Origin of the sequence: Streptomyces sp. YGL11-2, assembly GCF_050054615.1 — a bacterium.
Classification (GTDB): domain Bacteria; phylum Actinomycetota; class Actinomycetes; order Streptomycetales; family Streptomycetaceae; genus Streptomyces.
Genome location: NZ_JBNHIN010000042.1, coordinates 12,674 through 70,344 on the forward strand (window position 1 = coordinate 12,674; position 57,671 = coordinate 70,344).

Here is a 57,671-nt window from a genome sequence, read left to right on the forward strand (position 1 = left end):
CTCCGGCACCGCGGCCGGCCGCGTCTCACCGGCCGGCCGCGGCTGATCCGCGGGCTTCGGCGCCTCGGGCGGCGCGGGTTGCCCGTCCGTGGACGCCGCCGTCCCGTCGCTCAGGCCGACCAGCGCCGCGAGCGCGTCGGGCTGGGTGCGGAGGAAGTGCCGGACGAGGCCGTCGACCGTCCGTACCTCGAAGAACAGCGTGCTGCCGACGTTGTCGAGGCCCTTGCGGACCGCTTCCGTCAGCTGGACGACCAGGATCGAGTCGATGCCGTAGCGGTCGAAGGACACGTCGGCGCGGATGTCGGCGACCGGCAGCCGCAGCGTGTCCGCGACGAGGCCGCGGAAGTGTTCGCGGGCCAGGTCCGCCAGCAGTGCGTCACGGTCGGCGGCGGCACCCGGGGCGGCGGCCGGCGGCGGCGCGGTGGGCGCTTCCGCCGCCGCGGCCCGCGGCCGGGCCTCCGGGAGGGCGCCGCGGAAGGCGGACTCCCCGGCCGGGCGCGGCTGGCGGATCGCACCGTCGCTCTCGGCGACGATCACCTGCTGGCCGAGGTCGTCGGCGCCCTCGGCAGCGACGAACGCCCCGCGGAAGCCCACCTCGCCGAGGACCCGCCGCCAGCTGTCCGGCGCCAGGCCGGGAGAACCGGGGATGCGCGGCGCCGGGTCGTCGTAGAGCCACCAGCCGTCCAGGAGGCCGAACGTGAGGTGGCTGAAGAGGATGTTGTCGCTGAGCTCGTTGAGCAGCAGCAGGGCGTTGGGGCGTGCGGCGGCCTTGGCGTTGCGCAACGTCCTGCGGATGTTGCGGGTGGCGTGCAGCACGTTGGTGGCGATCACGACGTCGTACTCGCCGGCGGCCACCTCCTGGCCGGCCAGCGGCTGTTCGGCGTTGAAGAGCCGGGTGTCCAGGTACGGGGCGATCTCGCTGTACTCCCGCTGCGCGTGCAACAGGAACGCCCGGGAGATGTCGGTGTAGCTGTACTTCTCGATGTGCCCGGCCCACGGCCGCAGCCTGCGGAAGACCGTGGCGCTGGTGCCGCCGGTGCCGGCGCCGATCTCCAGGATGCGCAGGCGCGCGGACGGGTCGTCCGCCAGCCGCCGTTCGAGGTGGGCGACGAGGGTGTCGGCGAGCACGTCGTTGAAGTAGTCGGCGACGGGGTTGTTCTTGTAGACGCTCTCGACGAGTTCGAGCGAGGCGTTGGGGAACATCACGTCGGTGGCCGGGCGGCGGCCGGTGAGGATGCCGGTCAGGGCGCGCAGCGTCGTGTCGACGAGGATCGCCTGGGGGCGTTTGGCGGGGTCGGCCAGCCACGGCTGCCGCGCGCGGTCCCAGTCGGCCCAGGCGTCGTCGAGGGATCCGGTACGGGTGTCGAGGGCCGCGTACCGGTCCGCGCCGTCGCGGCGCAGGTGGCCCGCGTCGGCGAGTACGGCGAGGGTGTGCTCGGTCCAGCGCTGGTAGCGGTCCTCGATGCCGCCGACGGCGCGCCATTCGGCGGCGGTTGCCGCGCGGCCGTCGCGGAACAGGCCCAGGGACCGCAGCAGTGCCCGGGTGATGCGGACGAGCGCGTCCTGCATGGCTCCGGCGTGCCCGCCGGCCTGCTCGCGCAGCCGCGCGATCTCGGCGCCGCGGTCGGGGCGGGCCTCGCGCAGCGCGCCGATCAGGGACGGCGCGGTGACGGCCGGGTGTGTGAGGGCGTCGGTGTCGTGGAGGCCGTCGATGCTGCGGGTGTCCGTGGCCTTGAGGAGGGCGAGCTGCGGGTACGGCGAGGCCAGCAGAGCGTCGAAGGCGGCCATGCCCTCGTCCGGTTCGATCGAGCCCAGGCCCAGCTGTGCCATGCGCTGCCGGTAGCCGTCGGCGGTGACGACTCCGACGCCGGCCCAGTATCCCCAGTTCATGACCTTGACCGGGCAGTCGAGCCGGGTGGACAGGTGCTCGGCGTAGGCGTCGGCGAAGGTGCAGCCCGCGGCGTAGTTGGCCTGGCCGGGGGCCTTGAAGAAGGTCTGCATGGAGGAGAAGAACGCGACGAAGTCCAGCGGTTGGCCGGCGAAGGCGTCGGCGAGGTTGACGGCGATGTCGGCCTTGGCGGCGTAGGTCGCGCGGAACCGGTCCTCGTCCATCCTGGCGAGGGTCTGGTCGCCGAGGACGATCGCGGTGTGCAGGACTCCGCGCACCGGGCCGTGCCGCCGCACGATCTCCTCGCAGGCGCGGCGCAGGGCGTCGCGGTCGGTCGCGTCGGCCTGCACGTAGTCCGGCATGGGGCCGTCGGCTGCGAGGGCTTCCTGCCGGGCGGCGATGGCGGCGTCCAGCGGGCGGCGTCCGATCCAGACGACCCGGGCGCCGTGACGGCGCATCATGTGCTCGGTCCACACGGTGCCGATGCCGCCGGCGCCGCCGATGGCCACGACCACGCCGCCGGGCTCGCGCGGGGCGGGCCGGTCGCCGGGCCCGTGCGTCTCCAGCAGGCGCAGGCGGTACCACTCGCCACGGCGGTGGGCCAGGGTCTCGCCGCGGGGGTCGGCGGGCAGGGCCAGCAGGGCCGGCCAGGGCACCGGGGCGTCCGCCGCGACGTCGGCGACGCGGATCCGCCAGTGCGGGTACTCCTTGGCCAGGGTGCCGGCGAGGCCGTGCACCCCGGCGTGGGCGGGGTCGGCACCGGCGTCGCCCGGCAGCAGGCGCGCCTGCCGGGTGACCAGGGTCAGGCCCGTTTCACGGGCGTCGGCGCCGCCGGCCAACAGCGCCTTGACCAGGCGGAAAACGGCGACTGCCGCGTCGTACCGCGCGGTGGCCGGCTCGCCGGTGGAGCCGGTCGGGGCGAGCAAGAAGACGTGCTCGACACCGGCGGGCAGCCGCGCGGCCAGCCGGTCGGCCGGCTCCTCGGCGCGGGCGTCCAGGACGGTGGCGTCCGAGTAGTGGCGGCGGAGTCCGTCCTGTTCCTCGGCGGTGCCGCCCAGCAGCACGACGCGGGTGTGCGGGTGGGGCCACGGCGCGGCGGGCGCGGCGGGCAGGGCGTCCCACACCGGTGCCAGCAGCGTCGCGTGCGGGGCCTCGCCGGCCGGGGCGGCCGAGGCGACCATGCGGCGGAACGCGTAGCCGCGCAGGCTCGCGGAGAGCCGTCCGCTGTCGTCGTACACGTCGATGTCCACTTTCGTCACGTCCCGGTCGGCCGAGGGGGCATAGCCCTCGGTGTGGCGCAGGTGGGCCCACATGCGCTCGGTGGTGGGGGCGAGGAGGTCGGCGGCGTCCAGGGCGAAGGGCAGTGCGGGCGCACCGGGTTGTTCGCCGAGCGTTCCGGTGGCGTCGCCGTAGAGGCCGACGACGGCCTGGACGGCGCTGTCGAGGATCGCGGGGTGCAGCGCGAACGCCCCGTCGCCGGCGCCGTCGGGCAGGACGAGCCGGGCCAGGACCTCGCCGTCGCCGACGGCCAGGGTGTCGATGGCGCGCAGGCGGTCTCCGTGGCGGATGCCGACGGCGTCGAGGGCGGCACGGCACTGGCTGCGCGACAAAGTGCGGCGGCCGCAGCGGGCCCGCAGGTCGTCCAGCGGCGCGGGCGCGGGCGCACCGGGCGTGGTGACACGGCCCTGGGCGTGCACGGACGCGCCGTCGCGCAGGACGCGGAAGGTGTCGCCGGCCAGGTCGACGCGCAGTTCGGCGCCACCGTCCCCGACGGGGAACGGCTGCGGCCAGACGACGTCGCGCAGGCCGACGGGCGCGAAGGAACCGCCGGTCACGGCGCGGCGGGCCACCTCCAGCGACAGCACGCCGGGCAGCACGGCCCGGCCGCCTACGTGGTGGTCGGCCAGGAAGAACTCCTCGCCGCCGAGCCGGAGTCGGTACGCGGCCTCGTCCGTGTCCGGGAGTCCCTGCCCTTCCCCGGTGTCGGTGGTGTCGGTGGTGTCAGTGGTGTCGGTCCAGTAACGCTGCCGCTCGAACGGGTAGGTGGGCAGCGGTACTTGGCGGCGCGCGGCGGGCGCGAAGCTGTCGCCGAACCGGTCGGCCTCGCCCCGTACGTACGCCGCGGCCAGGGCCCCCGGGGCCAGGGCACGCGCTCCGCCCACCGGGCGGGGTTCCGCGGCGGTCTCCCCCGCCAGCACCGTGTCACTGGCGGTGCCGGAGAGCCATGAGCGCAGGCGCGCCGCGAGGTCGGGCAGGCCGGTGGCGACGACGGCCAGCCGGTGCGCGAAGTGGCTGCGGCCCGCGGCCAGGCTGTAGGCGACGGCGTCGGCGGGCAGTGCGGGTTCGCGGTCGAGGTGGGCGAGCAGCCGGTCAACGACCGTGCGGAGGGCGGCCGGTGTGCGGGCCGACAGCAGGAAGGCGTGTTCCTCGCCGACTTCCCCGCCTGCTTCCCCGCCGGCGCCGGTCGTCCGGGGGTCCGGGTCCTCCTCCAGCACGACGTGCGCGTTGGTGCCGCTGGCTCCGAAGGAGCTGACGGCCGCCCGGCGCGGGCCGCGGGCGGGCGCCGTCCAGGGCCGCGCGGCGGTGGCGACGGTGAACGGGCTGCCGTCGAGCACCACGGCCCGGTTGGCCTCCTGGAAGTGGAGCGACGGCGGGATCTGCCGGTGCTCCAGGGCCAGGAGTGCCTTGATGACGCCCGCGATGCCGGCGGCGAACTGCGTGTGCCCGATGTTGGTCTTGATCGATCCGAGGACGGCGCCACCGGCCGGGGCGCCCTCGAACGCGCGGGAGAGCGCGCGGAATTCGATCGGGTCGCCGAGCTGGGTGCCCGTGCCGTGCGCCTCGACGAGCTGGATGCCGCCGGGCTCGATGCCGCTGCGGGCGTGGACGTCGCGGAGGAGCTGTTCCTGTGAGGCCGCGCTGGGGGCGGTGATGCCGTTGGTGGTGCCGTCCTGGTTGATGCCCGAGCCGCGGACGACGCCGTAGATGTGGTCGCCGTCGCGCCGGGCGTCGGCCAGCCGTTTGAGGACGACCGCACCCGCGCCCTCGCCCGGGACGAAGCCGTCGGCGCGGGCGTCGAAGCTGCGGCAACGGCCGCTGGGCGAGAGCATGCCCGCGCGCGTCGCCGACCCGTACAGCCGCGGTGTGGTCTGGATGAACACCCCGCCGGCGATCGCCATGTCGGCGTCGCCGGAGAGCAGGTCGCGGCAGGCCAGGTGCAGCGAGACGAGTGAGCTGGAGCAGGAGGTGTCGGTGGTGAGGGCAGGGCCTTTGAGGTCGAGGTGGTAGGCGATACGGGAGGCGACGACCGAGCCCATGGTGCCCCACAGGGCCTGCGCCGGCGGCCGGTTGTCCAGCTGGTCGTGGTAGTCGCCGGTGTAACAGCCCACGTAGACACCACAGTTGCGATGGGTCAGGCGTTCACCGGTGTAGCCGGCATCCTCCAGGGCGTTCCAGCACTGTTCGAGGAAGATGCGCTGCTGGGGGTCCATGGTGGTGGCCTCGACGCCGGAGATCGCGAAGAACACCGGGTCGAACAGGTCGATGCCGCGGACGAAGCTGCCCGAGCGGCAGGTCACGTCCTGGCCGAGTGCCCAGCGCGACACCGGCTCGACGAGGTCGTGGCCGGCCATCAGGTGGTCCCAAAGGGCGCGCGGGTCCTCGGCGTCGGCGTAGCGGGCGGCCATCCCTACGACGGCGACGGCGTCGTCAGCGTCGTCGTCGTTCGGCGCCGGGGAGTCGGCTTCCGGGGAGGTCCGGGCGTGCGGCGCGTCACCGTAGGTGCCGACGATGAACGCGTGCAGGCGCTCGACGGTGCCGTGGTCGAAGAGGTCGGTGGTCTCCAGGGCGGTGCCGAGGTCCGTGTTGAGCGTGTGGACCAGGTTCACGCCGAGGATGGAGTCCAGGCCGTAGTCGGCGAAGGGGCGGCGGCGCTCGATCTCGGCCACCGGCATCTGCAGCACGGCGGCCAGTGCGTCGAGCAGGATGCGCTCGACGTCGGCGGCAGGGGCCGCCGGCGGGCGGGGCGCGGCGGCCACCGGCGTCGTTGCCGGGCGCTCGCTGCCGGCCGGGCCGTACCAGAACTGCCGTCCGGCGAAGGGGTAGGCGGGCAGGTGGACCCGTGCGGGGGTGTCCGCGCCGGCGTGCAGGCGGGTCCAGTCGAGCGGCATGCCCTTGGCCCAGAAGGCGGCCAGCTCGGGCCAGTCGCCGCAGGCGGTCCAGCGGTCGACGAGTTCGCGCAGTTCGTCCTTCTCCGCCAGGGCGGCCAGCGTCTCGCGGGTGGCCCTGACGCGACCGCGGCACCACGGCCCCCGGGCCTTGTCGGGCGCGGAGTCGGAGTCGTGGTCGGAGTCGGGGTCGGGGTCGGCGAGAAAGGCGCCGAGCTGGTCGAGCCACTCCCCGGGGGTGCGCGCGACGAAGCACACCCGCTCGTCCATCTCCTCGCGGCCGGTCTGCAGGGTGGCTGCGACGGCGGGCAGGTCCACGGGGGAACCGGAGCGGAGCAGATCGGTCAACTGGCGGGCCCGTGCCCGCAGATCCTCGGCGGTCCGGGCCGACAGCGGCAGCAGCACCGGTCGTGCGGGCGCGGCGGGGGCGCTCTTCGTGCCCTGGTACTCGGCGACGATGACGTGGGCGTTGGCGCCGCCCGCGCCGAACGAGGAGATGCCGGCCATCCGCGGGCCGCCGTCCGCGGGCCGCGGCCAGGGCGCCGCGCCGGTCTGGAGGGTGAACGGGGTCGCCGCGAAGTCGATGTCGGGGTTGGTCTGCTCGGCGTGCAGGGTGGGCACGAACTCGCCGTGCCGCAGCTGCAGTACGGCCTTGGTCAGGCCCGCGATACCCGCAGCGGCCTCCAGGTGGCCGATGTTCGACTTGACCGAGCCGAGGGCGCACCCGCCGCTCCCGTCGGCGTCGGGGGCGAACGCCTGGGTCAGGCCGTCGATTTCGACGGGGTCGCCGAGCCGGGTACCGGTGCCGTGCGCCTCGATGTAGCCGATGTCGGCCGCGCGGACGCCGGCACGGTCCAGCGCGTCGCGGATCAGCGCGGCCTGTGCGCGCGGGTTGGGCACGGTGTAACCGTTGGTGCGACCGCCGTGGTTGATGGCGGAGCCGACGATCACCGCGTGGATGGGATCCCCGTCGGCCTCGGCCGCGGACAGCGGCTTCAGCAGCACCGCGCCGACGCCCTCGCCCGGCAGGAACCCGTCGCCGCCGGCGCCGAAGCTGCGGCAGTGCCCGTCGGTCGCGAGCATCCGGGAGCGGCACAACTCGACGTACGAGGAGGGGTGCAGATAGAGGTTGACCCCGCCGGCGACGGCCAGCTCGCACGCGCCGTGGCGCAGGTGCTCGCACGCCTCGTGGATCGCGGTCAGCGACGACGAGCACATGGTGTCGATCGGCATGCTCGGGCCGCGCAGGTCCAGCAGGTACGACACCCGGTTGGCCAGCGAACCGAAGGACGTGCGCGGTGCGGGCGGCAGTCCGTCGGTGGCCGGCGGGCGGTGGCGGTCGAAGCCGGTCTTGGTGATACCGGCGAAGACGCCGACCGACGAACCGTGCCGCTCGGCGAGGCGCTGCCGGGTGTAACCCGCGTCCTCCAGCACCGACCACGCGCTCTCGACGAACAGCCGCTCCTGCGGGTCCATGTCGGCGGCGTCGCGCGGCGCGATCCCGAAGAACGCGGCGTCGAAGCGGGCGAAGTCGTCGAGGAACGCGCCCCACTTGCTGTAGCTGGCGCCCTGCTGCACGGCCCGCTGCGGGTCCGGTTCGTAGAAGCCGTCCAGCGACCAGCGCTCGGCGGGAACCTCGCGGACGCTCTCGCGGCCCGCGCGCAGGTTCTCCCAGAACGCCGCCGGGGTCGGGGCGTCGGGGTAGCGCCCACTCAGGCCGATGATGGCGATCGGCTCGTCCGCGCCGGCCGGACGCGGGTTTCGCACCGCCCGGGGTCGTGGACGCACCGGTGCGGCGGCCGCGGCGGCGGGCGCCGCCGCGCCCGGCACCTCCGCCGTGGCCGGTGCCACGCCCCCCGCCGCGTCGTCCAGCCAGCGGCGGCAGCCGTCCGCGTGCCGCTCCGCCAGGTGGCCGGCCAGGTCGTTCAGCGTCGGGTACTGATAGAGCACCGTCTTGGGCAGGGCGCCGAACCACTGCGCGAACCGGTGGTTGAGCCGGGTCACGGCCAGTGAGTCGATGCCGAAGCTGTCCAGCGGAGCGGCGGCGTCCAGCCGGGCGGCGTCGAGCCGCACCGTCCCGGCGATCAGCTCCTTCAGCAACGGCAGCACGCGCGCCCGCAGTTCCGCCGGGCCCGTCTGCCGCGTCTGCCGCGTCTGCTGCGTGTCCGCCTCCCGGGGACCTTCCTCGTCCACGCCGCTCTCCTCGTCCATGACCAGTAGGTGTGGTGCGCCGAGCGCCAGTGCGCCGTGCAGGGCCCGCAGTGCCGTGTCCGTTCCCAGCGGGCGCCCGAAGCGTGCGGTGAGCGCGGGCAGGTCCTCGGCCGGGACGCTCATGCCGCCGTCCTGCCACAGCGGCCAGCCGATCGAGACGCTCGCGCCGTGGCGCTCGCCCGCGGCGGCCAGGGCGGCCCGGTGGGCCAGGTAGGCGTCGAGGAACCCGTTCGCGGCGGCGTAGTCGGCCTGCCCGGGGTTGCCCAGCGCCCCGGCGCCGGAGGAGAACGCCGCGAGGAAGTCCAGCGGCAGCCGGCGCGTGGCCTCGTCGAGGTTCACCAGCCCGGCGACCTTGGGCGCCAGCACCCGCTGGGCATCCTGGTGGGACTTGCGGATCACGTAGTCGTCGCTGATCAGGCCGGCCGCGTGCACGACCCCGTCGAGCCTGCCGTACGTGCGCACAAGGGAGTTGACGAGCTCCGCCACGGCGGCGGCGTCGGTGACGTCCACCTGGCGGTAGTGGGGCGCCGGATCCGGCTGCGCCGGCTCGCGGCCCGCCGGTGAGCGTCCGCACCGGACGACCCGGGCGCCGGGGGCGTGCCGTGCGATGTCGGCGGCGACCAGCCGCCCGATGCCGCCCGCTCCCCCACTGATCAGGTAGACACCGTCGGCCTTCCACACCGGCGGGCGGGCCGCCGTGCTCGGGGCGGCTGCCCAGGCGCGGACCTGGCGGCGGCCGTCGGTGTGGCGCACGTGGTCCGCCGCCTGCCCGGACTCCGCCCGCAGCACGTCGGCGAGCCGCGCACCCGGCGGCCACTGCGGGAACTCGACCAACTGGACGTGCAGCGCCGGGTCCTCCTGCGCGGCGGTGCGCAGCATGCCGATCAGACCGGCGTAGCCGTACGGGGTCCCCTCGCGGCACACGACCTGCACGGAACGGGGGCCGCCGGCCGGTGAGTCCAGCAGTCGCTGGAGCTCGCCGAGCAGCCGGGTCGCCGCGTGTTCGTAGGCGGCGGCGGGCCCGTCGTCACGGCTTTCCACACGGGCGACGGACACGCCGGGCAGGTGCCGGCGCAGGTCGGCCGCGTCGGCGTCGGGGAGGTCGCACAGCACGACCAGCCGGCGCGTTCCGGGCGTCGCGGGGTGCGCTCGGACCGGTTCGTCGCGCCATACCGGCACACGAAGGATGTTTCTGCTCACGTTCATTCCGTTCCGGGTCACTGGGCGGCCGGGCCGCCCGGTCCAGGGAGGAGGCAGGGGAGGCGTCAGGTCCTGCTCAGGGCGTCCGGGCCGGCACGGCCGTCGAGGACCGCGTCGAGCAGCGCCGCACGGGCACCGGTCTCGAACGCGGGCTCGGCAGCGGGCGGCGGGAGGGGAGTTCCACCGCCCGCGGGCACCCAGTAGCGGTCGCGGGCGAAGGGGTACGCGGGCAGCCGCACGGTGCGGCGCTCGCCTGCGGGATGCAGCGCCTGCCAGTCGACCCGGGCTCCGTCGCACCACAGGGCCGTCACCCGGTCGAGCTGTCCGTCGGCGAGGGCCCGGGTGACCTCGGGAGCCTGCTCCGGCTCGCGCCGCACTCCGGCGCCGCGCGACCGCCTGATGCCGCCGGTGTGCCAGCCGGCGGGCTCGTCGCCCGCGAGGAACCGGTCGAGCGTGCCGAGCACGTCGTCGATGCCGCCGGCGACGAAGCCCAGCCGCGCTTCCATGGCTTCCCGGCCGGTCTGGAGGGTGAACGCCAGGTCCGCCAGGTCCGGTGCGGGTCCATCGCGGCGCGCCCGGTCGAGGAAGTCCCGCAGCCGTCCGGCCGTGGCACGCAGCCGGTCGCCGTCGCGGGCGGAGAGCACGAGAGCCTGGGGGGCGGTGGTGCGGGCCGACTCCGCCGGGGCGGGCGGTACCGGCGGCAGGGGTGGTGCTTCGAGGACGACATGGGCGTTGGCGCCGCCGAAGCCGAAGCTGCTCACTCCCGCCCGCAGGGGCCACGGCCGCCCGGTGGCGTCGGTGCCCGGCTCCCACCGGCGCAGTTCGCGTACGACCTCGAATCCGCCGTCGAGCGGCAGGTGCGGGTTGAGCCGGTCGCAGTGCAGGGTCGGCGGCAGCTCGCGGTGGCGCATGGCGAGCAGCACCTTCAGCACTCCGGCCAGACCGGCGGCCGACTCCGCGTGGCCGATGTTGGTCTTCACCGAGCCGAGGGCGCACGGCCGGGCCGGGTGCGGCGGCCCGCCCCGGTCGCCGCGCAGCGCGCGGTAGGCGCTGTCGAGCGCGTTGACCTCGACGGGGTCGCCCAGGCCGGTGCCCGTGCCGTGCGCCTCGACGTAGCCGATGCTGTCCGGGTCGATGCCGCGCATGGCGTCCTGGATCAGCGCTGCCTGCGCCTTGCCGTTGGGCGCGGTCAGGGAACCGGCGCGGCCTCCGTGGTTTTCGGCGCTGCCGCGGACGACGCCCCAGATCGCGTCGCCGTCCCGCTGCGCCTGGGCGAGCGGCTTGAGCAGCACCGCGGCGACGCCCTCGGAGCGGACGTAGCCGTCGGCGCCGGCGGAGAAGGTCTTGCAGCGGCCGTCGGGGCTGAGCATGCCCGCCATGTGCGTCGCGGCGAAGATGTCCACGCTCAGCAGCAGGTTGACGCCGCCCGCGATGGCCATCTCGCATCGGCCCGAGCGGATGCTCTCGACGGCGCGGTGCAGCGCGACGAGCGAACTGGAACAGGCCGTGTCGACGGGTTCGCTCGGCCCGTGCACGTCCAGGACGTAGGAGATCCGGTTGGCCAGCATCGAGTGGGCGTTGCCGGTGGCGGTGAAGCCGTCGGGTGCCACGCCGCTGGCGTTGAGCAGGTGGTGGTAGTCGCTGCCGGAGACGCCGAAGTAGACCCCGGTGTTCGCGGGCAGGCGCACCGGGGCGTAACCGCCGTTCTCCAGCGCGGCCCACACGGTCTCCAGTGCCAGGCGGTGCTGCGGGTCCATCAGTTCCGCTTCGAGCCGCGACAGGTGGAAGAAGTCCGCGTCGAAGCGGTCCACGCCCTCGATCAGACCGGCGAACTTCGGGAAGTCCGCGCGTGCCACGACGTCCGCGTAGGGGCCGTCGAAGCGGTCGCCGGGGTAGTCGGCGATCAGGTCCTCGCCCGCGCGGAGCCGCTGCCAGAAGGTGTCCAGATCGTCCGCGCCGGGGAACCGTCCCGCGGCGCCGATGATGGCCACCGCACCGTCGTCCGGCGCGGGTTCGGGCATCGGGGCCGGGGACGACCGGGTGGCGGCGGCGACCGGCGCGGGTGCGTCGGCGACGGTGGGGAGGGTCAGCTCGGGGCCGTGGCGGTCGAGCAGGTGCCCGGCGAGGCTGCGGATGTCGGGGCACTCGAAGAAGACGGCGGGAGTGAGGTCCGTGCCGAGGAGGCCGTTGAGTTCCGAGGCCAGTTTGGCCAGCGCGATGGACTCGAAGCCGTACGCGTGGAAGTGGGTGTCGAGGTCGACGTCGGCCAGGTCGAACTTGAGCAGGTCGGCGACGGTCTCGCGCAGCGACGCGACGAGCGCCGCCGCCCTGTCCGCGTGCGCGTCCACGTCCGTATCCGCATGCGCATCCACATCCGCATCCACCGGAACGGTCGCGGACGGCTCGGCCGCCGGCTGCCCGGCCTCCGGCTGCTGCCACTCCCCCGTAGTACCGGCCGGCGCCGGCGGCACCGGACGCGCCGCCTGCGGCAGTGCCGTCCAGGCCCGTCCGGCCTCGCCAGGAAGTGCCGGCCGGAGGTCGCCGGCGGTGAACTCGGCGTCCTCGACCCGGCCCAGCACACGGCCGTCCTCGTCGAGGAACGCCGCATAGAAGACGGCCTCGGAGGTCCGCGCCAGCACGATCGCCCGGGTGCGCTCCCACTGCTCGCCCTGCACGGATCCCACCCGCACCACGGTGGCGTCGGCCCGGCCCAGCGTGTGCGCAACACCCTGGACCAGTCCGGCGAGCGCCCAGGCCGGGAGGTGCACCTGCCGCTTGTGCGGGTCCTGGCACATGGCCGGTTCGGCGACCCGTACGAGAAGCCGGTGGTCGTCGAGTTCGGTGACCCCTTCGACGCTGCGCGCGTACGGCCGGGCGTCGAGGCCCGCGGTGCCGAGCGCGGCGTAGAAGCCGTCCCGGTCGAGGGCCGCGGGCGCGTTCAACACCTGCCGCATCGACGCGACTTCGGCAGGCGCGGACGGTACGACGTCGGCGGCGAAGCGGAGCGTGTCCTCGTCGGCGTGCCACAGTTCGACGCGGTGCGCGCCGTCGCCGGACATGCCGAGCCGCCAGGTGAACGTCTCGGGGGCGTCCGCGGGCGACGGGAGTGCGGCCCACCGCGCGTTCCGCAGCCGCAACGGCCCTTCCAGCCCGGCGAGCCGCGCGAACGCCAGTGCCGCGTCCAGCAGGGCCACGGTCGCGTAACGGCGCTTGCGTCCCACCGTGTGGACGTAGTCGAGGAGTTCGTCGCCGCGCAGCCGGAGGGTGTAGCGCACGCCGTTGAGGTCCGAGGCGTTGACGCCGACCCAGGGGTGGGCACGACGGGTGAAGGCCAGCGGCCGGAGCACGCTGGGGGCGTCGGCGTCGTCGGGGTCCTCGGGATACCAGCAACGCACCTTGGCGAAGGGGTAGGCGGGCAGCGACAGCTTGGCCGGGCGGCTTCCCGCCGGCCACAGCCGGTCCCACGCGATGCTTGCGCCGTCTGTCCAGTACTGCGCCAGCTCCGCCGACCTCCCCTCGCACAGGGCCTGTTCGACGGTCGCCGCGTCGGCGGTGCGCCGGCGCCGCAGCGTGCTCGCCGTGAAGTGCACGCCTGCGGGCACGCCGGGTGACTCCGCAGTCCAGTCCACGGCGGACAGCCGAGCCAGGCGGGCCTGTGCGTCGGCGATGCCGTCCGCCACGAAGGCCAGCCGGCAGGGCAGTTCGTTCTTGCCGGTCTGCAGGGTGTACGCGAGAGCGTCCAGGCCCGGTGCGGACGCACCTATGTACGTGTGCATGTCGCGCAGCACCGTCCGCAGCGCCTGGGGCGTGGTGGCGGAGAACACCAGCAGGCGCGGGCGACCGCTGTCCGGTGCGGCCACGACCTGCCCGGCGTACTCCTCGACGACGATGTGCACGTTGATGCCGCCCGCGCCGATGGACGTGACGCCCGCCCGGCGCGGCACCTCCTCGCCGCCGACCACGGGGCGCCGCCAGGTGTCGCGGTGACGCTGCACCACGAACGGCGTCCGCTCGAAGTCGATCGCCGAGCTGAGCGTCTCGGCGTGCAGCGAGGGCGCCAGCGTGCGGTGCCTGAGCTGCAGCAGCACCTTGGTCAGGCCGGCCATACCGGATCCGGACAGCAGGTGCGCCACGTTGGACTTGACCGAGCCCAGCGCGCAGAACCCGACGTCCTGGGTGTCGCGGCCGAACGCGAGGGCGGCGCCCTTGATCTCGATGGGGTCGCCGAGGGAGGTCGCCGAGCCGTGGCCCTCCAGGTAGCTGATCGTGCGCGCGTCCACGGCGGCGTCGTCGAGCGCCTTCTCGATGGCGCGGGCCTGCTGCTGCGGGGTGGGCACCGTGAAGCCGTTGCGGTCCCCGGCGTTGGTCATGCCGCTGCCCTTGATCACGCCGTAGACGTGGTCGCCGTCGGCGACGGCTTCGGCCAGCGGCTTGAGCACGAGCGTGCCCACGCCTTCGCCCAGGATCGTGCCGTCGGCGCCCAGGCCGTAACTGCGCACGACATCGGCCGACTTGGTGGTGAAGTGCGCCTGCGAGGTCGCGATGAGGTCGAAGGGGTGCAGCATCAGGTTGATGCCGCCGACGACGGCCATGCGGCACTCGCCGCCGCGCAGCATGCGCACCGCCTGGTGCACGCACGCCGACGCCGAGGAGCACATGGTGTCGAGGAACACGGACGGCCCGGTGAAGCCGTACTGGTACGACAGCATGTTCGCCATCACGCCGAGTTCGCTGCCGCTGGTCACGGTGCCGCGCATCAGCATGTTCTGGAAGCCGTAGAGCGAGTAGCTGTTGTTCATCGAGCCGACGAGCACGCCGACGTCGCCGTCGTAGCGGCGGCGCAGTGTCTCGCGCGAGTAGCCCGCGTCCTCCAGGGCCGTCACTCCCGCCTGCAGGAACAGCCGGACCTCCGGGGACAGCAGTTCGGCGTCGCGCTGGGAGATGTTGAAGTAGCGGGGGTCGAACGCCTCGACGTCCCGCAGGAACGTGCCGGTCCTGACGACGGTCTTGCCGTCGACGTCCCGCTCGTCGAAGTAGATGTCGCCGTGCCGCCACCGCGACTCGGGGACGGGTTCGAAGCTGTGCCGGCCCTCGCTGAGCAGTTCCCAGAACTCCTCCAGGGTGTCGGCGCCCGGGTAGCGGCCCGCCATACCGATCACCGCGATGTCGTGGCGCTCCGGTTCGGTCCGGGCCGCGAGGGGGCGCGGGGCGGCGCTCACGGACGGCCGGGTGGCCGGAGCGGGGGCGGGCGCGGACGGTTCCTCGCCGAGAAGCTCCTCTGGGGCGGGCTCCTCGACCGCGGGCGCTTCGGGGGCGAAGAGTTCGAGGAGCCGGTCGCGGTGCTCGGCGACGAAGTAGCCGGCCACGCCCTGCAGATCGACGTACTCGAAGAAGAGCGTCTTGGGCAGCGATCCGAAGGTGTCCTCCAGCCTGCTGGTCAGGTCGACGATGGAGATCGACTCGATGCCGTAGTTCTCCAGCTTCTCGTCGACCAGGATGTGCTCCGCGTCCTGCCCGGTGACCTCGGCGAACAGGTTCCGCAACAAGTCCTGTGTCCGGGAGACGAGTTCACCCTCCTCCAGGACGGCCGGCGCTGCCGTGGTCCGCTGCCCCGTGGTGGGGTTCGGCGCCGGCTGCGCGGTGCGGTCCAGGCCCGCGTACCCGCGCAGCCCGGCCCGCTCGCCGAAGAGGACCACGCGGCGGACCGGCGCGTCGGCGTGCAGTGCGCGCTCCAGCGCGTCCAGGCCGGTCCCGCTCGGCAGTGGCACGGTGCCGGTGCGCTTGCGCAGGTAGGCGAGGCTGGCGTCGTCCATGCGCATACCGCCGTCGGCCCACAGCGGCCAGTCGACGGCGCGGGTCACACCGCCGGCGGCCTGCCGTCGTGCGGCGAACGCGTCGAGGAAGGCGTTGGCGGCGGCGTAGTCGGCCTGCGCGGCGTTGCCGAAGGCGCCGGCCACGGAGCCGAACAGCAGGAGGAAGTCCAGGCCGTGGGCGCGCGTCGCGTCGTCGATGTACGTGGCGCCGTCCACCTTGGGCGCGAGTACGGCGGCGGTGCCCGCGAGGGGCTTGTTCGCGAGGTAGCCGTCGTCGAGGACGCCGGCCGCGTGGAACACGCCGTCGAGCCGTCCGTACTGCGCGCGGATGTCCGCGACCGCGTCCCGCACGGCGTCCGGGTCCGTGACGTCCGCGCGGCGGTAGGCCACCTCGCCGTGGGACACCCGGTCCCGCAGCGCCTCGACGGCCCGGCTGCCCGCCGAGCGCCCGCTGACGACGACCGTGGCGCGGTGGCGCTCGCAGAGCCGCTCGGCGAGCAGCAGGCCGAGTCCGCCGGCGCCGCCGGTGATCCAGTAGACGCCGCCGTCGCGCAGCAGGCTCTCCCCCGCCTCGGCCGGGGGCAGTTCCACGTAGCGGTGCCGTACGCGGCGGTCCCGGGCGTCGTAGGCGACTTCGGAGTCGTCCCCGGCGCCCGCCTCCGCGCGGACGACGCGCTCGAAGCGGTCGGCGTCGCGCGGGTCGTGGGCGTCGAGGAGCACCAGCCGGCCCCTGAACGAGGGGTTCTCCTGCTGTGCGGTCTTCAGCAGCGCCGCCAGCGGGGCGTAGACCGGCGAGTCCGGGGCGCCGGGTGCCACCACGAGCACCTGCCGTCCCTGGCCGAGCAGTTGCCGGACCTGCGGGTAGCAGGAGTCGAACGCCGCCTTCATGGCGACGGCATCGGTGGCTTCCGCGGGAACCGCCAGTTGCCGGACGTCCATGCCCAGCCGCGCGGCGCTCGCCGGTGCGAGGTCGTCGTCCAGTGCGGCGTTGAGCACCGTCACGGGGCCGACCGGGGTGGCCCGCCCGGCTGCGGGGGCCTGGGCAGCGGCCTCCTCCCAGACGCCGGTGACCTCCAGGAGCTCCCCTTCCGGGGCCTGGACGGCCGCCGGTTCCGCGGTGGGCAGCTCCCTCGACGTGTAGCCGGTGAAGCGCACGCACAGCCGGCCGTTCTCGTCGAACAGATCGATGTCGGCTCCGGTCGTGCCGCCTGCCGGGCCGCTGCCGGCCGGCCGCAGCCACGCCCACATCGTCGGGGTCGTCGCCGCGTGCACGGTGAGACGGTCCAGCGCGAACGGCACCGCGGGGGCGGCGGGCCGGCGCCAGCCCCCGTCGGCCGAGCCGAGGGCGAGGGCGGCGAGGAGGGCGCTGTCGAGGATCGCGGGCTGAAGTGCCATGTCGTCCGGGGCACTTGCGGGGAGCCGCAGCTCGGCCAGTACGCCGTCCGGACCGCGGTGCAGGGCGTGCAGGCCGCGCAGGGCCGGGCCGTGCTCGATGCCGCTGGAGCGCAGCACGGCGTACCCCTCGGCGACGTCGACGCGCTGGGGGAACCGCCGGCGCAGCGCGCCCGGGTCCGTCGTCCCGGTCGCGGCGGCTTCGTGGTACTCGACCCGGCCGCCGGCGTACCGCGTGCCGTCGTCGTCGGTGATCGCGTAGTCGTAGCCGTCGGCGGCGGGTGTCAGGCGGAGCCGCGGGGAGAGACCGGTGTCGCCGACGAGCAGCGGGCGGATCCACACCGCGTTGCGGATGCGGGGCGTCAGCCCGGTCCGGGCGCCTGCGACGGTGGCCCGTCGGGCTGCCCGGGTGACGAGTTCCAGGGCCACCACGCCCGGCACGATCCGTGCGCCGTTGACGAGGTGGTCGCGGACGAATCCCTGGGTGGCGTCGAAGTGCAGGGGGAAGGTCCAACTGCCGCCCTCCGGCTCGCCCTCGCCGAGCGGGTCGGGAGCGGTGTCCGTCGCGCCGCGCTCGGGCCGTGCGGCCGTCTCGTCGCGGGTCGTCCGGAACCAGTGCGGTGTGCGGGCGAACGCGTAGCCGGGCACGTGCACGCGACGGCCGCGCTCGGGCCACTGCGCCCAGTCCACGGGCAGGCCCCGGGCCCAGGCGGACGCGAACTTCTCCCACTGGCCCTGTTCCAACCAGCGCTCGGCCAGGGCCGTCAGGTCCTCCGCGTCCAGGCCGTCGGCGGCTTCGGTTCCGGCCCGGCCGCGTGGGCAGTCGGCGGGCGGGCCGTCCCCCGCGGCGACGCTGTCGAGCTGTGCCGCCCACTCCTCGATGCCGCTCGCGCGGAACACGACGCGCTCGCGCAGCGGCACCCGGCCTTCGCGCAGCGTGCGGGCGACATCGGTCAGGGACGGGGGGTCGTTGTGCCCGATCCGGATCCGGACCCAGCGGGCGAGGTCGGCGCACGTCTCACGCAGCCGGTCCTCGTCCTTGGCGGACACCGGCAGCCACTGTTCACCGGCGTCCTCGGTGGCGGCCACCGGGGCCGCGGCTTCCAGCAGGACGTGGGCGTTGGTCCCGCCGAATCCGAAGGAGCTGACGCCCGCGCGCAGCGGCGCGGACCCTTCGGCGTGCCAGTCGGTGAGGCGGTCGAGGACGTACAGCGGGCTGCCGTCCAGGTTGATGAGGGGGTTGAGCTTGCGGAAGTTGACCGTCGCGGGCAGCTTGCGGTGGCGCATGGCGAGGATGACCTTGAGCATGCCGGCGATGCCGGCGGCGCCTTCCAGGTGGCCGATGTTGGTCTTCACGGAGCCGATGCCGCACCGGTGTTCCGGGGCCTGTCCGGACCGGTCCGCGGCCAGGTCGGCGAAGGCCCGCTTGAGGCCGCGGATCTCGATGGGGTCCCCGACCGGTGTGCCGGGGCCGTGCGTCTCCACGTAGGTGACGGTCTCGGGCGCGATGCCGGCCTTGCGGTAGACGCCGGCGATCAGTTCGGCCTGGGCGGCGGGGTTGGTGACGGTCAGCGAGCTGGTGCGCCCACCGTGGTTGCTGCCGATGCCCTTGATCACGGCGTGCACGGCGTCGCCGTCGCGGCGGGCGTCCGCGGCCCGCTTGAGCAGGACGGTGCCGCCGCCCTCACCGCGCACATAACCGTTGGCGTCGGCGTCGAACGCCCGGCACCGGCCGTCGGGCGAGAGCATGCCCGCCTTGGCGAAGGCGATGAAGTGCCGGGGCGACCAGGTCAGGTTGACGCCGCCGGCGAGCGCGAGGTCGCAGTCGCCGGCCTGGAGGGCCTGCACCGCCTGCTGCACGGCCACGAGCGAGCCGGCGCAGGCCGTGTCGTTGACGACGCTGGGGCCGCGGAGGTCGAAGTGGTGGGAAACCCGGTTGGCGATGATCGCGTACGCGGCGCCGGTCGGGTAGTAGGCGTCGATCTCCTCGACTTCCTGCTCGATCAACTCGGCGTAGTCCCAGTGGCAGACGCCCATGAAGACACCGGTGCGGGAGCCGGCGACGCGGTCGGCCCGGTAGCCGGCGTCCTCCAGGGCGTGCCAGCTCAGCTCCAGGGCCATCCGCTGCTGCGGGTCCATGGACTGCGCCTCGCGCGGGGAGATCTGGAAGAAGTCGGCGTCGAAGCAGTCGGCGTCGTCGACGAATCCGCCCCAGACGCTGTTGGTCTTGTTGAATTCACGGCGCGGGTGGCCGAGGTGGTCCTCCTTGCGCCAGCGGCGCTCCGGGACCTCGCTGATGAGCGAGCGGCCCTCGGCGAGATGGCTCCAGAACTCCTCGGGCGTGCGCGAGCCGGGCAACCGCAGGGACAGTCCGATGACGGCGATGTCCCGGTCGTCGGCGAGGACGCCGTTCTCCTTCTGCATGGCGCGTTCTCCGTCCTAGGCCGACTGGGCGCCGCTGCGCCGGTCGACGACGTACAGGGGGACTGTGAGCGGGCCCCGGCGGCGGGCGTTGCCGCGCACGTACCAGTGGTGCAGCCAGACCGTCGACGCCAGGCAGACGAATGCCTGGTTCTCTTTGGTGCCGGTCTCCTCGGGCGGACTGTCGAAGACGCGGTCGGTGAACCGCTTCACGAAGCGCGCGTCGAGGACACCGATCTCGTCGAGGGTGCCGGGGTCGGTCAGCAGGTCGCGGTAGTCCGGGCGGGAGCGGACGAACGCGGCACTGTCCGGGGCGCGGTAGGGGAACTTCCCCTTCTTGACGATCCGTTCCGGCAGCGCGTCGGCATAGGCGCGCTTGAGCAGGTACTTCTCGTCGTAGGGGTCGCCGAACCGCAGATTGACCGAGGCGGCGCGGCGGACCACGGCGGGGTCGAGGAAGGGGCACCGGTTCTCCACGCCGTGGGCCAGCGCCATGCGCTCGCCCTGGGTCGAGAGCAGGTAGCCGCTCAGGAGCGTGCGGAACTCCAGCCACTGGGCCTTCTGCACGGGGGTGAGCTGTGCGTAGCCGGGTTCGCCGGCGACGAGTTCCTTGAGGGCCGCGAAGGGGTCGCCCGCGTTCTTGAGCAGGCGTGCGGCGAAGCGGCCGTTCTGGAACCGCATCTGATGGGAGAAGAGGCCGGGCAGGGTCTCCTCGGTGAACTGCCGGTAGAGCCCGAGCATCCGGCGGTGGCCGTCCTCGCCGCTGAAGTGGCGCAGGTACGGGTGGAGCCGGCTCATATGGCGCAGGCGGGTGTCGTCGTCCAGCTCGTGCCAGGTCGAGAGCAGCAGCGTGTCCTTGAAGATGCCGTAGCCGAGGAAGCCCTCGTCGGCACCCTCACCGCTGAGCACGACCTTGATCCCTTCGCTCCGGACGTGGCGTGCCAGCAGGTACATGGGGACGAAGGCGGTGCGGAAGACGGGCACCTCGGCGTGCCGGACGGCTTCGGGGAAGGCGTCGACGACGTCCTCGTCGGTCACGCGCACGGTGGAGTGGCGGGTGCCCAGGTGGGCGGCCAGCTCGGCCTGTTCGGCCGATTCGTCGAACTCCGCGTCCTCGAACTCGATCGAGAACGTCCGCAGCGGTCGGCTCGTCCGCTGTGCCGCGATGTGCGCGATGATCGAGGAGTCCAGACCGCCGGAGGCGTAGACGCCGACCTCGACGTCGCTGCGCAGGCGCACGTCGACCGCCGCTTCGAGGTCCGCGCGGACGAGCTCGACGGCCTCCTGCTCGCTCTCCGGGGCCGGTCCCTGGGCCAGGTCGAGCGTGGCCCAGCGACCGCGCCGGACCTCGTCACCGCGCACGGACAGGTACTCACCCATGGGGATCTGCTCGATCCCCTGGTACCCGCTCTGACCGGGCAGCGGGGTCCAGGTGGCGAAGACCGACGCCAGCTGTGCCTCGTCGAAGGCGAACCGGAAATCCGGGTAGGCCAGGAACGCCTTCATCTCGGAGGCGAACAGCCACGCGCCGCGGCAGCGCGCCACGTACAGGGGCCGCTTGCCGAACCGGTCGCGCACCAGGTGCAGTTCACCGGTGACGCTGTCGTAGAGGGCGAACGCGAAGGCGCCGTTGAAGCGGGGCAGGCAGTCGAGGCCCCAGGCGATCCAGGCGTTGAGCACGACCTCGGTGTCGGACTCGGTGCGGAAGGCGAGGCCGCGGGCCGTCAACTGAGCGTGCAGCTCACGGTAGTTGTACAGCTCGCCGTTGTAGCAGAGCCAGTAGCGGCCGTCGGCGCTGCCGACCGGCTGCGAGCCGGTGGACAGGTCGATGATGCTCAGCCGCACCGTGCCCATGGCCAGCCGGTCGTCGAGCAGGCAGCCCGCCTCGTCCGGGCCCCGGTGCTCGATCTGGGCGAGCATGCCGTGGATCAGGGTCTCGTGTTCCTGCGGTGGCAGGGGACTTCCGTAGAAGCCGGCGATGCCGCACATCGGGTCACCGGCTCCCGGCGGCCCGCAAGCGGGCGGTGTCGACGAACCCGACGATGCCGGACAGCGAGACCATGACGTTGCCGAGGATCTCGTCGCCCAGCGGCACGCCGTACGCCTCCTCGATGTGCGCCATCAGCGAGATGTAGCCGAACGAGTCGAGGATGCCCGCCTTGAACAGGTCGGTGTCCTCGGTGATGTCCGCGTCGAACTCGAACATGAACCGCTCTTCCATGTACTGCTTGAGTGCCTGCTTCATGGCTGTCCGTCACCCTCGGGTTGGTCGATTCGGGGTGCGTGCCGGTAACCGGCTCGCGTGAAGTCTTCGCTGTTCCGCGCGGCGTCAGGGGGCCGCGAGCCCGGCAGCGATGATCCGGGCCAGCTCGGGCCACCGGGCCCGGATGAAGAAGTGGTCACCGGGGAACCGGCGGGTGGTCAGGGGCCGGGTGCTCTCCCGTTGCCAACCCTCCAGGTCGGCCCGGGTGAACCACTCGTCCTCGCCGGCCATCGCGGTGACCGGCACGTCCAGCGGCGGGGCGTCCTGGTGCCGGTAGGCGCCCAGCGCGGCGAAGTCGGCCCGCAGGACGGGCTCGTAGAACGCCATCAGGTCGGGGTGTTCCCACAGCTCCGCCGGGATTCCGCCGAGTTCCTTGAGGTGGTTCCAGAAGGCGTCGGTCGGCAGCTCCCAGGTGTGGCGCTCCCGGCTCGGGATCGCCGGCCCGCTCTCCCCGGAGACGAAGAGGTGGGCCGGTGCGGGCAGCCGCTCGGCGCGCAGCCGGTGGCAGAGCAGGTACGCCAGGCGGGCTCCGAGGCTGTGGCCGTAGAGCGCGTACGGGGCGTCGAGCCGGTCCCGCAGCTGACGGAGCAGGTCGTCGACGATCGCGGCGGGGTCCCGCAGCAGCGGCTCGGCGGCGCGCCTGCCGCGTCCGGGGCGTTCGAGCGTCACCACGTCGACGTCCGGGAGGTGTTCGGCGAGCCCTGCGTAGGCGCGCTCGTCGCCTCCGGCGTACGCGACACAGAACAGGCGCGGCCGTCGCTGCGACTGCGGCATCGGCTGCGGCTGCGGCTGCGGCTGCGGCACCCGGCGGGCGGGGGCCGTGTCGATCTGCCGGATCATCCGGGTCAGGATCCCTCCCCCGCCCACCTCGCGGCAGTGGTCGACGGTCGTGCGCTCCAGCAGGTAGCGGACGCTGTCCAGCCACTGCACCGATCCGCAGATCTGCTCGCTCAGCGTCGCGGCGATGTCCTGGTCCGCGTACGGCCGCGCGGTGAGGTTGGCGAGCACTGTGGCCCGCAACGCCGAGAACCGGAAGCCTTTGAGGAAGGCGGCGAACTCGTCGCGGGCGGAGGCCATGAACCGCGAGTGGAAGGCCGCCGAGACCTTCAGCCGGGCCACCCGGGTCCCGCGCGCGTCGAGCGTCTTGTGTGCGCGCTCGATCTCGTCCCGGGCCCCGGACAGCACGGTCTGGACAGGGGTGTTGATGTTGGCGACGTCGAGCCGCGACAGCCCCTCCTCGGCGAGGAAGGCCCGCACCTCGCCCGCGTCCGGCCCCACGACGGCGAGCATGGCCCCGTCCGAGGCACGGGCCATCAGCTCGCCCCGCTTGGCCACGAGCTTCAGGCCGGTCTCGAACTCGAAGGCCCCGGCGGCGTGCAGGGCGTTGTACTCCCCGAGGCTGTGTCCCAGCAGGTACGCGCCCTCGGGTTCGCCACGCTCCAACGAGTCCCGGTACGCGAGCGCGTTGACGACGTAGAGCGCGGGCTGGGTGTAGCGCGTGTCGTCGAGTCGCCCGTCCGGGTCCTCCAGGCAGAGCCTCGGGAGGTCGTATCCGAGGATGTCCCCGGCCAGCGCGGTCAGTTCGGGGAACCGGTCGAAGAGGCCGGCTCCCATACCGCGGGTCTGGGACCCCTGACCGGGGAAGAGCACAGCGGGCGTTCCCGCCGCGGAAGCCCTCACGCCAGGCCCGCAGCGGAGGGTTCCCGGGTGATGGCAGGGCAGTTGTCCAGCTGGTTCATGGCCTCCCCGATCAGCGGTGGTGTCCGATGACGGGCATCCTGCGACACGCCCCTTGCGGCAGCCTTGCCGCGAAGCTGGCCAATTCCTGCCGTCCGCTGTGGTGGTTTTCCGCCATCCTTGCCAACCCCCCCACGGATACCTTGCCGTTCACTTGCCGACGACCGATTTGATCTTGGAATGCCCCGATCTCTATGCCAAGCTCCGGATGGGAAGGGCACCTGACGCACGGCGTCACCCGCCCGCCAGCACCACCGTGCGTGCGAGAACGATTGGGACCGCTATGCCTTCATCCCCCACGCCCAACCCGGCCCCGACCACCCCGACACCCGCGACCGGGCCGGACGACACTCCCTTCGTACTGAGCGTGATGGGCCCCATGTCGGCGCGTCACGACGGCCGCGATCTCGCACTCGGCCCACCGCGCCGCAGAGCCCTGCTCGCCCTGCTCCTGATACGCCTGGGGCGCGTGGTGCCCACGGAACTGCTCATCGAGGAGTTGTGGGGCGAGGAGCCCCCGCGTCAGGCCGTCGCCACGCTCCAGAGCCACGTGTCCCACCTGCGCCGCGCACTGCAGCCGGCGTCCGGGCCCGACCGCCCCACCGTGCTGCGCCATCGCGCGCCCGGCTACGTCCTGGAACTCGCCCCCGAGCAGATCGACGTCTGCCGCTTCGAGCACCTGGTCGCCGAAGGGCGGCGGCTGCTGGAAGGACGCGACCCGCTCGCCGCGCGGGACCGGCTCGCCGCGGCCCTGTCGCTGTGGCGGGGCTCGCCCTACGCGGAGTTCGACGGCCATCCCCCGCTCAACGACGAGAGTTCACGCCTCGAACACGTCCGGCTCACCGCCGTGGAGACCTGCGCGGAGGCCCGGCTCGCTCTCGGGGCGGCCCAGGAAGTCGCCGCGGGCCTCGACCGCGAGGCCCGCCTCCACCCGGCGCGCGAACGCCTCGTCGGCCACCTGATGACGGCCCTGTCCCGGCTCGGGCGGCAGGCCGAGGCACTCGAAGTGTACGAACGGACCCGCGTCCACCTGGACGAGGAGTTCGGCGTGGGCACGGCCGCCGAACTCCGCCGGGTCAGGACCGCGATCCTGCGCCAGGAACCGGGGGCCTGCGGGCCCACCGCCGAACCGCGCCCCGGCAGCCCCGAATCCGCCGGACCCGCGCTGGGCGCTCCGGTGATCGGGGCCGCGCACGCGGTCGTCGGTGAGCGGGGGCGAAGAGCCGAGGCGCACCCGGCCGTCCGCGCGGCGCAGGAGGCCGGTCGGCCCGCGACGGCCCGGACGTCCGGTGGGATCGGCAGGGCAGCGGCGACTCCGCGCGGCCCGGCGGCAGTCGGCTGCAACGACGGTCCACAGGACGGCGCCACGCCCGCGCAACGGCAGGAGGCACACAGCCCCGCCGCAGGCTACGCGGCAGCACCGCACACCACCGCCGAGCCCGGACACACCTGCCGGTCGGCGACGACCACCGCGGACTCGCGGTCGACCACCGTGGATTCACCGGACAGTGCGCCACCCGCGCCGGAGGCCAACGCCCCGATGGACGAGACGGGCCGCGCGGCCTTACGGCCGGTGCCCGGCGGACCGGGAGCCCAGTCGCCGTTCACCGGCCGCAGCGAGGAACTGCAACGCCTGACGGCCGCGGCGGCGAGCACGCTGGACGGTCACGGGCACGTGGCGGGCGTCCTCGGCCCCGCCGGCGTCGGCAAGACCCGGCTGCTCTTCGAACTCGTCCCCCGGCTGGAAGCCGCCTGCGCCGGCCAGGAGTGTCGGGGCCTGGAGGTGATCTGGAGCCACTGCTTCCTGGGTGAGGGCGTACCGCCCTACTGGCTGTGGACCCAGATCCTCAGGCGGCTGACCACGACCCGCCCGGACGCCTTCCGCGAAGCGGCGAAACCGTTCGGCGCCCTGCTCGCCCCGCTGATGCCCGAGCGCGCGGCCGGAACCGGCGGACCGGTTGCCGAGTCCGACTGGGGCCAGGCCCGGTTCCTCACCCACGACGCGGTCTGCGAAGTCCTGCTCGCCCTGGCCGCCCAGCGCCCGCTCGTCCTGCTCATGGAGGACCTGCACTGGGCCGACACCGCCTCCCTGGACCTTCTCAGACTGCTGAGCACCCGCAGCCAGGGCCACCCGCTCGGCATCGTCCTGACCGCCCGCGAGTACGAGGTCGAGTCCGACGCGACGCTGCGCCGCATGCTCTCCGAGGTCCTGCGCGGCCCCAGGACCGAGACCCTGCGGCTCGGCGGCCTGTCCCGGCACGACGTCGCCGCGCTCGTCGTCGCCCAGGCCGGCCCCGGCGTCGACGCGGAGGTCGTCGAGGTGCTGCACCGGCGCAGCGAGGGCAACCCGTACTTCGTCATGCAGCTCGTCTCCCTCTTGGGTGACGCGCGTAGCCTGCGCCGGCCCGAGGCGATGGACGTGCTCCTGACGCGCGTTCCGACGGGCGTCCGTGAGGCGCTGCACCAGCGGTTCGCCGCACTCCCCGAGGCGGTGCTGCGCGTGCTGCGGCTGTGCGCCGTCATCGGCACCGAGGTCGACACGGATCTGCTGAGCCGCACCGCCGGCGAGGACGAACCGGTCGCCGCGGCACTGGAGTCGGCGATCCGGGCCGGGCTGCTCGGCGAGGACCCCCGCCACCCCGAACGGCTCCACTTCAGCCACGCCCTGGTCCAGGAGACGCTCATCGACGAACTCACCCGTGAGGACCGGCAGCGGCTGCACGCGAGGGTCGCCGAGGGGTTGTCCGCACGCCGGCTCGGGCAGGTGGAGGACGAGGAGATCGAGCGGGTCGCCCACCACGCCTGGCACGCCAAGAGCGCCCTACCGGCCGCCGAAACCCTTCCCCTCCTGCTGCGCGCCGCCGAGCAGGCCGAGCAGCAACTCGCCTATGAACAGGTCGAGACCTGGCTGCGCCGCGCGGTACACCTGGTCGGCCTGCTGCCGCCCGGCGACCCCTCTGCCGCGTCCCTGGACCAGCGGCTGCACGTCCAACTCGGCCAGGTGCTGGCCACCACCCGGGGCTACGGCCACGCCGAGGCCGAGACGGCACTCGCCCGCGGACGGGCCCTCAGCGAGGCCACCCACTCCCCCCAGGACCCGTCGGTGCTGTGGGCCCTGTGCGCGTCGTACCTCGTCACCGGCCGCTACGACGACTCACGCCGGTTCTCCGGCCTGCTCCGGGACCTGGCCGAACGGACCGGCCAGCCCGTGGCGGTGCTCGGCGCGGCGTACGGCGAAGGCATCGTCCTGCACGTCCGCGGCCAACTGCGGCAGGCGCTCACCGAGTTGGAGCACGGCGTCACCATGGCAGACGGCTACGCCCGCGAGGGCCACTCGCTGGCCCGTACCTTCCAGCACGACCCGCGCGTCTCCTGCCGCTCCTACAACACCTTCACGCACTGGCTCCTGGGCGACCGGGAGACCGCCACGGCACGCCGCCACGAACTGCTGCGCCTCACCGAGTACGACAGCAGGCCCTCCGACCGCTCCTTCGCGCTCTACGTGGACGCGGTGGTGGCCGCCTGGGAAGGCGACGTCCACACCGCCCGCGCCTCCGGCGCCGAGGGAGTCCGCATGGCCGACGAACACGGGCTGCTCTACTGGAAGGCCATGCTCGGCATGCTGGAGGGCTGGGGCCTCACCCACTCCGGACAGGAGGACGACGGACTCGCCCTGATGCACTCCTCCCTCGCCGAACTCCGCAACTCCCGAAGCCACCTGCGCCGCCCCCTCCATCTGGGCCTCCTCGGCCAGGCACAGCACCGTGCCGGACGTACGGAAGACGCGAAGACCACCTTCCACGCCTTCCTCTCAGCCGTCGGCCAGCGCGGCGAACACGTCTACCTCCACCACGAACTCCCCGCCACCCGCCTCCTCCACGACCTCCTGGGCAGGGGGGCGGCGGAGGCGGTGGCGGCCGGGTGAGCGGCGGCGAGCACTCCACTGCGCGTGGCTCGGCGGTGGGGCGCCGCCGCCCGCCCCTGCGTCACGCGCCGGAGGAGTTCACGCTCGCTCCCCCGCGCAGCGGCGGCAACGGCTGCTCGGCCCAGATGGTTTTGCCGTTGCGGACGTAGCGGGTGCCCCAGCGTTCGGTGAGTTGGGCGATCAGGAAGAGGCCCCGGCCGCCTTCGTCGGTGGTGGCGGCGTGGCGCAGATGAGGGGAGGTGCTGCTGGTGTCCGAGACCTCACAGATGAGGTGGCGGTCCCGGATGAGCCGGAGGGTGACCGGGCCGCTGCTGTAGCGGTAGGCGTTGGTGATCAGCTCGCTGACGATCAGCTCGGTGGTGAACGCCATGTCCGCCAGCCCCCAGTCGTCGAGCTGGGCCACCGCGAGCGTCCGGCCCTCGGCCGCCGCGGTCGGCTCCGCCGGCAGGTCCCAGGTGGCCACCTTGTCCTCGGCCAGGCAGCGGGTGCGGGCGGTGAGCAGTGCGATGTCGTCGCTGGGACGGTCGGGCAGCAGCGCTTCCTCCACCGCCTTGCAGGTGTCCTTGAGCGAGCGGGCGGGTTGGCTCAGCGCCTGGCGCAGCTGCGCCAGGCCCTCGTCGAGGTCTCGGCGGTGGACCGCCAGAAGCCCGTCGGTGTAGAGGGCGAGCAGGGTGCCTTCGGGCAGTTCCAGTTCGGCGGCCTCGAACGGCAGCCCGCCCAGGCCGAGCGGCGGTCCGGCCGGGAGTTCGGGGAAGTCCACCCGTCCGTCCGGTGTCACCACCGCGGGCGGCGGATGGCCGGCGCGGGCGAGGGCACAGCGCCGGGAGACCGGGTCGTAGACCGCGTAGAGGCAGGTGGCGCCGACGATCTGCGGGGCGTGTTCGCCGGTCGCCTCCTGCTCGGCCGCCAGCCGGTCCACGAGGTCGTCCAGGTGGGAGAGGACCTCGTCCGGGGGCAGGTCGAGGTTGGCGAGGGTGTGGACGGCGGTACGCAGCCGGCCCATGGTGGCCGCCGCGTGGATGCCGTGGCCGACCACGTCGCCGACGACGAGGGCGACCCGCAGCCCGGAGAGCGGGATGACATCGAACCAGTCGCCGCCGACACCGGCGGTGGCGTCGGCCGGCAGGTACCGGTGGTCGATCTCGACCGCGGGGTGCTCCGGCACCGCGCTCGGCAGCAGGCTGCGCTGGAGGGCGAGCGCGGCCTGGTGCTGCTGGGTGTAGCGGCGGGCGTTGTCGATGCAGACGGCGGCCCGGGCGGCGAACTCCTCGGCCAGCGTGAGGTCGTCCGCCTCGAACGGCTCGGGCCGCTGCCACCGCCACAGGCTGACCACGCCCAGTACGAGGCCGCGCGCGATCAGCGGCACGACGATGAGCGAGTGGACACCGAGTTCGAGGACCCGCTCGGCCTTGGCCGGGTCGAGGGAGTACCAGCCGGGGGAGAGTTCCAGGACCGGTTCGAGGACGGGGCGACGCTCGGCCAGGCATCTGCCCTGCGGTGCCTCGGGTGGGAACTGCGTCGTGTGGCCCACCGGATACATCACCGAGGGAGGCTCCTGGATGCTCCGGACGGCCGCCCGGACCACGGTGGCCGGCGTTTCCGGGCCCGGTTCCTGACCCCGGGTGACGGGTTCGAGCAGGTCGACGGAGACGCAGTCGGCGAGTCCGGTGACCGCCACGTCGGCCAGTTCGCGCGCCGTGCGCTCCACGTCGAGGGTGGTGCCGATACGGGCACCGGCCTCGTTGAGGAGCGCCAGTCTCCGGCGAGCCCGGTAGCGGTCGGTGACGTCCTCGACCATCTGCGTGACGCCGAGGGTGCGGCCGGCGGAGTCCTGCATCCGGAAGGCCGACACGGAGACGACCAGCTCCCGGTCGGGGTCGTGCCGCAGATGGCAGGGCTGCTCGGTGAAGATCAGCGGCTCGCCCGTTTCGAGCACCCGCCGCAGCCGCGCCTCCACCAGTTCCGCGTCCCGCCTGACGACGAAGTCGCCGGTGCGCAGCCCGCGGTAGTACTCGGCCGGGATGCCGCCGAACCGCGCGACCGCCCGGTTCACCCGCAGCAGGCTCAGATCGGGGGCGTGCACCGCCAGGCCGATCGGAGACCGGCGGAACATCCCGTCCAGGACCGACCGGTCCGTCTCCCACTGGATCACCTGCTCCGCGGGCGCGCCCACGACAAGCCACTCGATCCCGCCGTCCGCCCGTGCCACCGCCCGGACCCGGCAGCCCACCTCCACCCGCTTGCCGCCGCGGGCTCGTACGGGCAGGACCCCGAACCAGCACCCGGTACCCACACAACCCGCCACCGCGGCCATGACCACGTCTGCGTCACGCGGGTCGAGCAGGACGTCACGCGCGCTCCGGCCCAGCACTTCCTCGGACGAGTAGCCGAGCAGCGCCTCGGCAGGCTCACTCCAGCCGACGACGCGTCCGGTGTCGTCCAGTACCGCCGAGGCCGAGCGACGCAGGGCGAACGGGTCGTCCGGGCCCTCGCTCAGCGTCGTCACCGGTGTGTCCATCACCCACTACCCTCGTACCGACCCAACGGGACCGCGCGTCGGCGCCCGCGGCGCCGACCGTTCCGCCCCGATCCGTCGTCCGGCGCGGCTGGATCCCAGTATCGGCCTGTAAATGCGCTCCGCGCGCCTCGTACGGCATACGGCGCAGGGGCTCAGGCATGCCGTCGCGGCCAGGCACCTGGGTAGGCGGCGGGGGCGGGCAGGGGGACGGCGGGCGCCTGGCCCAGGCACCGGCGGAGGCAGGCACGCCAGTCAACACCCCGTGGGAGCCTTTCGCGAGTCCCGACGGCCGGCGGACGGCGAACTCAGGTACGTTCCTCCGGCTCATCGAGCTGCCAGCCGCGCTTCTCACACAGCCGCGCGACCCTACCCGCCAGTTCGGCCGGCACGGGTACCCCCATACGGCGGGCGGCTCCGAGGCGATGCCGGACAAGTCCCAGGATCCAGTCAAGCTGCTCATCGTTGCACGCCGCGTATTCCTGGAGCGCCTCCACCATCAGCCGGTGCCGGTCGATATTGACGTTCTCTGTCATGGGGGCTGAACCTACCTGGGGCCCTCCGCCTGGGTACATCCACCGGACGCAAAGGTTATTCGACCGCTACCACCGGCACATCCCCCGTCCACCTGGGCGACCGCACCCCCACGGCAGCTCCCCGGCACGTCCCGGCCGCCCCTGCACCGAAGCCCGGCGGGCCGACTCCCACGTGGGGCCGCGGGCCCTCCGCACAGCCGCGGCGGTGCCCGCACTCAGGCCAGGCAGCAGTCCATCGGCCACCCCGGGTCGTCGCTCGCGCTCCAGCCCCGCAAGCGGTTCCGCAAGGACACCGTGCTGCCTGCTTGGCAGGTCGATGCCTCCACCGGGTTGCCCGCCGTTGCGGACCAGACCGCGGCCACGGCCCTCGCCGCCTTTCCCGACGGCAGCCTGCCGATCCGGGACCGCACCAACAGAGAAGTCGCCTTCCGAGTGAGGACCGGAACCCGCCAGGCCGTTGACCATCTTGGAGGTCAGGTCATCGAACTGGACAGTCCACGGGAACGACGCAGCCCTGGCGACACAGCCCACCGGTGGAAGCCAGGACCCCATCCTGATCAACCACCCTCATGCCAAAGATCAGTTATGGGACAGCCCCTGCGAGCTCGTGCACGGTAAGCGGTGGGGCGTCGAGGACTTCCTTGGGGCCGGTGTTCACATCTGCCGTGCCGAGGTCAGGTCGGCGGCCTGTTGGTGGGACAGCAGGCCGGCGATGGCTTGGGCGGCGTCACTCATGTGCTGGCGGCGGCTGAAGCGCCGGGCCGGTACTCCTGCGCGTGCGGGACAAGCCCTGGCGATCGCCATGAAAGAAACAGCGCATGGCCAAAACCGCTTCGGCAGTCCAACAGCGTTAGCGATGCGCCCTTTCCTCCGTGCCAAGTGCAAGGAAACCCAACGCCGAACCCAGCGGCCACCTGTCGACCGGTGCATCCCCACACCGCGAACCGTCCCTCACCCCCGAAATCGCCATGATGAGCCACATCTCCATCGCCGCCCCTACTCACGCGCGTCAGGTCCGCTCATGCCAATGCGTCCGCCCACGCACCCAGCGCAGTACGACTTCGCCCTGAGCACGCTCAAAGACGCTCACTGTCGGCAGCCCTGACAGCGAGGCTTGGACGGACTGGCGAAGCAAATACCCAGCCATAGCGATGAGTAGGGTGCTGACGTCTTCCGGATGGGCACCGCGAGCGCAGAGATTCTGGTCGAGAAGACTCACAGCGTCTGGGGCGACCTGCACGATCACGCTTGGGCCCATCGCACGTGACCACCCATGCGGGTGTTCCCAGGACCCAGGTGTGGCCTTCGGGTTGAGGTTGCTACAGGTTGACGCCGCCGGTGACGTCGATCTTGGCGCCGGTGATCCAGCGAGCGTCGTCGGAGGCCAGGAAGGCGACCGCGTCGGCGATGTCCGGGACCTGGCCGATCCGGCCGAGGGCGGTCAGGCTGATGTTGCGCTCCAGGTTCGCCGGGTCGGCCAGCACTCCGGCGGTCATGTCCGTGCGGGTGAATCCGACGACGACGGAATTCACGGTGATTCCGCGGGGGCCGAGGTGCTTGGCCAGGCTGTGGCTGAACACTTCGAGTGCGCCCTTGGTGAGCGGATAACCGATGCCGTGGGCGGAGGCGATACGGGTGGAGACGGATGAGATGTTGATGATCCGGCCACCGTCGCGCAGCCGTGGCAGCAGCCGCTGGGTGAGGAAGAGCGGTGCCTTGATGTTGACCGCGACCATCCGGTCGAACTCCTCAGGGGTGAGAACCTCGATCGGTCGCCCCATGAGGTTGAGCCCCGCGTTGTGAACCAGGATGTCGATCGTCGATTCCCCGTGTGTGCGCAGTCCGGCCTCCAGTCCAGCCATGAGCGTGTCCACGTCGTCTGGAACGCCCAGTTCGGCGCCCACGATGACCGCCCGGCCACCGGCCTCGGTGATGGTCGCGGCGGCCTCCTTGGCCGCCGCCTCGTTACGGCCGTAGTGCACAGCCACCAGAGCGCCGTCCCGGGCCAGGCGCTCGGCGATGCCTCGCCCGATGCCCCGGCTGCCGCCGGTGACCAGTGCGACCTTTCCACTGAGGTTTCCCATGTTCGCTCCTTGATCGTGTTCCGCCGAGCCCTCCAGATCCACTTATTCAGTGAGGCTAGCCTCGCCTAATCTAGTAATTCATTCAGTCACCGAGGTGTGGTGCCCTTTTGGGCCACGGACGCGCACACCTCCGAGTGGGTTCGGGGACTGGCGCGGCGGCCGATGCTCCGCTTCCGGCCGCGCCGCGTGCACCCCAGTGGGTCACTTACGTGCGTGCACGGTTCCCCGAGGAACGGAAGTACAAGGACCCGGAGTACAGGTGGTCTTGAGCCAGCCGTTCTGTCCGGTCCGTCGCGGTTTGGTGCCGGTCTTGCGGTGGGTCGGCGCGGATTCCTTCGTCGGTGCCGGGGCTCTTCGCGGCAGCGTGGTGCCGTGGTGTCGCGGTGTCGCGGTGAGACGCCATCGGGAGCGGCTCAGCCGCAGAGCGCGTCGTGGAGAACCTTGTCGATCGGCTTGCCGATGGCTTCGTTGGCAGGCCAGTCGGCGAGGTTCGCGGAGAGCACCACGCGTTGTCTGCCGTCCCTGGTGGTGAACGCGAGCGTCGCGTAGCCGGGGATGCCGCCGGTGTGGCCGATCGCCGTACGCCCGCAGTTCAACTCACGCACCTTGAGCCCGAGTCCGTACCCCACTCCCGGCTCCTTGGTGGCCACGGTGCGGTTCATTTCCTTCCACTGCGCGGGCCGCAGCAGCTTGCCTGACGTGAGCGCCACCAGCAGCTTGTCCATGTCACCCGGCGTGGAGATGATCTCCCCAGCCGGCCCCGCAAGGGACGGGTTCAGCGCGCTGATGTCGGTCTGTCCCAGATAGCCGTGCGCATGCGGCCCGGGTATGACGGAGCTGTCAACGGGCACGACCGTGTGGCGCATCCCCAGCGGTGCGATGACCCGGTTGCGCACCTCGGTGGCGTAGGGGTGCCCGGTCACTCGCTCGATGATCAGCCCGGCAACGAGGTAGTTGGTGTTGGAGTAGCCGTAGTCGGTGCCCGGCGGGAAGTCGGCGGGCTTGGCGGCGGCCCGCCGTACCTGGTCGGTCATGTCGTAGTGACGGAAGCGATGACGGATGAACTCCTCGCCCTGCGGCAGCTCCCGCGCCACGTCATACAGCCCACTGGTGTGCTGCAGCGCCATCCGGACGGTGATCTTGTCGCCCTGGGGCACCAGCCCCGACGGCAGATAACGCGAGATGGGTGCGTCCAGCAACACCTCCCCCTCACCGACGAGTTGGAGCAGCACCACCGACGTGAACATCTTGGTGGTACTTCCGACACGGAACTGCCCCTCAGGCGGCACCGGGGTTCCCGTCTTCCGCGCACCACCCGACCTGGCCAGCCAGGCCCGGTCGCCCTCGGTCACCTGTACCTGCGCGCCGACCGCGCCACTGCGGGTGAGCAGGTCCAGATCGCGCCGGACCTTGCGGGCCGTACCGGAGTCCGGCTCGCTGTGCGAGCCGCGCAGGTCTTGCGGGCGGTCAGTCGCCGTAGCGGTGGCGGGAACGGCGAGGGTTCCCATCGCCGTGGTGGCGAGCAGGCCGGTGAGCAGGGTACGGGAGACGCGCATGATGCCCCTTGGTGTCGCGTGTCGGACGATGTTCGCTCGCCCAGTCTTCGCGCCGCGCTTGCCCAAGTCACGGGTGCTGGCACCCGACGTGGGGGGCGGATATCCCAACCCCGGGACACCGCAGTCCGGATCGTGATCGCGCTGGCGAAAGCCGTCCTGCAGGAGCAGTGGCACCAGCACGCTCAGGCTCCCGGGATCGCCCTTTCGTCGGCGGGAGGGACGGGTCTCAACGTTCGGCGAGAACGCTCAACCTTCGCTGCGAGAGGTCGCCTTGGCGGCGGGGTCCGGGGCACCGTGTCGAGTGAACGCCCACAACACGAGCCCGAGGCAGCTGAACGCGGCACCCAGTGCGCATACGGCGCCCCAGCCGGCCACCGTGTAGAGGGAGGTCGCGGCGATGGCGCCGGTGGCACTGCCGATCGAGTAGAAGACCATGTATCCGCCGATCAGTCGGCTGCCCGCGTCCGGGTGCAGCGCGTAGATCAGGGTCTGGTTGGTGACATGGACCGCCTGTACGGCCAGGTCGAGAAGGATCACCCCGACGACCAGGGCCCAGAGCGAGCTGCGGGTGAAGGACAAGGGCAACCACGAGGCCGCCAGCAGTGCCAGGGCGATACCGGTGGTCCGCCGCGACAGTCCACGGTCGTTCAGGCGGCCCGCCATGGTCGCGGCCAGGGCGCCGGCGACACCGATCAGCCCCAGCGCCCCGATCGCGCTGTGGGACAGGAAGCACGGGGCCTCGCTGAGCGGCAGCGCGACGCTGCTCCACAGGGTGCTGAAGGCGGCGAAGACCAGCAGACCGAACAGGGCCCGGAGCCGCAGCAGTCGTTCCCGTGCGAACAGCGTGATCGTGGAGCGAAGGAGCCGTCCGTAGCGCAGGGTTGTCGGCGGAACGTCACTGTGGCGCGGCAGCACTCGGTACAGGACCAGTGCGAGCAGAGCGGTGAGCGACGCCGAGGCGAGGTAGACGGAGCGCCAGCCCGCGAGATCGGCCATGAGGCCGGATGCGGTGCGGGCGAGCAGGATTCCGACGACCACGCCGCTGGTGACCAGACCGACGACCCGTCCGCGCCCGGCGGGAGGGGCCAGTGATGCCGCGAAGGCCACCAGCGTCTGTGTGACGACCGCGAGAAGCCCCGTCGCGGCCATCCCCGCGAGCAGGATCGCCGCCGTGTGGGCGGCGGTTACCACGGCCAGCGCCACCACCAGGAGCAGCAACTGGGCCACGATGAGCCGTCTGCGGTCGACCACGTCGCCCAGCGGCACGAGGAAGAAGAGTCCCAGTCCGTATCCGACATGCGTGAGGGTGACCACGCTGCCGACAAGTGCCGGGCTCATGGCGAGGTCGTGGCCCATGGTCACCAGGAGCGGCTGGGCGAAGTAGACGTTGGCCACCGCTGCCCCGCAGGCGACGGCGAACAGTACGACGACGCCACGGGACAGGACGAACGCGGAACCTTCCCCGCTTCGAGCCTCGGTCCGTCGTGTCACGGCCTCACTGCTGTCAGGCATCGGCACTCCCCCACAGATCTGGTTTCAACTTGCCACCGAAGGTGACGGTAACTTTCTTGGTAGCATGTTGCAACCAGCATGAGAGTGAGGGACGTCATGGTGACCAGGACGCGCTTCGACGACAGTGAATGTCCCGTCGCCCGGTCCGTGGACGCGATCGGCGACTGGTGGTCCCTGCTGATCGTGCGGGACGCCTTCGACGGAAGCAGGCGCTTCGGGGAGTTCCAGCGCAGCCTCGGCGTGGCGAAGAACATCCTCACCGCGCGTCTGCGCACCCTGGTCGCCGGCGGAGTCCTCGAATCCGTCCCCGCCTCGGACGGCAGCGCCTACCGCGAGTACGTACTGACCCCCAAGGGCAAGGCACTCTTCCCCGTCATCGTGGCACTGCGGCAGTGGGGCGAACAGCACTTCTTCGCCCCCGGAGAACCACACTCACAGTTGGTCGACCGCCGGCAGGGACATCGCCTCCGCGCACTGGAAGTGCTCTCCGTGGACGGGCGACGGCTGAACCCCGACGACACCACCGTTCACAAGATCTCCACCCAGTGACCTGAGCCGGAGACCCGGTGCCAACACGCCGCGAGAATCTCGTGGCCAGCGGCCAACCATGCCGCGCTGGACCGGCGTTGGCCCGTGCGCCGACTGTTGCGGCACACCGGCTCCCCGGCCTTCACCGAGTCCCGGACGGCCTGGCTCAACGGAATTCACTTGGCCGATCCTCTCCGCACCAACGGAGCTGCGGGGCGTTTGGGCATGCGATGCCCTCCATGCACGTGGGTGCACGTTGGGCATTGCCCTCAAGGGCAGGTGAAATCTTGCCCGTTACGCCGGGGCAAGGCATGCCAGGCGGCGGCACGCGGCCGGCGTTACAGCGAAATCACCTGCGCCGCCCCCCGCTCCTCAAGAGCGTTGTTGCGTGATCGGCGAGGTGAAAAGGTGACGAGCATGACGCGACATCACATACCCAGGCTTATCGGTGGTGTCTTCGGGGTCGTCTTCGTCGGGGCGAATGCCGGAGCCCTGCCCAAAGGCATCGGCATTCCGCTACGGGGGCTGGCGATCGCCGCCCTCCTGGGGCTCCTCGTCGCGGCTGGTGCCTGATAGGGGCCGAACGCCCGTCAATTCGAGCTGAGTTCAGCACGGTGTGGTGGCAAAGAGTTCCAGATGCCCGCACTGGGAACAACGGTAGGCGTCGATCTGCCGGCGCATTCGTCCCGCCCTCTTGGCGCCACCGAACGGGCCACGCTCCAGGACACCAGCAATCCAACGCGTATATCCGGCAGAGCCTTGGCCCGCATCGTCAACAAAGCCGGGCTCCAGCCCGACAACTCCACACTGGGTGCACCTCAAGCCGTTCACGTCGACACCCTAGGACCCGTCCGAGCCGTGATGCGACCGGGGGCGAGATTCTGCCCTCGCCGCTGGACAGTTGATGGCACCACACGTCGATTTCACCGCCCCTGCAGAGCCCTGGATGGAGGGTTGTTCACGGGGGGGATCAGGCGCGGGCGGTCTTCTCCACCATGGTGAGGAACCGCCCGGCGAAGAGATAGGCGTCGCCGGGCCAGCGGGCCGAGAGGTAGTTGCCGTCCTCGACGATGAAGGCTGGGCGATGGTCAGTGGCTGTGCCTCGCTGCGACAGCGTGCGCGGGCCGCGCTGGAAGTCGGACGCCGCGGCAAGGGCGGCAGTGACCTCGTCCTCCACGTAGGCCGGGTAGGTGCGGTAGTAGCGGCCGAGGCGCCAGGCCGTCAGCAGATAGGCAGATCGCTCCAGGTACTTGGGCAGGCAGGTGGTGCGGCGCCCGTACAGCACACTGCGGCCGGTAGCCTGGTCCTGCGCGCGGGCGAGCAGCAGCGGCCCATGGCAGATCGCCCCGACCGGCCGTCCCAGCCGCCAGAACTCGGCCACCTTCAGCTGCAGCACCGCCGATCCCAGATACTGCCGCATTCCGCGGGCATGCCCGCCGGCCAGCAGCAGACCGTCGTAGTCAGCGGCCACGAGATCCTGCCAGGCCACAGCACCGCGAAAGCGTGGGTCGGCCACCATCCGGCGGTAGAACTGCTGGGGCTCCGACTCGGCGCCCAGCCGCCCGAAGAGGACCCCGTCCAGCAGCCTCGGGTCGCCGACAGGGGTGACTCCCTCACGCTCTGTCGCGATGACCACCTCATGGCCCGCCTCGGTGAGCGTCTGCCACGGAACGGCCACCTCGGTGACGTCGAAGTCCCGGTCGGGCAGGGGCATCAGTATCCGCATGGGGACATCCTGCGCGACCGGGTCCGGCCGATCAACTCTGGTCTCGGGCTTTCGGGGCGGGCGCTTTCCGCTAGGTGATCGAGAACGTGGAAAGTGCCTCTGAGCTGCGACGACAGGACGTGCCGAGGGTCCTGTACGTGGTGGCGGAGAGGCACTTCCCCGGTGACGAACAGTTACGGGTCGCATCCGCGTGCGGGCGTTGCGGGCGGCGGTCGTGGGGTGGTCATCGACTGCTTGGCGTTGTCGCGTCGGAAGCTACGGATGGGGCTGCTCGGTGTGGTCGGTCACGGCAGGATCTCGATGTACCCGTCGGTTCCGTGCACGCGGATCCGCTGCCCGTCCCGGATCAGCCGGGTGGCCTGCTCCACGCCCACGACGGCCGGCAAGCCGTACTCCCGGGCGATCACTGCGCCATGGGTCATCAGGCCGCCCACCTCCGTCACCAGGCCCGCGATTCCGACGAACAGCGGCGACCAGCTGGGGTCCGTGAAGATCGTGACCAGGATGTCGCCCGCTTCGAGATCGGCCTCCGCCATGTCGAGGATGACGCGGGCCCGCCCCTCGATGGTCCCGGCGGAAACGGGTAGGCCGATCAGGGCGCCGGCCGGCACGTCGTCGCGCCGGTACGCCCCGGTGAGGGCCTCGCCATCCGATGTGAGCACCCGGGGCGGTGTGAGCGCGTGGTACGACCGGAACGCGTCCTTGCGCTGCTGGATGAGTTGGTCGTCCACCTGGTGCGAGCGCACGACGCCGTGGAACTCCTGGAACGTGAGGTAGAAGATGTCCTCCTTCTCAGGAAGCACGTTGGCCTGCACGAGGCGCTCGGCCTCCTCCAGCAGGGCCTGCTTGTAGACGAAGTAGCGGCTGACGATGCCGTACTTCGGGTACTCCCGGTACCCGATGAAGGTTCGGACCCGGTCGATCATCCGCTTGGCCTCGTCGGCTTTCCGGTCCCCGTCCGGCAGCGCCCGCAAGCGTGACAGCACGTCCTGTTCCTTCTTCTGCGCCTTCTGCCGTCCTTGCTCGAAGCGTCGCTCGGCGGCGCCCGGCTCGAAGTTCCTGACGTTGTCGAGGATCACGGGCACCAGCGTGCTGGGGCGCTCGCGCCAACGCGGCCTCGTGATGTCGATCTCGCCGACGCAGCGCATGCCGTACCGGTCGAGGTATGCCTCTATGGCGTCGCGCGCTTCGGTCCCGCCCGCGAGCTTCGCCAGCTCGTCCAGGAAGCCCTCGTCCTCGACGCCCTGCAGGAACGCCACCACCTCCGGCTGCGGGCGGATCACGTCCGCGACGTCGAGCAGCGCCAGTCCCATCTCCGACGTGATGTTGTCGGGGGCGGACAAGGTGAGCGTGTCAGCCGCGTTCTTCTCGCCCAGCCACTCCTGCAGCTTGTCGTTGAGCCACCACGTGGCCTCCATCCCCGCCATGATCGCCTGAAGGTTCAGCGGATCACTGAGGACTCGCTTGTGCTCCTCGAAGGCATCCAGCAGGAAGTCGAACAGCGCCGGTCCGGTCTTCGTCCGGATGTCGCGCTCCAGGGCGGCGACGGACACCTGGCTGCGCTCGATCAGCTCGGTGACGATGGCCGGATCGGTCTCGATCGGGGCGGACGCACCGCTGGCCGGCGGCTCGCCGGACTGCGGCCTGCCGGGAGGGGCGTCCGGGAGCGACGGGACGAAGCCGTCGCGGTCGAGGACGGTCTCCAGAGCGTCCCGGATCAACGGATCGCCTCTCCCGAAGACGTCCAGGAGGCCGGCGCGGCTCGCGGGCGAGGCCAGGCGCCGGGTGACGTCGACGAACAGCCTCCCGCCGGCCTCGTGCATCGGCACCATGGCCGTCAGCTGCCACATCGAGAGCCCCAGGGGCTTCATGGGGTCGGTCATCATCTGCCCATGACCGACGGAGACGTAGACGTGATTCTCCTGGTCGCCGGTCTCGGGAACGGGGAACAGCGTCGTGATCGGCCGGCTCTGAACGATCTGGAAGCCATCGTCGACCAGGCACCATTCGATGTCCTGGGGGCGGCCGAAGTGCGCCTCGATCCGCCGCCCGAGGTGCACGAGCCGCACGACCTGCGCGTCCGTCAGCGCCGGCTGCTCCTGCCGCTGCGAGTCGATCGCCACTTCCTGCGTACCGCCGGCCGGCAGGGCGTGAACAGCACGCTGTTTGGCGGCGATCGCCTTGGCGACGACTTCACCGTGCCGCACCGTGAAGACGTCCGGGTTCACCAGGCCGGAGACCAGGGCCTCGCCGAGGCCGAAGCCGGCGTCCACGGTGGCGACCTTCCGGTTGCCCGTGACGGGGTCGGCCGTGAACAGGATGCCGGCCGCATCCGGGAAGACCATCTGCTGCACGACCACGGCCATGTGGACCGTACGGTGGTCGATGCCGTTCCGCTGGCGGTAGGTCACGGCCCGCTCGGTGAACAGCGAGGCCCAGCACCGGCTGATGTGTTGGAGGATCGCCGTCGGCCCCACGACGTTCAGGTACGTGTCCTGCTGGCCGGCGAAGGAGGCCGTCGGCAGGTCCTCCGCCGTCGCGCTGGATCGGACGGCGTAGGCGGCTTGCTCGCCGAGCTGGGCGAGCGCCCGGGCGATCACCGCCGCGAGATCGCCCGGGATGGCCATCCCTTCGATGGTCCGACGAATCTGCGCGCTGAGCGTGCGGATCGCCTCCCGGTCGTCCCCCTCTCCATCAAGGCGAGTCAGGCGCGACAACTGATCGAGCCGATCGTCGATCGACGGCGCTTCCGCCATGATCCGCCGGAAGGCGTCCGTCGTCACACAGAAGCCACCCGGCACGCGGATGCCTTCGATCCGCGACAGTCCGCCCAGGTGCGCGCCCTTGCCGCCAACGACCGCGACCTGCGTCTCGTCAACCTCGTGAAGATCCCACACGTACTGCTCAGTCATTGCGATACCGCCGAGGCAACCGTGATCCGTTGCACGGTGGTGGCCGGTCGCATCACCGGCGCCTCCCACTCTGTCGAAGCTCTTGTCGAGCACGTCGTCATCCCTGGTTGCCTTTCCTCTGACAGGTCGGCCGGCCGCTCCGCCCGGTCGAACGGCGCGCAGCCCCGCACCTCCGCGCCGAGCACCCGCAACTGCCACTGCAACTGCACTGCCGGTCCCACCTCCGGTTCGACGTCACCGCGTCCCCCATACGTCGACAACAACACGCGCACGTCGTGCCCCCCTTTCCGCAGGTTGTGACATCGGCCGACGATTCTGCGCCGTGACCCGGGCCTTGCGGCAAGCCCCCCAGCGCGCTATACGTTGAAAGTGGCAGGGAGAGAGTTCTCCTTGCCCTTGCCTTTTGCCGTCCAATGGACCGGGCAGGCTGCTCGCGCAGCGGTGGCGCGCCGGGGACGGGTACGCGTCGTCGGCCCAGGCGAAGGTCCTCGTTGAGGCACGCGGCCGCCTTCCCGCCCCGGCGTGGGTGTCAGAGGCGTTTGGCGTTGCGGAGGAGCTGGGCGTAGAAGCCGTTGCCGTCGAGTCGGGACACTCCGCCGGTGTCGCCGATGGTCGGGCCGTTGACCTCCTTGCGGCTGGAGATGAAGACCTTGTGGCCCTCGGTGTCGGGGCCCAGGTACAGGCCGACGTGGTCCAAGCGGTCGCCGGTGTGGTGGTCCATCTTGAAGAACACCAGGTCTCCCGGCTGGAGCAGGTCGATGTTCTGCGGGCGTTGGTACCAGGGGGCCGGGCCGGACAGCGGGATGATGTCGGCGCCCAGGTGGGAGCGGCCCATGCCGTTGGCGGTGCGGGGCAGGCCGTTGCCCTTGCCGTCGCCGGGGGCCAGCGGGTAGCGGGCCCGGTAGCCGAAGACCAGTCGCATGTAGCCGGAGCAGTCGACGGCGCGGTAACGGGCCGCTTCGGGGCGTGTGGCGGTGCCGTCGCGGAAGCTGTACGGGATGCCCAAGTAGTCGAAGAAGTCGGACTGTTCGAGCAGTGGAGTGCCGCGGTGCTTGGCCAGGTCGGGGTTGACCGGGCCGAACTTGGCGTCGCCGGCGTATGCGATGCCCTTGTCGTCCTTCTTGACGGGCGCTCCGGTGACGTACTGGAAGGCGATGGCGAAGAGGTCGTCCTCCTGGCTGCCGTGGTACTGCCGGAACCAGTCCCCGAACCAGCGTTCCTGCTCGGCCCCGGCACGCCACGCCTCGGGCATCAGGCGTACCCAGTCCTCGGTGACCACGCGGGTCGCGGTGTTCGCGGACTCGCCGAAGGTGCGCGAGGGGCCCTTGAGCGTGGCGGTGCGGGACCGGTCCGTGAAGGTGGCCAGGACCTGGCCGCCCTCGCCGCGCAGCACCGTGCGGTCGGGGTTCTTCAGACGTTCCCAGGTCTGCGCGCCCGGTCGGCCCGCAGCGGAGCCGTTGAGCGGGGTGTCGGTGACGGCCTGCGCCCGGGGTGCCTTGTCCTGTTCGTCCTTGCGGAGTTCCACGGTCAGGTATGCGCTGCCGGCCAGGAGGGAGAGGACCGTCAGGGCGTGCAGCAGGGGGCGCTTCTTGGGGGGCATGCGGTGGGGCTCCGGGGGGTTAAGCGGACGGCATGAGGCCGAGGAGGATTCCGGCGGTGAGGACGACGTAGGCCATGAGCGTCACCGAGCCCGTGGCCAGGAGGGTGGGGCCCTTGGGCTGCCGCACCAACTGGTAGGCGATCAGGCCCGGCACGATGAAGCCGAGCGTCTGGTTCGCGTACATCAGCGGGAACTCCAGGGAGAGCACGATCATCACGGTGGCCTGGAGGGTGACGCCGAGCAGCACGACCGCGGCGAACAGCCGCTTGCCGTAGAGGATCACGTACCGCTGGATCAGGAGTGTGCCGAGGTAGGTGAGGACGGTGACGCCGACCACCATCGCGGCGCGCTGGAGGTCCTCGACGAGGGTCAGGGCCAGCCAGCCCGGGGTGATCATGCCGCCTGGGGAGAGGTTGGTCGTCAGGTAGCAGATCAGGGAGAAGAGCAGCCCGATCGCGATGCCGATCGCGGCGATCTCGGGGGTGAGGACGGAGGGGATCAACGGTGCTGTTCTCCTGGGGTGTGCCACTGCTGGGCGTCGTCGGTGGGGCGTACGGGCGGGATCGGCGGCTCGAACGGGCCCCGGAGGCGGGCTGGTTCGAGCGCGCCCGGCCCGCCCGCGGGCGGCGCCGAGGGCCGATCCGGGGCGGCGGGTGCCGGCGGCGGCGCGGACATGGCGGTGTGGCGCTCCTCGTGTGCCTGGGGGTGGTGCTGGTAGGGGTCGAGATGCGGCGCGTGCATCGGCGCCGGGTCGTCGTGCGCGTCGTCGTCCCCGCCACTGCGGTCGGCGGGGTCCTCGTCCGGCGCGAGGTGCGCGAGGTGCTCCAGAAGCAGCTCGCCCTGGCCGTGGATGTTGCCGATGGCGACCAGCGAGGAGTCGGGGCCGAGCCGGCTCAGCAACTGCCCCATGAACTCCTCCGGATCGCGCCGGTCCCCGCCGAGGTCCACCGCCCGGTCCCGGCAGGCTGCCGGGATCGCGTCGATGGCGGATCTGGCCGGGTGCCCGATGACGAAGACGTGCTCGGGGTCGAGGTCGGGGATCAACTCGCCCATCTGGGCGTTGCGTTCGACGCGGTCCGGGCGGCAGTTGACGACCACGCTGAGGGGCCGGTGGATGGCGCCGAGGTCGAGCAGCTGGTTGATGTTCATCAGCGTCGACTCGGGGTCGTTGGCCGCGAAGACGTTGGCGAAGCGGAGCTTCTTTCCCTCGGGCGTGCGGTATCGCTCCACGGACAGGACGCCGGGGTCCGGCGGGGCGTCGTACATGCCCTGGAGCGCGGTCCGGCGTTCCACGCCGAGGAGTTCGGCGACGGCCAGGGCGATGGCGACATTCTCCTTGAAGGTGAACCAGCTGAAGCCGCGCAGCTCCTCGTCGCTGACGGTGTCCGGGTCGGCGTAGATCAGCCGGCAGTTCCGGGCGTCGGCCTCTTCCTGGAGGATGGCGAAGCGGTCCTTCTCCGCCGTCACGCAGATCCCGTTCTCCGGCATGGAACGGCACAGCGAACGTGCCACGTCGTCCAGGGTCGGCCCCATTTCGGCGAGGTGGTCCTCACGGACGTTGCACAGCACGCCGATCGTGGAGCGGATCAGCTTGGACTGGTTGATCTCCTGGAGCGCGGGCATCACCGCCATGCACTCGATGACCAGGGCGTCGGGCCGGTAGGCGGCGGCGCGGCGCACGATGCCGATCTGCTCGACGACGTTGGCGATGCCGAACTTGCGGTAGACGGGCTCCTCGGTGGCGTCGGGGTGGATGAAGCGGGCGGCGGTGCCGGTGGTCTTGGCGACGGTGGTGAGCCGGCCGCCGCGCAGGGCGCCCGCGCACAGGCGGGTGATGGAGCTCTTGCCACGGATGCCGTTGATCAGGACGCGGGTGGGGATGCGGTCGAGGTTGGCGAAGTGCCGCCGCTGCTCGATCACTCCGGCGATCAGCAGCACGGCACCGCACACCACGAGCACGGCGTAGAGGAAAAGCACGGTGTCAGTGGGTCCTTCCGGCCGAGGCGCGCGGGGCGCCCGCGCGCTGGCGTTGCGGGTTCTGCAGCTGCTGACGGATCAGTTCCAGGCTGCGGGTGACGGCGCCCACCTCGTCGTGGTGGCGGGGGAAGAGCACGGTCGTGCGGTCGCCGTCCGCCAGCCGTTCGGCGTGCGCCGCCAGGGCGCGCAACGGCCGGACGACGACGATGTGGAGCCAGCCCAGGCAGGCGGCCGCCGCGGTGACGCCGAGCAGGCCCACCAGCACCGTGCGGTTCTGCCGGGTGTACTCGGGGATGGCCAGCGCGGACGCGGGCTGCGAGCTGACCACTGTCCACGTCAGTTTCTGGGCCGCGCCGCCGCCCTCGAACGGGGCGGCCGCGGCCACCCGGACGCGTCCGCCGTCGCGCTGGACGGCGGCCGACGCCTCCTTCTTGGCGAGCAACGGGGCGAGGTGGTCGGGCAGTTGCTGGAAGGCCCGGTAGCCGGTGTTGCTGCCGACGACCCGTCCCTGGGCGTCGACCACGCGGACCTCGCCGAGGCCCGGACGGCCGAGGAGCCCGTTGACGAAGTCGATGCGGAACTCGCCCACCACGGCGGCGCCGGGGCGGCCGGGTATCTCGGCGGTGGCGGTGACGACGGGCTTGGTGCCGCCCTGCCCGCTCACGTGGAAGGGTGCCTGGGACGGGCCCGTGCCCGGCGTGGCGTGGGGGGCGCGGCCGGCCGTGGCGAGAGCCTCGCCGCCCGGACCGTACACGGCGATCGACTCGTAGCGCTGGTGGTCTCGTGCCGTGCGGGCGAGGACGGTCCGCATCTCGTCGGGCGAGGTGCCGTCACCCATCAGGGCGGCGACGGCGGTGAGGTCGGCATGTCCCTCGTTGAGGGCCCGGCGCACGCGGTCGCTGAGCGTCGCGGTGCGCGCCTTCTGGTCCCGGACGGTCTGGGTCGGGATGCGGACGCCGTCGTCGGCCCGGTTGAGCAGCAGCATCAGCGGCGCCGACCAGACGAGCAGCAGGACGGCGCTGACGGCGAGCAGGGCACCGGCGCCGAGGCCATGGCGGCGGGGAACGGGCGCCGGGGTGGAGTCGGCCGGGGCGCCGCGCAGTTGGAGCCGCAGCCGCTCCAGGGCCGCGCCGATGCGCGCGGCCTCGCCGGACCGCGGTACGGTCACCGGGCGCGCCAGGTCACCCCGCGTGAGCCGGCGGCTCTCCAGGAACAGCCGGATCAGCGGGCGTTGCACGGTCGAGAGCAGCAGGAGCACCGCGGTGGCGCCGATGAGGAGCAGGGCGCCCGCGACGGTCAGGCCGAAGGCCGGACCGGCGAGTTGCCCGGCCGGCTCGGTGACGCGGACCTGGGTGACGACGGTGAGGCCGAGCCCGGCGGCACCGGTGGACTCACCCGGCGCGGGGGCCGCCAGTGAGGCGTAGCCGGCGACGGTCTGCCCGCCCTCCGAGGCGCCCCCGGTGAGGTGGCCGCTGACCCCCGGGTAGCCGCCCGCGCCCGGCTGTTTGGCGGTGATGGGGTTCCGCTTCGCCCGCTCTGCCGCGGTCCGGGCGAACGATGCGAGCTGGTCCCGTTCCGCCGCGCCGTCGAGCGCGCCGCGGCTGCCGGCCACGCGGCCGTCGGCGGTGACGATGCCGATGCCGCGGTGTGCGCCGAAGCGGACGCCCGGCACGTTCAGGCTGCTTGCGCCGACCAGGAGTTGCTGCGGCCGTCCGTCCCAGGACAGCAGCGCCATGGTGAGCAGCCGGGTCTGGCCGTTGGGGAGGCGCACCAGGCGGGGGGCGAGGCCGTCCGCGCCGTCGAGCCGGCTCCGGTCGATCGCGGCGAGTGGGACGTTCTCCCCGCGTGCGCCGAGGAGTTTGCCGGACCTGATCTCGATGACGGCGGTGCCGCGCCACTTCTGGTAGACGCTGCCGACCTTGTCCAGTACGGCGTCCGGCGACGCCGGCGGGCCTTGGTTGAACAGGGTTGCGGTGCGGGTGAGGTCGGTGATCGACTCGTCGAGCGAGGCGCGCAGCGCGATGGCGGCGTCCTCGGCGACGTACTGCTGGGAGGTGCGCACGGCCTCCGGCACACGGACGTTCTCGGGTGCGCCGAGGGTGAGTGCGGTGATTCCCGCGAGCGTGAGGAGCAGGGCCGACAGCACAGCGATCGGTGGACGTATGCCGCCTATGAGGGACATGTCTGCTCGTCGGCGGACCTTGTGTCGTCGCTTCGTACGCGAAGCGGTCACCCCGTGCTCCTTTCACGAATCCGGATTCCGCACGTCCACCGCCCGTTGCGGAGGGAACGCCGGAGGTGCGCGGAGACACCCCGGATACGTGCGACCCGAAGAGTAAAGAAAGAGTTGTGCGTTCCTCAAGAAAAGTGAAATTGCTCTCCCGACGGGCACTGCAAATGGGGATAAACGGGGCACAAGTGGGCGAGGTGATGGCCCCCCGTATCGTGGGTGCGGCCATGACTGCGCACCGAAGGTCCCCCTCGATACTCGCCTCCTCGGCGGCCGTCCTGTTCACCCTGCTCGCCGCGCTCGTCGCCTGCTGCTCGGGCCGTCCGGACGGCCCCGCCCCGCACGACGCCGGGACGTCGCCGAGGCCCGGCGCGACGGCGGATCCGAGCGGGCCGTCGCCGGTCCGGCTCGATCGCCGGATCGCCGCCTCCGCCGCCGCGTTCTCCGCGGACACCGGGTACCGGCAGCCCCGCCGCGACGACCGGCGGACGATGGCCGAAGCCGTCGGACTGGTCCTCGACGGCCGGCGCGAAGCGGCCGCGCGACGGCTGTCCGCCATCGACTACCAGCTGCGCGTCCACCTCGACGCCACGACGGGCCGTCAGTACGCGGAACTCGCCGACCGTTCGACGCAGATCCCCGCACCTCGCGGCTGGGGCCGGGTCTACATCGACCTCTCCGCGCCGGTGCGCTGGTCGGTCCAGGTACCGCATCCGGTCGCCGACCAGCACACCGAGTTGCTCGGCGCCCGCGTACTGCTGAACTCCCCCGGGGGGGTGCTGGTCATCGCGGGGGCGCACCGCGACGCCGGACGCGACGGCGCGGCGGACGTCGCCCACCGCCGCGACACCGTCTTCGACGCCGTCTGCGACGAGCTGGCCGCCCGCGGCCTCCCCGGCGTCCAGGTGCACGGCTTCGCCGACGACTCCGCCCCCGGCTACGACGTCATCGCCTCCCCCGGCGTCGGGAGCGCCGGCCGCGCCGACGGCCGGGTCCTGGCGGACGCCCTGGCCGGCCGGGCCTTCCGCGTGTGCCGGGCCTGGGTCCGCTCCTGCCCCCTGGAAGGGACCGAGAACGTCCAGGGCCGCGCCGCGGCCGACCGCCACATCCCCTTCCTACACGTCGAGTTCGCCAACTCCGTCCGCACGGACAGCCGGCGGGCGACCCGCGCGGAATCCGCCGTGCAGGCCCTCACCCGCGAGTGGGCGCAGCAGAAGCCGAGGGCGGGGCGACGCTGACGTCAGTACGGTCGACGGAGCGCGCATCGTGGCGGAATCCGCCACCAGGACGGGGCACGCCGGCCGGCATGGGGCGGCGGGCGGTTGCCGTCACCCGCACCGTGGCTCCCGGCCCGGCTGCCGGGAGCAGCAGCCCGGCCCGGCCGGGGCCGGCTGCCACCACAACCGCCGGGCCCGCCCCGGTGACGGACACCCGCGCTCCGTGGGGGAAAGCGGTGGTGGGCAGGGAGAGGAACGTCCAGGCATGCCGTGTGGTCGCGTCGGCGGTGAGGGTGAGGGTGTAGGTCCCGGTGGGCTGGGTGTAGGCGTCGGCGTGGGGGATGCCCGCCACCACCGGTGCGTACGGGGCGAAGGCCGGCTCCTTGCCGGGGGCGGGGCCCCCGTTGGGGCCGTAGGCGCAGTAGCCGCTGCCGTTGGTGGCGCGGCAGTCGTACCACAGCGCCCAGCCCGAGGCGAAGCGGTCCATGGAGGCGACCTGGCCTCGGATCAGCTCTGCGTTCCCGGGGGTGGTTGCCTGGGGCGGGCCCCACTCTCCGACCAGTACCGGTAGCCGGTGGGCGGTCGGGTAGCCGCCGATGGCGGCTTCGTAGTGCTCGATGAAACGGTCCGCGGGGTTCCAGTCGGCGCCTGATTCGACGGCGGTGTCGTAGGAGTGCGGAGCGTAGCCCAGGCGGCCTGCGCCGGGCCGCGGGTCGTGGAAGCCGGGCAGGCTGGTGGGAACGCCCTGGCCGACCAGGACGGTGGGTTCGAGGAAGAGCCAGGCGTTGGGGTCGGCGGCGCGGACGGCCCTGATCAGCCGCCGGTACATGGCTGCCAGTCGGCCGCGTTCCAGAGCGGCGGAGGCACGGATCCGGTCTTCGGGGTTGTCCGGGTCGCCGGGAACCGGTCCGAAGGGCTCGTTGAACAGGTCGTAGCCGAGCAGGGACGGGTGTCCGCGCAGAGCGGTGGCGACCCTGGCGTAGACGGCAGCCTGGGCGGCACGCAGGTCGGGGTCGTCGTAGAGGTGGGTGAAGGCGGCCTGTACGGCGGGCTGGAAGTAGTCCGCGAACCAGTCATCCGGGTTGGGCTCGAAGGGCAGTCCGTCGGTGCGGGTGGCCCAGGCGGGGATGCCGTTGTGTCCGAACGCCGGGCCGAAGACGTCCTGATGCCAGTCGATCAGGACCAGTACCCGGTAGCGGTCGGCCCAGCCCAGGACCCGGTCGAGGTAGCGCAGATAGCGGGTGTCGTGGCGGTGGCGGTGCGGTTCGACCTTCTCCCACTGGATGTTGAGCCGCATCAGGTCGAACCCGTCGCGCGCGAGCCGGGCGATGTGCCGCTCGGTCACCGTGTCGGTCTTGCCCAGGTTGAGCCCACGCAACCGCAGGACGCGGCCGTTCCGGTCGGTGAAGAGCGTACGGCCGTCGGGTGCGGTGACGGTGCCGGTGGGGACGGGCCAGGCACCTGCCGGCCTGCCGCGGGTGCCTCCCGGCTCGGGCCGGGCGGCCGTCCGCGCGGATACCGCCGGCGCCGTGGAGGGGACGGCTGCGGGGACGGCACACAGCAGGGCCACACTGAGGACGAGGGTCATGACGGAGCGGCGCAGCGGCATAACAGGCTCCCGACAGCAGCAATTTGACGGTTCGTCAGTACAGCTCGACTGCTGTCTACCCACAGGGCCTGATCAGCCACCACCTGCCCGCGCCCTCTTCGGGCTCCTGGCGGACGTACCGCGGGCCCGGCCCGTACTGGAGGCCGCCCGCGAGGTGGTCGCCACCACCGCCCGGCACACCGCGCTGCACGCCAATGTCGATCTGGCGCTGGCGGTGCTCACGGTCGCTACGAGCATGCCCGCCGAGGCGGGCGAAACGGTCTATGCGGTCGCCCGGACCGCGGGCTGGATCGCCCACGCCCTGGAGGAGTACGGCGAGCGCCCCGCCCGTATGCGCCCCAGCGGCCAGTACTGCGGACCCAGGCCGCCACAACCCCTGCCGTGACGAGCGGCGCCGGCCGGTGAGCGGAGGGGCGGGCCGGCGCCGACGGGACCACCGGCCGATTGCTCACCTGACGAGACGTCGAGCCCGGAATATGGACGCAGGTTCGCTGCGTTGCTCCCAGGAGACCTGTAGGCACAAGAGACCTGTAGGCATCGGGATATGGGCATGGGGGTGGCGACCGTGGATCTGATGGTCGACGGCAAGGTCTTTCTGGTCACGGGAGGGACAAAGGGGCTCGGGCTGGCAGCGGCGCGCGCCCTCACCGCGGAAGGAGCCCGGGTGGTGGTGTCCTCGCGCACCCAGGAAGCGGTGGACAAGGCCGTCGCGGAGCTGGGCGGCCCCGACCATGCCATCGGCCTGGTCGCCGACAACGCCGACCCCGAAGCGGCCGAACGCCTGACGGCAGCCGCCCTGCGGCAGTTCGGACGGCTGGACGGTGCGCTGATCAGCGTGGGCGGTCCGCCGACCGGCCCCCTCACCACCATCACCGACGCCCAGTGGCGTGAGTCGTTCGAGTCCGTCTTCCTCGGTGCCCTGCGCGTCGCACGCTCAGCCGCCCCCGTGCTGCCCTCCGGAGGCTCCATAGGCTTCGTCCTTTCCCTGTCGGTGAAGGCCCCGTGGCCGAACATGAGCGTGTCCAACGGGCTCCGGCCAGGACTGGCCATGGCCGCCAAGACGCTGGCCGACGAACTGGGCCCGCGCGGCATCAGAGTCAACGGTTTCGTGGTCGGCTCCATCGCCACCGACCGCCTCACCCGGCTCGAAGAGGCCACCGGCGATCCCCAACAGGCACGCGCCCAACGGACCGCCGACATCCCGCTGCGCCGATACGGCACACCCGAGGAGTTCGGCCGCCTGGCCGCCGTCGTGCTGTCGCCGGTGGCGTCGTACACCACCGGAAGCATGATCCACATCGACGGAGGCGCCCTGCGCTCCCTGTGACAGGCGAGCGGCCTACAGGAGACCCCCGCTGCCGTCCTCGGGTGGCCGTTCGGCGCACACCGGCGACGGCACGGTCGGTCTCGTCTTGACGTGTCACTTCCGGTGCGGGGTCCGGCCGTTGGCGGGCGACGCCCCGGCATCGCGGCCGAGGAGTACCGGAGGACCGCTGATCAGCCGGGCGGGGTGCGGCGGCTCGCCGAGGCCGGGCCGCCGCTGCGCCGGCTCGCGGCGGCCGGGCACCGAACGGCCCGTGGTGGCGGATTCCGTTCGCCCTGGCCCGGCCGTCAGCGGGTGGGGGCGGACGTGCGGAGCACAGCCTTGCCCTCCCCTGAGCCGGCCACCCGCGCGTCGGTGAGGACGGTGCGGATCCGCTCGACGAGCGGGTTGGTGTCGTCGGCCCGCCAGACCAGATGCAGGGTGGTCGAGGTGTCGGCCAGGGGCCGGGGGATCACACCGACGCGGCGCAGCACCCGGTGCGAGTCGGCGAGCACCGCGGCGCCGAACTTGGCCGCGACCAGGGCCAGAAGGGTCTGCACGCTGCGGCCCTCCGCGCTGATCCGCGGCACGACGCCGGCTCCGTGGCAGAGCGCGATGATCTCGTCGTAGGACAGGGGTGAAACCTCCCGGGGCCAGAGGACCAGGGGGATCTGGCCCAGGGCCGTGAGCGGGGCGGGTTCGGCGGGGTGGGCCAGCGGATGGCCGGCCGGCAGGAACAGGGTGAGCGGCTCACGCCACCAGACCTGGGTGGCCAGCCGGGCATCGCGCATCGGGAGGCGCTGGACCGCGAGGTCGAAACGGCCCTCCAGCACGCCGGTCGACATCTCGGCGTCGTTGAAGCTCTCCTCCAACTGGAGGTCCACCCGGGGAAGTTCACGCCGTACCCGGCTCAGCGCGCCGCCGAGCGGTCCGTTGATGCCCGAACCGGCGAAGGTCACGGTCAGCCGCCCGGTCATGCCCTGCGCGGCCAGCCGCACATCCTTCAGTACGGCCTCCGCCTCGGCGAGCACGGTGACCGCACGCCGCACCAGAACCTGTCCGGCCTGCGTCGGCGTCAGCCCGCGCCCCTCCCTGATGAACAGCGCGGTACCCAACTGCCGTTCCATTTCACGCAGTTGGCGGCTGAGCGTGGGCTGCGTCAGATGCAGCCGGCGCGCCGCACCGCTGATGCTGCCCTCTTCCGCGATCGCGACCGCGTAGCCGAGTAGCCGTAGCTCCATCCATACCTCCCAGGCATGGGAAGTATAGCCAGTAATGCCCACGGAGCTGATGTGGGTGGTTTTCCAGACAGGCTGGAGACATCGCACCGGCCGACCGGAGCGCACACCCGACCTCTGAGGAGAAGCCATGAACCGCGAAGAGCGCTACGAGCACGGCATGAAGGTGCTGGAGCAGGTCGACGGCGAAGCGGGAGCGCGCATCGTCGACTCGCTCGCCGACACGTCGCCGGAACTGGGTCACCAGGTGGTGGCGTGGGCGTTCGGCGACATGTATTCCCGGCCCGAACTGGCTCCACGCGAACGACAGTTGGTCACACTGGGCGTGCTCACCGCGCTCGGGGGCTGCGAAATCGAGATCGAGGTGCACATCAACGCCGCGCTCAACGTCGGCCTGACCGCCACCGAGATTTCCGAGGCCCTGCTGCACTCCGCCGTCTACTGCGGCATGCCCCGGTCGATCAACGCCACGCTCGTCGCCAAGAAGGTCTTCGCCGAGCGTGACCTGCTCCCCCTCACCAATCTCGGCTAACCCTCCCGACGCCGATGCCGATGCCGACGCCGACGCCGACGCCGATGCCGATGCCAGGCGTCGGGACGCGGGAGTGGCGTCGGCGGACCCCGGCGGCGCTCCGCCCGCCACGGCCTCCGTCCCTGCCCCTGCGTCCGGGGCGGATCGTCGGCGCCGTCACGGCGGTGCACGGCGCGTCGCCACCACCTCGGCCCAGGCCAGCCGCACCTCGTCGATGGCCTGAAGGTGCCCGCCGTCCTGCGCGCAGCGTCCGGCCCGTTCCAGCAGCCGTACGGCCTCCATCGGCGCCGCCCCGCCGCGTACGCGGGCCAGCGCGGTCAGCGCGAACGCCAGTGCCGTTCCGCCGAACGGCTCGGCCAGTTCGGCCGAGGCCAGCGCCAGCCGCTCGGCGTCCGCCCGTTCGCCGAGCAGGAGATGCAGTTCCGCCAGGTTGGCGCGCTCGAAGGCGGTGGCCGTGGGACGGCCCGCCTGTTCCGCCAGGGCCAGCGCGCGGCGCCCGTACGCCAGCGCTTCCGCGTGCCGCCCCGCGCGGCGCTCGGTCTCCCGCAGTACGGACAGCACGGTGGCCAGCAGTGCCCGGTCACCGGACTCCGCGGCCGGTGCCAGCGCCGATTCGGCGGGGCCGGCCGCCTCGTCCGAGCGACCGGACAGGCCCAGGCAGACGGTCTGCTGCGCGAGCGAACGGGCCAGCAGCACCGGATGGTCGGGCCCCCGGGCGGCTGCCGCACAGCGCTCCGCCGCCCGCGCGGCGGCCAGGCCCTCCTCGTACCGGCCGGAGTAGGACAGGACCGCCGAGCGTGCCATGTGGTGTGCGGCCCGGATGTCGTCGGGGGCGGCGGGGGCGGGCGGATGCGCGCCCAGGGCCGCCAGGGCCGCGTCGGCGCCGCGGCTGCGACCGAGTACCTCCGCCAGCCGGGCGGCGGCCAGGGCGCAGGCGTCGCGCAGCCCTGCGCGTTCGTACGAGCGCAGGGCCTCGCGCACCACGGTGACGGCTTCTTCGTAGCGTCCCGAACGGTCCAGATGCAGCGCCCAGTCCAGCCGTACCCGCGCCGCGTCCGCCTCGGGGCACACCGCCCCGCCGCCGTGCGGCCGGCGGTCATCGGCGAGTGCCCGCCGCAGGTCGGTCCGGTGTCGGGCCAGGCGTCGGCGGGCCGGTTCCGCCCAGGGCGCGTGGCGGTCTTCGGGCAGCAGCTCGCCGGTCAACGCCTCCAGGGCGTGGGCCAGTTCCCGTCGTCCGCCGCTGCCCAGCGCCCGCCGGGCGAGGGCTTCGACCTCGTCGGTGTCCACGCGTACCGTGTCCGATACCAGTCGCAGCAGGTCGCCGTCGCCGCTCAGATACGCGGAGGCGCCGCGCGGCGGCAGCTCGGGCTCCAGCGCGTGCCGGGCGGTGTGCAGCGCCACGCGGAGACTGCCCAGCGCGGCGCGGAGTTCGGCGTGCGGCCAGCACACGGCCATGATCTGCTCGCGGTGGAGTGCGTGGTCCGGGGCGAGGGCCAGCAGCTTGACCAGGGTCCGGGCGCTGGGTCGCGACCACCGCTCCACAAGCGGTGCACCGCCCTCGCGTGTCGTCCGGAACCCACCGAGCAGACGAATGCGCAGCAGTGGGGGATGCATGGGCCGGCCACTCTAACCGGTTCCGAACCGGACTGGTGGGCACGGGAGTTACCCCGGCGTTACTGGCCGGATCCGGCCCCTGGTCGGGGCACGTCGCCCGGGGTCCGCCCGCGCGAACGCGTCAATGTCGCCGGCCCCACCGTGAGGCCGGATGACGTGCGTTGACGAGGGGACGGGGGTTGCTGAGGATGGGCGCGTGCACCGCGCCCGGCCCCGCGACGTCACCCCCACCCAACGTCCTTGAGGAGGAAGCGTGAAGCGCTCCCATGCCCTTGCCGTGTCCGTTCTCGTCCTGGTATCCGGTACGGCCGTGACGGCCAACGCGGCCGGTACGGCCCATCGTCACCCCGCCGCCGCCCCCGCGCGGCACGTCGTGTCGGCGGATGCGGCCTGGTGCGAGCAGCAGGGCGGAAAGGCCGAGACCCGCGTCCCTTACTACACCGGCACCGGCAACAAGATCACCCCGCTGGGCGGTGAGCGCGAGATGTGCGTCTTCTCGGCCGGCGACGGCAGCGAGATCATGATCGCCGCGGACACCCTGGCCGCGGACAAGCCGACCCTGGCCGCCCTCGCCTATGTCCGCAAGCCCGCCGGCCCGAGCAGCCCCGGCAATCCGTCCATCGCCTACTGCCAGGGCATCAACGGGACCGCCATGTTCGGCAACAAGCCCACGGACGGCGGCGGTTGGGGCGCCAGGAACGAGACCGACCCGTCCAAGGCGACCTCCGCCTGCATGTTCGCCGACGGCTCGGTGATCGACGCCTGGGGGCTGAAGTACCACCAGGGCGGGGTGATCCGCGGCGCCGATCTGACGAAGAAGTTCCGCGCCACCATCCCGGGGACGTGACAGCAGGCCGCCTTGCCCGCCGGCCCTCCGGCCGATGGGCCCGGTCCGCCCGCCACCCCCGACCCGTCCCTGAGGCGCCCTCCCCGGCTGACGGTCGTCAGGGCGACGGCAACCGCGGCGGGTCGGCCTGCCTCGTCAGCCCGTGCAGTCACCTGCGCGGACAGCATCGCCGCGAGGCGTTCGCACCCGCGACCGCGCCCGCGGCGTTGCGGCCGGCATCGGGCGAAGGCAGCCGCCATCGCGACCACCGCCGTCACGATTCGGCGCGCCCAGGGACCTGCCCCACCGAAGCCGCTCCGGCGTCTGCCCCGCTTCCTCCGGGTGGCGCGCTGCCGGTCGACTGTGACCTGGGACGAGAGCGGGGTGCCGGTCATGGCCGAACAACTCCGGTCGAATGTCCCGGACCCGCCCATTTTCCCGGAGGACGTGGAAATGCCGACGAAACCCCGTTCAAGCGGCTGCGCGGGCCACCAGGATCCATGGGCGCGCACACAGCAGGCCCACCTCCCGCGCCCTGTGCACGGCACGACCCGCTCGCGCGGATCGCCCACCGGCTCAGAGGTTGGTGAGCTTTTCGCCCTTGAGGTCCTGAAGGGTGTGGTCGACGCACACTGCCAGGACGACCAGCAGCGTCTCGTCCTGCGGGCTCATCACGTCGACGGCGTACGCGTCCCGGATGCTGAACCAGCGCCGGGAGATGTGCGCCAGGGTGGTGCCCTCGTGCTGGATGTCGAACTCCCGGTCCCAGAAGTTCCCGACTATCCGCAGCCGCCGCCCGTCTTGCAGACTGACCTTGAAGCGGTCCCCGAAGAGGCTGAACGTCCGCTTGCTGATCCGGCCCACCAGCTCGCCGTCCCGCTTGATCAGGATGGTGTGGTGGAAGGTGAGCGCCTTCTTCACGATGCTGGCGATCTGGTTGCCCTGGGTGTCCACGAAGTCGAAGGTGGTCCGCAGGCGCAGCAGTTTCCTGTTGACCTTGTACAGCTTCTCCCGGTGTTCGGTTTCGATCCAGGCTTCCTCATGGAAAGCCAACATGCGATCGCGTACCAGGTAACGCATGGAAATTCCCCGTCCAGATCGTTGTGCCAGGCCGGCGGGTGGCACCGTGCCGGCCCAGAGCGTAACGGGGATCCGAGTCCGACGAGAACTGGGGGCCGCGATCGGGGCAGAGAAGCGGCTGCAGGTCCGGCGGCGTCGGTCGGCCGCGCGCCGCGACCGCGGGAGCGCGCCCGGAGCACCGCGGGCACGCACCGTCGTCAACAGGGAGGCACCCGGCTCCGGTCGAAGTGGGCGAGCAGCCGCTGTACGGCCTGGTCCCGGGCGCTCCGCGGCTCCTCCGCCGTGACGCACTGCACGGCGTAGCTGCGTACCATCTCCGACCACACATAGTGGCCTTGGGCATGTTCTTCGAGGAGGTGGGCGTCGCACAGTTCGGCGAGGTGCCGGCGGGTGCGCTCGGTGTCCTGGCCGGCCAGCACGCCGGCGTCCTGGGTCTCCACGTACGGGCCGGGGTGCAGACCGAGGAAGCGGAAGAGCCGGGCGGCGCCGCTCGACAGGGCACGGTAGCTGAGGTAGAGGCAGGTCTCCATGGCCAGATCGGCGTCGTGCGCGGACAGCTCCTGGAGCCAGCGGCTCTCGTCGGCCAGCTTCTTCGTCCAGCAGTCCAACGACCACTCGGGGTGCGCCATCAGCCGGACGGCGGCGATCCGCAGCGCCAGCGGCAGCCGGTCGCACCGCTCGACGAGCGCCCCGGCCGCCGCCGCGTCCGCCTCCACGCGCTGCCGCCCCAGCGCGTTGCCCAGCAGTTGCAGCGCCTCCTCCGTGGTGAGCGACCCCACCCTGACCAGTGCGGCGCCGTCGCGCACCACCAGTCCGCTCAGCCGCCGCCGGCTGGTCACCACCGCCAGGCAGCCCGGCGTCGCGGGCAGGAGGGGGCGCGCCTGCTCGGTGGTGCCCGCGTTGTCCAGCAGAACGAGCATCCGCCGGCCGGCGAGCAGCGAACGGTAGAGCGCCGCCGCCTCCGTCACGGACTCGGGTATCTCCGCTTCCCGGACGCCCAGGGTCCGCAGGAACGACGTGAGTACCGTGCCGGGCCGCATCGGGGGCCGCTCGAAGCCCCGCAGGTCCGCGAAGAGCTGCCCGTCCGGGAACTCCGCCTTGCGGTGGTGCGCCCACTGCACCGCGAGGGTGGTCTTGCCGGTCCCGCCCGCGCCGGCGAGCACCACGCACACCGGCCGCGGCACCCGCTCCAGATGCTGGTCCAGCACCGCGAGTTCCCGGTCACGGCCGCAGAAGTCCACTACGGCGGGCGGTAGTTGGGCGATCCGGCGCGAGGGGCCGGGCCGGTGGTCGTAGCCGTACGGCGCGGCGTACGGGGCGGTGTACGGCGCCGCACCCGGGCCTGCGGGCGACGGCCTTCCGTTGGGCGCCGGGGCCGGCGGCGGATAGGGAGGAGCGTCCGGCGCCGGGGGCCGCACCGCGGGCCGCGGGCGGTCGGCGGCGGCTCGCGCGGGGCTGCCGCGGCCTCCGAGGACCGCCAGGTACGCCCCGCTGAGCGCCGGGCCGGGGTCGATGCCCAGCTGGTCCTTCAGGTGGCGGCGGGCCCGGTGGTAGTGGTCGAGGGCCTCGGCCTGCCGGCCGCACGCCTGAAGGGCCCGTATGAGCAGCGCGGTCAGCTCCTCGTGCAGCGGATGCTCCGCGATCCACCCGGTCAACTCCGTGACCAGTTCCCCGTACCGGCCGAGCAGCATCAGCCGTCCGCCGAGTTCCTGCAACGCGGCCAGCCGCCCCTGCGACAGGCCGATGCCCAGCGTCCGGCGCACCCGCTCGCCGGGCACGTCCGCCAGCGCCTCGCCCCGCCACAGCCCCAGGGCCTGGCGCAGCATCGCGACCGCCGCGCAGGGCTCGGCGTCCCGGGCGCCGGCGACCAGGCCACGGAAGCGGTGCACGTCCACCGAGCCGGGATCGGCGAGCAGTACGTACCCCTGCCCCCGGGTGGCGAGTTCGGCGTGGCCCGCCAACAGGCGCCGCAGCCGGTGCACGTGGTTGTGGACCACGCCCCGCGCCCGGGCCGGCGGATCCCCGTCCCATGCCAGGTCGATCAGCCGGTGCACCGGGAC

Annotated in this window: 29 protein-coding genes and 1 pseudogene (1 of these 30 cut by a window edge); 8 read left to right on the plus strand and 22 right to left on the minus strand. The window is 72.4% G+C overall.

All coding sequences use genetic code 11. The features are described 5' to 3' along the window. The 5 genes from ACO1BR_RS33025 to fabD form a co-directional block, all read right to left on the minus strand. The coding region (locus ACO1BR_RS33025) for an SDR family NAD(P)-dependent oxidoreductase (RefSeq protein ID WP_426798782.1) at window positions 1-9,465 on the minus strand (9,465 nt) is incomplete at its 3' end. 65 nt (window positions 9,466-9,530) lie between these two features. After that, a complete protein-coding gene (locus tag ACO1BR_RS33030) occupies window positions 9,531-19,094 on the minus strand; it encodes an SDR family NAD(P)-dependent oxidoreductase (RefSeq protein WP_426798783.1) in 9,564 nt (3,187 codons plus the stop codon). A gap of 15 nt (window positions 19,095-19,109) precedes the next feature. Beyond that, window positions 19,110-21,080, minus strand: coding sequence for an asparagine synthase (glutamine-hydrolyzing) (gene asnB / locus ACO1BR_RS33035; protein ID WP_426798784.1), 1,971 nt, complete (start codon window positions 21,078-21,080; stop codon window positions 19,110-19,112). Window positions 21,081-21,084: 4 nt separating this feature from the next. Next, window positions 21,085-21,336, minus strand: coding sequence for an acyl carrier protein (locus ACO1BR_RS33040; RefSeq protein ID WP_426798785.1), 252 nt, complete (start codon window positions 21,334-21,336; stop codon window positions 21,085-21,087). Window positions 21,337-21,420: 84 nt separating this feature from the next. Continuing rightward, window positions 21,421-23,034, minus strand: a complete 1,614-nt coding sequence (fabD, locus tag ACO1BR_RS33045) for an ACP S-malonyltransferase (RefSeq protein ID WP_426798786.1) — start codon at window positions 23,032-23,034, stop codon at window positions 21,421-21,423. A gap of 340 nt (window positions 23,035-23,374) precedes the next feature. Here fabD and ACO1BR_RS33050 point away from each other — a divergent pair, with 340 nt between their 5' ends. Further along, window positions 23,375-27,016, plus strand: a complete 3,642-nt coding sequence (locus ACO1BR_RS33050; RefSeq protein ID WP_426798787.1) for a BTAD domain-containing putative transcriptional regulator — start codon at window positions 23,375-23,377, stop codon at window positions 27,014-27,016. A gap of 61 nt (window positions 27,017-27,077) precedes the next feature. Here the strand turns inward: ACO1BR_RS33050 and ACO1BR_RS33055 are convergent, their stop codons facing one another. The 6 genes from ACO1BR_RS33055 to ACO1BR_RS33080 all read right to left on the minus strand — a co-directional run bounded on the left by ACO1BR_RS33055 (window position 27,078) and on the right by ACO1BR_RS33080 (window position 35,219). Further along, window positions 27,078-29,534, minus strand: coding sequence for a SpoIIE family protein phosphatase (locus ACO1BR_RS33055; RefSeq protein ID WP_426798788.1), 2,457 nt, complete (start codon window positions 29,532-29,534; stop codon window positions 27,078-27,080). Between the two features lie 305 nt (window positions 29,535-29,839). Beyond that, window positions 29,840-30,067, minus strand: a complete 228-nt coding sequence (locus ACO1BR_RS33060) for a hypothetical protein (protein WP_426798789.1) — start codon at window positions 30,065-30,067, stop codon at window positions 29,840-29,842. A gap of 654 nt (window positions 30,068-30,721) precedes the next feature. Beyond that, on the minus strand, window positions 30,722-30,871 hold the full coding sequence (locus ACO1BR_RS33065) for a hypothetical protein (protein ID WP_426798790.1): 150 nt from the start codon (window positions 30,869-30,871) through the stop codon (window positions 30,722-30,724). A gap of 515 nt (window positions 30,872-31,386) precedes the next feature. Further along, a complete protein-coding gene (locus tag ACO1BR_RS33070) occupies window positions 31,387-32,151 on the minus strand; it encodes an SDR family oxidoreductase (RefSeq protein ID WP_426798791.1) in 765 nt (254 codons plus the stop codon). Between the two features lie 413 nt (window positions 32,152-32,564). Then, window positions 32,565-33,707, minus strand: a complete 1,143-nt coding sequence (locus ACO1BR_RS33075) for a serine hydrolase domain-containing protein (RefSeq protein ID WP_426798792.1) — start codon at window positions 33,705-33,707, stop codon at window positions 32,565-32,567. A gap of 246 nt (window positions 33,708-33,953) precedes the next feature. Next, the gene (locus ACO1BR_RS33080; RefSeq protein WP_426798793.1) at window positions 33,954-35,219 is read right to left on the minus strand and encodes an MFS transporter; all 1,266 of its coding nucleotides are present in this window, start codon (window positions 35,217-35,219) and stop codon (window positions 33,954-33,956) included. Window positions 35,220-35,315: 96 nt separating this feature from the next. Between ACO1BR_RS33080 and ACO1BR_RS33085 the strand changes: the two genes are divergently transcribed. Together ACO1BR_RS33085 and ACO1BR_RS33090 are read left to right on the plus strand one after the other, a co-directional pair. Then, window positions 35,316-35,768 (plus strand): winged helix-turn-helix transcriptional regulator, encoded by a 453-nt coding sequence (locus ACO1BR_RS33085; RefSeq protein ID WP_426798794.1) that lies wholly within the window; start codon window positions 35,316-35,318, stop codon window positions 35,766-35,768. A gap of 396 nt (window positions 35,769-36,164) precedes the next feature. After that, window positions 36,165-36,320: a hypothetical protein gene (locus tag ACO1BR_RS33090; protein WP_426798795.1), complete on the plus strand. Its 156-nt coding sequence runs from the start codon at window positions 36,165-36,167 to the stop codon at window positions 36,318-36,320. A 397-nt stretch (window positions 36,321-36,717) separates the two neighbouring features. Here the strand turns inward: ACO1BR_RS33090 and ACO1BR_RS33095 are convergent, their stop codons facing one another. From ACO1BR_RS33095 to ACO1BR_RS33120, 6 genes are all read right to left on the minus strand, one after another. Next, a complete protein-coding gene (locus ACO1BR_RS33095) occupies window positions 36,718-37,473 on the minus strand; it encodes a type 1 glutamine amidotransferase domain-containing protein (protein WP_426798796.1) in 756 nt (251 codons plus the stop codon). A 284-nt stretch (window positions 37,474-37,757) separates the two neighbouring features. Further along, window positions 37,758-40,385 carry a rifamycin-inactivating phosphotransferase gene (rph, locus tag ACO1BR_RS33100; protein WP_426798797.1) on the minus strand — a complete coding sequence of 876 codons (2,628 nt, stop codon included), beginning with the start codon at window positions 40,383-40,385 and terminating at the stop codon, window positions 37,758-37,760. Window positions 40,386-40,914: 529 nt separating this feature from the next. Beyond that, window positions 40,915-41,985 (minus strand): NlpC/P60 family protein, encoded by a 1,071-nt coding sequence (locus tag ACO1BR_RS33105; RefSeq protein WP_426798798.1) that lies wholly within the window; start codon window positions 41,983-41,985, stop codon window positions 40,915-40,917. Between the two features lie 19 nt (window positions 41,986-42,004). Then, the gene (locus ACO1BR_RS33110; protein ID WP_426798799.1) at window positions 42,005-42,487 is read right to left on the minus strand and encodes a poly-gamma-glutamate biosynthesis protein PgsC/CapC; all 483 of its coding nucleotides are present in this window, start codon (window positions 42,485-42,487) and stop codon (window positions 42,005-42,007) included. After that, on the minus strand, window positions 42,484-43,962 hold the full coding sequence (gene pgsB, locus ACO1BR_RS33115; RefSeq protein WP_426798800.1) for a poly-gamma-glutamate synthase PgsB: 1,479 nt from the start codon (window positions 43,960-43,962) through the stop codon (window positions 42,484-42,486). Before pgsB ends, ACO1BR_RS33110 begins: the two co-directional genes overlap by 4 nt. Window positions 43,963-43,966: 4 nt before the next feature. Further along, window positions 43,967-46,144, minus strand: a complete 2,178-nt coding sequence (locus ACO1BR_RS33120) for a HAMP domain-containing protein (protein ID WP_426798812.1) — start codon at window positions 46,142-46,144, stop codon at window positions 43,967-43,969. A gap of 275 nt (window positions 46,145-46,419) precedes the next feature. On the opposite strand from ACO1BR_RS33120, the gene ACO1BR_RS33125 reads away from it, so the two are divergent. After that, window positions 46,420-47,430 (plus strand): hypothetical protein, encoded by a 1,011-nt coding sequence (locus tag ACO1BR_RS33125; protein ID WP_426798801.1) that lies wholly within the window; start codon window positions 46,420-46,422, stop codon window positions 47,428-47,430. On the opposite strand, the gene ACO1BR_RS33130 is transcribed toward ACO1BR_RS33125, so the two are convergent. After that, window positions 47,384-49,018: a glycoside hydrolase family 5 protein gene (locus ACO1BR_RS33130; RefSeq protein WP_426798802.1), complete on the minus strand. Its 1,635-nt coding sequence runs from the start codon at window positions 49,016-49,018 to the stop codon at window positions 47,384-47,386. The genes ACO1BR_RS33125 and ACO1BR_RS33130 overlap by 47 nt on opposite strands. A gap of 76 nt (window positions 49,019-49,094) precedes the next feature. Between ACO1BR_RS33130 and ACO1BR_RS33135 the strand changes: the two are divergent. Continuing rightward, a pseudogene (locus ACO1BR_RS33135) lies at window positions 49,095-49,403 on the plus strand (citrate/2-methylcitrate synthase); the annotation flags it as partial. Window positions 49,404-49,568: 165 nt separating this feature from the next. Continuing rightward, window positions 49,569-50,345, plus strand: a complete 777-nt coding sequence (locus ACO1BR_RS33140) for an SDR family oxidoreductase (RefSeq protein WP_426798803.1) — start codon at window positions 49,569-49,571, stop codon at window positions 50,343-50,345. Window positions 50,346-50,629: 284 nt separating this feature from the next. Here the strand turns inward: ACO1BR_RS33140 and ACO1BR_RS33145 are convergent, their stop codons facing one another. Beyond that, on the minus strand, window positions 50,630-51,562 hold the full coding sequence (locus ACO1BR_RS33145; RefSeq protein WP_426798804.1) for a LysR family transcriptional regulator: 933 nt from the start codon (window positions 51,560-51,562) through the stop codon (window positions 50,630-50,632). Between the two features lie 127 nt (window positions 51,563-51,689). Between ACO1BR_RS33145 and ACO1BR_RS33150 the strand changes: the two genes are divergently transcribed. Next, the gene (locus ACO1BR_RS33150) at window positions 51,690-52,091 is read left to right on the plus strand and encodes a carboxymuconolactone decarboxylase family protein (RefSeq protein ID WP_426798805.1); all 402 of its coding nucleotides are present in this window, start codon (window positions 51,690-51,692) and stop codon (window positions 52,089-52,091) included. 156 nt (window positions 52,092-52,247) lie between these two features. On the opposite strand, the gene ACO1BR_RS33155 is transcribed toward ACO1BR_RS33150, so the two are convergent. After that, window positions 52,248-53,705, minus strand: a complete 1,458-nt coding sequence (locus ACO1BR_RS33155) for a hypothetical protein (RefSeq protein ID WP_426798806.1) — start codon at window positions 53,703-53,705, stop codon at window positions 52,248-52,250. Window positions 53,706-53,958: 253 nt separating this feature from the next. On the opposite strand from ACO1BR_RS33155, the gene ACO1BR_RS33160 reads away from it, so the two are divergent. After that, window positions 53,959-54,552, plus strand: coding sequence for a hypothetical protein (locus ACO1BR_RS33160; RefSeq protein ID WP_426798807.1), 594 nt, complete (start codon window positions 53,959-53,961; stop codon window positions 54,550-54,552). Window positions 54,553-55,107: 555 nt separating this feature from the next. On the opposite strand, the gene ACO1BR_RS33165 is transcribed toward ACO1BR_RS33160, so the two are convergent. Both ACO1BR_RS33165 and ACO1BR_RS33170 read right to left on the minus strand, forming a co-directional pair. Further along, on the minus strand, window positions 55,108-55,611 hold the full coding sequence (locus ACO1BR_RS33165) for an LURP-one-related/scramblase family protein (RefSeq protein WP_159506510.1): 504 nt from the start codon (window positions 55,609-55,611) through the stop codon (window positions 55,108-55,110). A gap of 197 nt (window positions 55,612-55,808) precedes the next feature. Next, a protein-coding gene (locus ACO1BR_RS33170; protein ID WP_426798808.1) for a BTAD domain-containing putative transcriptional regulator crosses the window boundary here: on the minus strand, window positions 55,809-57,671 show its 3' portion. It continues 96 nt past the right edge of the window; 1,863 of the gene's 1,959 nt are visible here — the last part of the coding sequence; the start codon falls outside the window, past its right edge — the gene reads right to left on this strand; it ends in the stop codon at window positions 55,809-55,811.

Bases quoted from the DNA above. Each gene is read 5' to 3' on its own strand.
- ACO1BR_RS33030 (WP_426798783.1), bottom strand. From the start codon at position 19,094: ATGCAGAAGGAGAACGGCGTCCTCGCCGACGACCGGGACATCGCCGTC.
- asnB (WP_426798784.1), bottom strand. From the start codon at position 21,080: ATGTGCGGCATCGCCGGCTTCTACGGAAGTCCCCTGCCACCGCAGGAA.
- ACO1BR_RS33040 (WP_426798785.1), bottom strand. From the start codon at position 21,336: ATGAAGCAGGCACTCAAGCAGTACATGGAAGAGCGGTTCATGTTCGAG.
- ACO1BR_RS33050 (WP_426798787.1), top strand. From the start codon at position 23,375: ATGCCTTCATCCCCCACGCCCAACCCGGCCCCGACCACCCCGACACCC.
- ACO1BR_RS33055 (WP_426798788.1), bottom strand. From the start codon at position 29,534: ATGGACACACCGGTGACGACGCTGAGCGAGGGCCCGGACGACCCGTTC.
- ACO1BR_RS33060 (WP_426798789.1), bottom strand. From the start codon at position 30,067: ATGACAGAGAACGTCAATATCGACCGGCACCGGCTGATGGTGGAGGCG.
- ACO1BR_RS33065 (WP_426798790.1), bottom strand. From the start codon at position 30,871: ATGGCGATCGCCAGGGCTTGTCCCGCACGCGCAGGAGTACCGGCCCGG.
- ACO1BR_RS33070 (WP_426798791.1), bottom strand. From the start codon at position 32,151: ATGGGAAACCTCAGTGGAAAGGTCGCACTGGTCACCGGCGGCAGCCGG.
- ACO1BR_RS33075 (WP_426798792.1), bottom strand. From the start codon at position 33,707: ATGCGCGTCTCCCGTACCCTGCTCACCGGCCTGCTCGCCACCACGGCG.
- ACO1BR_RS33080 (WP_426798793.1), bottom strand. From the start codon at position 35,219: ATGCCTGACAGCAGTGAGGCCGTGACACGACGGACCGAGGCTCGAAGC.
- ACO1BR_RS33085 (WP_426798794.1), top strand. From the start codon at position 35,316: ATGGTGACCAGGACGCGCTTCGACGACAGTGAATGTCCCGTCGCCCGG.
- ACO1BR_RS33090 (WP_426798795.1), top strand. From the start codon at position 36,165: ATGACGCGACATCACATACCCAGGCTTATCGGTGGTGTCTTCGGGGTC.
- ACO1BR_RS33095 (WP_426798796.1), bottom strand. From the start codon at position 37,473: ATGCGGATACTGATGCCCCTGCCCGACCGGGACTTCGACGTCACCGAG.
- rph (WP_426798797.1), bottom strand. From the start codon at position 40,385: ATGACTGAGCAGTACGTGTGGGATCTTCACGAGGTTGACGAGACGCAG.
- ACO1BR_RS33105 (WP_426798798.1), bottom strand. From the start codon at position 41,985: ATGCCCCCCAAGAAGCGCCCCCTGCTGCACGCCCTGACGGTCCTCTCC.
- ACO1BR_RS33120 (WP_426798812.1), bottom strand. From the start codon at position 46,144: ATGTCCCTCATAGGCGGCATACGTCCACCGATCGCTGTGCTGTCGGCC.
- ACO1BR_RS33125 (WP_426798801.1), top strand. From the start codon at position 46,420: ATGACTGCGCACCGAAGGTCCCCCTCGATACTCGCCTCCTCGGCGGCC.
- ACO1BR_RS33130 (WP_426798802.1), bottom strand. From the start codon at position 49,018: ATGCCGCTGCGCCGCTCCGTCATGACCCTCGTCCTCAGTGTGGCCCTG.
- ACO1BR_RS33140 (WP_426798803.1), top strand. From the start codon at position 49,569: ATGGGGGTGGCGACCGTGGATCTGATGGTCGACGGCAAGGTCTTTCTG.
- ACO1BR_RS33145 (WP_426798804.1), bottom strand. From the start codon at position 51,562: ATGGAGCTACGGCTACTCGGCTACGCGGTCGCGATCGCGGAAGAGGGC.
- ACO1BR_RS33150 (WP_426798805.1), top strand. From the start codon at position 51,690: ATGAACCGCGAAGAGCGCTACGAGCACGGCATGAAGGTGCTGGAGCAG.
- ACO1BR_RS33155 (WP_426798806.1), bottom strand. From the start codon at position 53,705: ATGCATCCCCCACTGCTGCGCATTCGTCTGCTCGGTGGGTTCCGGACG.
- ACO1BR_RS33165 (WP_159506510.1), bottom strand. From the start codon at position 55,611: ATGCGTTACCTGGTACGCGATCGCATGTTGGCTTTCCATGAGGAAGCC.